The following is a 57,671-nucleotide window of genomic DNA, read 5'->3' on the forward strand; positions in this document are numbered from 1 at the left end:
AATTCCCTTGTTCATATCCGTCTCTCCTTGGTTCCAAAATTACCAAGCAAAGCGTCTACAAATCTAGGGGCACCTCAAGGTTTTGTGAGGAGTTTGTTACTCTTCGGGAACTTACGGAAGATGCAGGCACCAGCACAAAATCTATGTCTATGAAGTTGGCCAAAGCAGGCATTGAGCCGATCATGGAGCGGAGTATCATAACAGCAAAAGTCTTCCGACGAAAAGACCTTTAGGCTAAACCAATATCGGAAAACTCAAGCCGCCCTTCGGGGCGGTCTTTTTTTATGCTCATTTTGGCAAGACTTCCCCCGATTTCCGGCGCAAAACTATACCCGTTCGCTTGGCAAAAGTGGCTGTGCATTTGAGCCATGGTGATTCCGAAGCGTCTTTAAGTCATTGATTTAATATGTACATTTTTAAGTGCGTAAATCGGCGTGGCATAACTATGCCCGCGTCTACAGGACGGGCATAGTTTTTCCAAAACTACCGTTCCGGCCTGCACGCCCAATAAACCGTGCGTCGAATTAAGAAAGTTTTGGCCGAATGAGATACTGCGGCCAAAATTTTTATTTTTTTCCGAACCAGAGTATCAAAATAATCTAAACTTTAAGCAGCGCTTCTGACTGTTCGCGTTCGCCCCATACTTGGGCGATCTTTGGCATGCTGACTTCGATCCAATCGGCCAGAACGCCAACTTTTTCCGCCGCCTCTTGGCCTAAAGGGGTCAGGCTGTATTCTACGTGCGGCGGTACAACATCATAAGAGACCCGGTTTAGAAAACCGTCGTTTTCGAGGTTCTGTAGTGTCTGTGCCAGCATACGTTCGCTCACGCCGCCGACCTTGCGGCGTAGCGCGCTAAACCGCAGCGTTTCGATGCGAAGCGCCATCAACACAAGCACACCCCATTTACTGGTCACATGTTTCAGCACCTCACGCGAGGGGCAGGCCTGCGCCATTAGATCGCCGCGGCGCAGGTAATCAGACAGGGGAATTCCGGGCGCTTTGGTCGGGGTATATGACATTTTCTCAAGCTTACCTTTTTGTGCGTACTAACTATTCGTTAGTATGTCGCATAAGTCTGATGCCGTAACAACAGAATTAAAGGAAACGCATCATGACCATCGCAATCACCGGCGCAACGGGCCAGCTTGGCCGTCTCGTTATTCAGGACCTTATTCCAGCAGTCGGCGCAGGCAAGATCGTCGCGCTGGCGCGGTCGCCGGAAAAAGCTGCCGATTTGGGCGTCGCTGTCCGGGCCGCCGATTATGATCAGCCTAAAACCCTCGGCGCGGCTCTGACCGACATCGACACGGTTCTGCTGATTTCGGGCAGCGAGATTGGCAAGCGGACGCCGCAACACGCCGCTGTCATTAAGGCTGCGCAGGACAATGGTGTTAAACATATCGTCTATACCAGCATTCTGAATGCCGACACATCGACGCTTGGCTTGGCGCATGAACATCGCGAGACCGAGGCGCTGATAAAAGAGTCCGGGATTGCCTATACGATCCTGCGCAATGGTTGGTATACTGAGAACTACACCGGATCGTTGCCCGGTGCGTTGCAAGCCGGGGCCGTGATGGGCTCTGCCGGTGAAGGGCGGATTTCAGCAGCGACCCGGGCCGATTATGCGGCCGCGGCAGCGGCGGTTCTGTCCGGGGCCGGTTTTGAGAACAAGACCTTGGAACTGGCCGGTGACACGGCGTTCACCCTAAGCGATCTGGCCGCTGAAGTTAGCCGCCAGACGGGGAAAACCATCCCTTATTCCAACATGCCACCAGCCGAATTTGCCAAGGTTCTGGCCTCGTTTGGTTTGCCTGAGGGATTTGCGACAATGCTTGCCGAGGGTGAAGTCGAGATCAGTAAGGGTGTCCTTTTCCACGAGGGATCGGAGCTGTCCAATCTGATCGGGCGGCCAACGACACCATTGGCAGACAGCGTTGCAGCCGCGCTGAAGTAAGCGACAGGGCGCAGGTTTTCGGGGCATAGGGCCCGAAAATGAATTCGCATCAACATGTGCAGCGCCTTAATCAAGGCGCTGCACATTCGTTTTCTAGGTCAAGCTGTGGCGCAGTTTTGGCAGGCGCGACAGGATCAAAACGTCAAAGGCCAGCACAGTGATCAGCGCCAGACCCGCCATTGGAAAGGCCATCGAGACGAACAAACCCACCAGCACGGCACCCTGCCACAAAGGCAGCTCTTTTGGCATTGGCGGTGCAGACAGACGGCCCGCATTCGCAGGGCGACGTTTCCACCACAGCACGGCGGAACTGGCGCATAGGAACAAGACCGCAAGGCAAACGACGGTGTTTGCAAGCACGCTCCACAAGCCCATGGTGCCCATGTGCAGGGCGATGCCCACGGCCATTGCCTTGCCGGCAAGCGAATAATCCGCATAGCGGACATCGGCCAGAATTTTACCGGTGTATTGGTCTATGTGAACGGTCCGGTCCGACATCGGGTCGGTGCTGTCGGTGTTCATGGAATCGCGGCTTAGCGTCCAGACACCTGTCGGCGATTGCGGCACGTTCAACTGATAGCGCGTGTCGAACCCGATCTCGCGGGCCAATAGATCGACTGTATCGATTGTGACAGGCCCATCTTGCACACCGTCAATACCGGCATCACTACCAGACGCGGGCATTGGCGTTTGCTCAAGCGCCCAAGGGACCTCGCGACGGTCATGGTTCATGCTGGCGTGAATGTCATCTGACAGCGGGACCGCGTCCCATTTTTCCGCTGGAAATTGGCTCCAGGCCTGAACCATCTTGCCGCCCCATATCCCGGCCCAAGACAAGCCGGAGATCAGGAAGAACACGAGAAAGATAGACAGCCAGATGCCCACAACGCCGTGCAGGGATTTCCACATAGAACGTCCGCGACCAAAGCTGGGGATGAATGCCTTGCGCCATCCAGCCTCGCGGGGCCACCACATATAAAGCCCGGTCGCGATCAGGACCAAGGCGAGCGAGGCGGCGGTTTCAAGCAGTCTATCACCGGTGACGCCAAGCATCAGATCGCTGTGGATGTTGTCGACGAAATCATACCAACCGCTGCGGCGCGGGAACGTTTCGATCACTTGGGCTGAATAGGGATCAACGGCAACCATGGTCGCGTCGCCATCGTGATCCACGCGAAACAGCGCTGCAACATTGGCTGCGCGGGGTGCCACGTATTGTTTCAATACGCCGCCCGGAATAGCCGCGAGCGCGGCGTTGGCCTGATCGGAAACGGGCAATATGATCTCTTGCGGGATGACGGGGGTGCGTTCGCCATCGCGCCCATCAATCCACGCGATCCAAAGCATCGATGCGCCCGTGATAGCGAGAATTGCGAGAAAGGGCAGAACAAAAAGGCCAGCATAAAAATGCCACCGCCATGCTGCGAAATAGAGTTTGTTGGTGCGCCCCTCTGGCTGCACAGGGATATCGGTTGATGTCATGTATTGGCTCCAAGCCTGGAAAACCCGCATCTTTGGCGGGTGGAAATTGAACTCTGAGTGAAAGAGGTCAGGCTTGGGGTGGGGCGCGGGTCAGGCGTGTCGGATCAAGGGGGTGCCGGTGATGCAAACGCTTGGCGACAAAAGTGAGCACCCGCGTTTTTTCAGTGACGACCAAAGCCGCACCAACACAGGGGCGCGGTTCTAACGCGGCCCCCAGCAGGCGGCACACCTCGCATTTTTTCGCTTGGGTGCCGTTCTTACCGCTCGCCGGGCTGCACAGATCCTCAAGCGATCCGCCCGCCGCGACATAGGCAGCTAGATCGGGGGACATCGCACGGGCCATTCCAGTATGCGCCAAGCCGGAAAACACCATCGCGAAAACAAGCGCGAAGGTGGTCAACAGGTTGCGAAATGGCGGCGTCATTTTGAACATCGCCCCCGCTATAATCAGCGCAGATAAAATAGGCGAGGGTTTAGATCGCCGCAGGGGGCTGACGTCGGAGTTCTTCGAGATGTCATCGTGATATCTGGCTTGGTCAGTATTCGCGCAGATAGGCCCAAGATACATAGCCCACCATCCCGCGCGCCTCGTTCAGCGCGACCTTGCACCAACGGGTGCTGCCGGTTTGCTGGCAGCTTTTGACTCGCAAAACTGTGCCGTTGGGAAGACCAAGAACGGTGCGGTATCCTGTGCCGGGGCCCTTGCGCATTTTCAGCATATCACCGTCTTCGACGCCGAAGACCTCGTAGCGTCCAAGGTTTTGTGCGGTAGCGGGGGCACCCATGAACGCGGCCCCGATGGCAATTGCCGCGAGCGCCTTTAAGCTGGATTTTTGCATCGCGTTCTCCTGATCGTGTTTTGGTTATTCTTCACAGTCCTACAGCCCCGGAAAAGAAGCGGCCATAGCAGGGTTGGAAATATCTGCATCAGATGGATCAGCTGGGAGACCGCGACGGTATAATTATAATTGGAAAAAAATTTGAATTGGGCGGCAGTTGGTCGCCGGCGCAATATTTCTGCCGCATTCCACCTATAGCCCCAAACGTGATATAGATCGTACAAGACGCCGCCATCGGTCGGCGTCATGTTAAAGGATGCGAAATGAAAATACTTGCTGTTGACGACGATGAGGTCATCCGCGGACTTCTATCCGAGATTTTGAAGGTTATCGGGTTTCAGGATGTCACATTCGCCGCGTCAGGAAAGGAAGCCCTGAATATTTTGCAGGCCGCAAAAGACCCTTTCGAGTGTTTTCTGCTAGATATCGAGATGCCTGGTATGACCGGGATCACCTTGGTTTCGCACATCCGGAAAATGCCTGAATACGCGCGCACACCGATACTGATGGTCACGTCACTGGCCGAACGCGTATATGTCGATAATGCGTTCGCCGCAGGTGCCACCGATTATGTGAACAAACCAATTGACGCGGCCGAGATGCATGCACGCTTGCAGCTGGTTTCCGAACTGGTTGCCGAACGGAAGAAAGCCAAGGGCGCTAGCGCGGATGGCACTGAAGTTGCGCATGCGCCGGCGGATACAAGCGAGCGTCTGCATATCGATAATGTTGACGGGGTCATCGATTACCTGTCGCTTGAGAATTATTTGCTTCAACTGTCGCGGCTTTCACTTTTCGGAAATTGTGCGTTCGGCGTTGCGATTAAGGATTCAAAACACCTGTTTCACGGGCTGAACAGTTATGAATTCCACTCGGCCATCACCGATGTGGCCGAAGCCTTGTCCGAATGTTTGAAGCCCCACCGTTTTTTCCTAGCGCATATCGGGGGGGGTGATTTTGCCGGCATCACGGACGCGGGCCGCCGGTTCGATGCGAGTGAATTTGAAATCACGGTTGTGCAAAAGCTGCGAGAGATGGACCTTTATTATTCCAACGGCCGCCCCATGGTCGTCCATATTGCTGTAAGCGACCCGATCCAGTTGGATTGGCGGTCGTCGCGCAGTTCGGTCAACGCCCTGCTTGAGGCAGTGGGCGATGCAGAGCAAAAAACGCTTTCACCATCAGATGCTCTGATCGAGATTAATCCGCCCGTTAAGCCCGGGCACTAGCAACAATTATAGGTGCCCAATGAATGGCGATTTTCTTGCTGGCATGGAAAAAGTGCGCGGAAGGTTTTTGACCGAATTATCAGGGCGGAAACAATCTCTGGACGACGCGTTTTCCAGACTGATTGCCGAAGACGCAGATGATAGCGCGATTGATGACATCTCGTGGATTGCACACAAGGTGTCAGGCTCCGCCGCGACCCTTGGCTTTAAGGAGTTGGGCGGGCAGGCGGCGCGCACCGAGCGGATGATCCTTCAGTCGACAAAAGATCACGCCATTCACGATAGCACTTTAAAGGCAGAGGTGGCCGAGCTTATCAGATTGATGGACGACCCTAGCTGACAGCACGCCGCCGGTTGGCATCTTTTCTTGAAAGCAAAGAAAACTTAGCCGGCTGATTTCAACGTCACCTTGAAGGTCGTGCCCATACCCAACTCGCTATCGTATTCGATGCTGCCACCGTGGCCTTCGACGATGCGTTTTGAAATCGACAGCCCCAACCCAGTCCCTTGAAATTTGCGTTGGTCGCTTGAATCAATTTGCCCGAACTCTTCAAAGATTTGCGTTTCACTGCCTTCGGGGATGCCGATGCCTTGATCTGCCACCGACAGAACAAGGTTTTCATCTTCGCTGGTCAGCGCCACGCGCACGATCCCGCCTGTTTCGGAAAACTTTGCCGCATTGGAAAGCAGGTTGGTAACAACCTGCCCCAGACGTTTTTTGTCACCCAGAACAAAGAATTTTTCCGCCGGAATATCAACGTCTACCTCGACGTTAAGTGTTTTAGCATAGGGTTGAAAGTTATGGATGTTGGCCGTCACAAGGCTGCCCAGGTCCACCATTTCCAAGTTTAGCGTGAACTTGCCCGCGTCCGAGGATTGCAACAAAAGCAAGTCACCAACGAGGTCAATAAGGCGGCTGCTGTTGCTGCGGGCAATGCCCAACAGACGGGTCATCTTGGGCGGAACCTCCCCCGCAGACCCCACGTCAATAAGGTCAAGCGCCCCTTTGATCGAGGTTAACGGCGTGCGCAGTTCATGGCTTACCGTTGCTAGAAACCGTGTTTTTGCTTCGCTTGCAGCCAAGGCGTTCTTGTGTTCGATCTGAAGGGCCAGACGGCTTTTGAGCAGAACCGAGTAGCCCAAGATAAAGGTGCGGGCGAGCTCAAGAACAAACCCCAGCACAAACAACACGGTAAAGAGGTTAAGCCAGATCTCGGATTTGAGCGGTGGCCGGACGATCCAAACGTCGCGAATGGCGATATACAGGATCGCAATCACATAAATCGCAAGCCGCGAGGCCAGAACGGGAATGAACTGGTGGTTGTTCATCGTCGCAAAGATTGATGCAGAGATGAGCAGGAATAAAGGGAGAAAATGCCCGCTGTCGGTGCCTTGCTGAACTGCGATGGATACGCAGAACAGCGAAATGGTTACAGCGCTTAGGATTGTACCCGCGTAAATATGGTAGAACATCCTTCGCGGCTTCATCGTCCGCGCCTCGCCGGTGGCTAGGACACGGCGCATCAAAAGGGTGTCGTAGGTTTCGCACACAGCAATCGCGATCAGGAAAAACAACGCCACCTTCGGGTCGTAATAAAAGCCCGCAAGCGCAAGCGCCGACAGATAGATGATGGCTCTTTGCCAAAACAGCTTTTGCCCAACAATCGCGTAATCACGCAGTCTTTTTATTATCGATCGGTGTTCTGTCTTATTCATGCCCGGCACGGAAATAAGATCTTTAGAGTTTACCATACTTTGGGCGTCCTGTGGCCCTGGCGGGCATTGGTGAAAAAAAAATCGCACGACCATACTACTTTGGGTGGAAATTTTGTTGCGAATATGGCAAAACCATGGCTGTATACGATTTATTAACTTTTTTCGGTCTCGTAACCAAGGCGTTAGGCAGTAAAATATGGGGTTCCATAAGGTAAAGACGATTGATGAGGCTGAATCTGTAAAGATTAAGGTCTCATCCGGGCAAAGGTCAAATGCACATCAAGCGATGCCAACGCCGTCGTCTATAGGCATCAGGATTGAAGAAACCGTTGTATCGGCCAATAATCAGCATCGCTATGGACAGCTGTATGCCGATAACCTTCGCGCGCGCAAAGCGGTGTTCATCGATCAGAAATCTTGGGATTTGCCACAAACCGAGGGGATGGAGTTCGACCAGTACGACACCCCGCAAAGCCGTTCCGTGGTGATTCACGAATACGGCCGTGTCTTGGCGGGTGTTCGGCTGCTGCCGACGACAGCGCGCTGCGGATGCTATTCATATATGCTTCGCGATGCGCAGCTTGGGCTACTTCCCAACATCCCCGAACATGTTCTTTACGAGCGCGCACCGGTAATGCCCCACGTCTGGGAGGCAACGCGGCTTTTCCTGACCAAAGACGAACCCGCCGAGCGTCGGCTGTTCATTCAGACCAAACTGATCAAGGCAATGGCCCGCGCGGCAACAGAGCAAGGTGCAACCCATGTGATCGGTATCGTGCCTGCCGTTTTCCAACGGTGGATGAACCGCTTGGGCCTTAACGCGCTACCCATGGGCCCAAAGCTGAGCATCAGCGGTGACCACACGCAGGCCGCTGTAATGCATGTGGCCAACCAAGCGCACTAGTTTTGGTGGGCTAGATAGCGGGGTGCGCCTTATCGGTGTCCGGTGGATGAATAGTGCAAAATGTTCAGGACATTGAAGCCTAATAAAAATGCTTCAAAGCCATAGTTGCTGCATCGAAAAGCAACCTAGCCAAAACCCCACACCGGTCACCATGCGCAGAGTTGCTGTAAAATAAGCGCTACGATGAAATCGCCCGGTATTCTGTGGGCGTAAAACCTTTAGCTTTTACAATCCGCGATGCCGTCATTTAACTTCGGCTAGAGAACCCCGCCGCATTTAGAAAAAAAAATGGCCTAAATGTGTGCCATTAGAGGCATAAAATTGGGGCTGTTTCGGTAGACCTCACCAGAAAATCTTACCTCACGCATCGCGCGCCGATCCCCCAATCGACGTAGTGAACTATTAATATTCAATTTTCTTGCTAATGTGATCTGACCTGTGCATATTTCAACTTTAAGCGTAAATTTTTAGTCCACTCCATTGTTCTCGTTGAATTATGGCATTTTTCGGACATCACTTTATTGGGCTGGGGTCATATGTTAAGATATCTAATGTGTTTCACATTGTTTGCCGGCACCGCGTCAGCGAATGGGCTGTCCGAGTCGGGGTCATGGCAATTCAGGACACCGTCTGAGCGCCAAATTCTGCTGAGCGGCGAGCAAACGCGTCTGAATTTCAAAATATTTGAACGTTCTCAGACCGCAACGGGGGCTTCCGCAGGAGGTCAAACCGGGAACTTGCTGTCGATTACGATCAACGGGAATGGCGATAACACCATCGACACCGGACAAGACAACAACGGCAACCAAACCATTCAAGAAGCGAGTGGGTCTGCCAGCGCTACAATCACGGATGACACTTCGGCCGCAGTGGATGACGCGGCCAGCCGCCTCACCAGCATTGGGAGCGCGGACAATTGAGCCCCATTAAATACACGGTCGGAATCTTGGTCTCAGCTTTGGTTTCCGGATGCGAAGGCCTGCCGCCACAACTTGTTCAACCCCAAGCCCCTTATAATGGCGCAATACCAGTTACGATTGACACACCCGCTGATCAAGCGCTTGAATGTCTTGCACGGTCTTCTGCGGTAAAGCGGAGCCGTACAGTTTTTGCCGTTCATACAATCAGCGATTTGACCCAGAAATTTTCGGTAGACGAGGACGGCCCCTACGTCCCACGCGACTCGGCTGGTATGCTGGTGACGGCGCTAACCAAAGCCGGAGTGAAACAGGTTAACCGGGTCAATACAGTCGTTACCGAGTTTGAAATAGCCCGGGCACGTGAACAGATACTTGGCGACAGCCAAGACGCGGTTATTGAGGGAGAACGGATTCCTTATCGTCCGCTCGAGCGAGGCGCGTTGCTTGGATCCGATTTGGTGATAGACGGTGCGGTAACACAGCTTGATTTCAACACATATTCCGGGGGCACCGAAGCCGCTTTGTTCGGCATCGGCGGCGGCAGCCGTAAGTTCGCCCTGACAGTTGGTGCGGACATTCGGGTCACTGACACCAGATCAACTGAGTTGGTCATGGCCGAGGCATATTCCAAGCAAGCTGTGGGTGTCGAAGTTTATGGTTCGATTTTCCGGTTCTTCGATAGTGAGCTTTTTGATGTAAAAATTGGATCGAAGAGCCAAGAGGGGCTTCATTCGGGCATTCGATGGATGCTTGCCGAGGCAGCATATAATATTGTGTCAACCACCCTGAAGCATGATGGAAGCTGTGATCGCTTGCTGCCCAAAAACTTTGTAGAGGTTGCGGGATGAGGCTCACGCAGTGTTTCGCGCTTTCAAGCGGGTTGCTGGCGGGCTTTTCCGGCATCGCCACAGCACAAGAGACTGGGGTCGCAGTTGCCGAAAACGACGTCTACGACCCCAAAATTTTCCTCGAATCGATGGTGAGTTACCGGTCTTTGGCACTGACATGCGAGGATGTCATTCCTGGCTCTCCGATGTCGGATTCCGGTGAGGTTTTGACCTTCTTTAGCGCCTTGGGGATGGCAGAGCCGCTGGCAATTGACCAAAGAATGCGGCGCATCACCACTAGATTGGTGAGAGCGCAGGGCGCGTCTATCTGTACTGAAAAACTGCAAGACCGTGCGGTAAGGTATGGAGAGCTCGCGGTGGAGTATTCGACAAGAAGGCCAAAGGCCTGGCCCGAAGCACCCCGGATATTGTCGGGGCCTTGGTGTCGGTCGGAATCCTGTTCTGAATTGGCATATTAATTCTACATCAATCGATCTCAGGTTATCTGATGATTGATGTAGAGTTACCAATTTGCGAATGCGTTCCGTTGTTGCTTTGAACGCGTTGCGGTTGGTTGGCTGTCTGAGTGGCGCTTATCTTTGTATTTTTAATCATAACATGATCCGAAGAAGTCGGTTCATTTACTTCCAGCAGGTTTACGATGCTTGTGCTTGAGTAGCTGTGGTTGGTGACGCGGTCGGTTATTTCCGCCAAAGAATGACCATCGCCCGAATTTTCAACGATTTGGGTCCCGTCCGAAACCTGCGAAAGCCCGTCAACTCTGGTCGCGCTGACAAAGTTGGCAATGTTCAAACCAGTTTGCGTTAGGCGAATTGGTACGTTTCCTTGGGGATAGGTCACGATATTTCTGACGGTCTGGGTGCCACTAAACACCCTCGTCACATTCTTGACCTCATCAGCGACGAGAACGTTGCCGATGTTGGCCCCTGATTGAACGATATCAAAAGCGTTCCCCAAAGGATCGGTAACCGCCACTCTGTTTTCAATCAGCTGCGACGTATCGCGAGGAAAGTACTGCCCGCCAGACCCGATCGAGATCTCGGCTGTTGCAACGTTTGCTGTGTTCCTACCGATTTGGTTCACACTGCCAAGTGCGGCCCCTGCGCTGCGCAGATTATTGAACACCTCTTGGGCTGCTCCTGGGCCAAAAGATTGCGTGACGTTGTCAATGCGATTGGCAGTCACGATGTTCGACAGGTTTTCGCCGGTCTGAACCGCAACGAGGGGGGTATCAAAATTATGGTTCTCTGCGGTATTGGTTGCGATCTGGTTACCCTGCATGGATTGACGAATGCTATCCACGTTGGTCCCAGTCGCCATAAGAATGTTTGCTGCGTTCAAAATAGATTGGCTGAGTTCTTGGGTTGTCAACGAGACTGGAGCCAGCTCGGAAACATCATCTCGCCCGAAAGCCTGATTTGGAATAGCGTCTGCCGGGCTCCCGTTCAGTATAGATGACCGCCGGTTGTTGAGGTAATTCAACGAGGTTTGGTCACCGACCATGCTTTGGTTCGTAATAAGTTTTGGGTCGAACTCTGTCTGTGCATTAGCGGATGTGGAAATACTGAAAAAGGCCAAGACGGATAAGCATTTGCGTATGGAGCGTACCATATTCTTGTCACCTGACTGGCCGAATTAATTTAGTTCGGAGCGGCAAGAATCTTGCCGCCCCGTGTGCAAAATTGCTTCGTTTACAGCCCGCTGACCGAGTTGATGACGTTCGTTGCAGCTTGAGTTACTGAACTTAGATCATCAGCACCGATCAAACCGTTCTGCGCCATTTGGAAGCCAGTGAAGTTCTGAGACACTTCCGTCATGCCCGACAGATCAGGCAAAGAACCTGCCGAAAGAATGTTACCGACGTTGGTAGCGCTTTGATCAAAGTTGGTGATGTCTGCGTTGATACCCGAGCCAATACCCTGTGCGTTGTTCATCGCTAGCTGATCAACATGTCTCGCAGATTGGGAAATGGTCCAGCCGACGTCGGAGACTGTCGCCAAGTTGATTGCGTTCAAAGCTGACTGATCAATGTAGTCGTTATTGAGAACATTGGCCGGTCCGGTTACGCCTCCGGTGCTGAACTCCACAAAGTTGCTCGCAAGTTGACCACTTCCATAGCCCTTGTAAACTTGATAAATGGCAGCCTCTGGACCTGAACCACCATTTGAGCTGCTTCCGCCGACATCCAAACTGTTCGCGATGTTAACCGCACTTTGCATCAAATTTGCAATCGAAGCCCCGACTTCGGTATCAAATGCACTGTTGGTGGCAGACTGGGTGCTGTCCTCAACCATTTGGAAAGAAACGCCTTTCAGATCATCCTCAACCTCGGCGAGGTTCATGACGTTGACAGCGTCCTGCGCAATATCTTCTACGCCCAAATCGACGTCAAACTTGTTGCTCGCTTTTTGAGAGCTGTCATCGATCATCTGCAGAAGGTCTGCGCCCCCAGCATTTTCAAGCATGTCGTCCATCGCTGCCATGTTCATCACGTTGGTCGCGTCTTGATCGATGCCAATGCTCGTGCCATTGCGAATATCGATGTCGTTGACTGCTTTTTGACTTGCATCATCGATTTTCTGGGACAGTTGGTTAAGGTCGTAGCTTGTACCCAACTCAGCGGTCAGGTCGATGCTGTTCAGGACGTTGGTTCCCGACTGGCTGACGTCGGTCAGCAGAGCGTTGTTGCCAAAAGTACCCTCAGTTTCAAAGTCATTTTTGGAAATCTGTTTCATTCGATCTTCAGCAAGTTGCTCCACGTCGTCGAGCGATCCAAAGTCGATTGAGATAATGTTTGCCGCGTTGATGCCAGATTGCGAAACATCGGTAGCATCGTCGCTGATATCAATTGTGCTTAGTGCTATTTGTAGAGCTTTCACCGTTTGCGAAATATCGGTCTGCTCTGCCACAGCAGGCATTGCGAGAATCGTGGCAATCGCTGTCGTTGTAAGGAACTTAGTCATAATGGCCTCCAGTTGCATTGGACCCCGTTGCGGGACAATTTATTCGGACAAATTCCAGGCGTGCCTGAAAAGTATCATTCCGCTAGGAAAGCTTCTGAACCACTAAGTTGAAAATAAATATATATGCCTTGGTACCGGTGGAATCGGTAATAATGGCGTAAAGGGATTTGTGATTAGATTCGGATTTAAAAGCTTCATTTGGAATACAAGTGAGCATGGAGCAGCGACAAAAATTCATAAAGTCAGGAAAAACCCTACAGGATTGATGACGCATCATTTTAAAAAAATATATTATTATCAGATCTTTATGTGGCGTTGAGCTTGTTGGGTAAGTCGTAAAGCCGTTAGGGCTTGTAGATTTCGTTAACCTTGCTCATAATGAGGCACATTGTTGACACATTTCATAAGGTGCGGCAAACGCCCCATGTTAATCGGTTACTTCTTATATTTTGGAAGAGTAGTACACACATTTGATAGGAACGCCCTACAGGCATTGAACATCTCGATAATTTAAGAGGTAGCGAAATATGTCTAATTTTTATAACGAATTTCCAAAAATCACATTCCAGAAATTTCGACTGGGTGTATTTTTATTTACTGAAAACCAATTTATTAGAACACGCGTAAGACAAGCTGTTTCCATTTTGGATACCAGAGTAAACACAACGCCCTGCAATAAGCGACTTTCCCCACAACCCAGGGGGGAAAAGAAACTATATGTTGTGGATCCCAGTATTATTAGGGAAAAAGAACATGATATTGAAAAGCTTTTGAATAGCGATAAGTTCTCTGTACTTTTCTATGGAGGACCCGCGGGAGATTTGATTGACGCGCAATCTGTCCGATACGTTGCCCCCAACGAGGTCAACGCCAAAGAACTTGCAACCATCATCGCTGATGTAGCGGGCATAAAAAACCTTAATCGCGCGCCAAAACTGAGCCAGCGAGAAAGAGAAATCTTACAATATTACGGTCGGGGGTACACCCTTAAGGCAATTGGATACGAGCTTGGCATTAGTCCGAAATCTGCTGAAACCTACAAAGCTCGCGCCTGTCGTAAACTTGGTTTGACCGGGCGGGCGGCCGTACTCAATTTCATTGACCCGAGCCTGCAGAAGACAAGTGTGATTCACTAGAATATCGTATTTGTCTTTGTTTCACAGATCGGTTGCATGGCGAGCTTTCGCCAGACGGACTTAGCTTCCCGCCTCTGTGACAGGTATGCTAAGATGGCCCTGGCGGTTCAGGACAGCGATGCGGATTTGAACGTCCGCGACCTGCCGCTCATAGTGGCCTCGCCATGCAGTCCTAGGCTATCAGATTCACGCAAGCATTCGCCGCCTCGACCCGGCTCTGGCGGCGGTCTGCGCAGCTCCGTCAGCAACCAGCCTGAAAGTTACTCCGCAAACGGATCCAACTTACTTGGCCGCGTCGGCGTCTTGAAGCTGGGCTCAACGATATCAGCCCGCAGATGCTTCCTGATGGTGTTGCGAGACAGTCCTGTCCGCCGTGAAATCTCGCGAATGGGCATCTTGTCCCTCAGTGCCCATCGACGAATTACGCTCAAAAATCCCATGTCTATCACTCCAATAACCCCCGACAAATCCCGTCAGGGGCAAGGTTGCACATGGGGCAGTTCTCAGTGACAATTCTGACCGCTACCGGGTCAGTTTTAAGTGACATTCAACACCCTCACCCTCTTATGTAACCTAAACACATGCCTTTGCGTTGGCCGTTCTGGCGAATTGAACAGGCGGGCCCAAAGCTGTTCTCCGGCATCGGCGTGCATTGCAGGTGAAATTTTGGTTTTGCGGTCCCATAATGGATCACAACGCCAAATAGCCGATGCCGATGAAAACGATGAAGCAACCGCCCCACTGTTTAAGGTTGATCCGTTCTTTCAAGAAAAACGAGGCCAGCCAGATTGTTGGCAGCCCGTAGATCGCCGTTGCCACGGCGGCATATTCTGGGTGTGGGTAATTTGCTGCCGACATGATCGACAAGATCGCGATACCGTCAAGAAGCCCCATAATAGCCAAGATGCCCCAAGTACCAGACTTTGGCCAAAGCGTCAGACGCAGTGCCAGAATGCCCGCTAGGATAACGCCTATCGCGACGATCCGCATCGCGATGGCCGAGACCAATCCATTTGTCATGTCTGTTGCGATTTGACCAAACGCAAAGGTACTGGAAAATGCCACTGCCGCGACTAAGGCGCTGACCACAGTCCAGAGTTTTGGTGCGTCTTGGGTCTTGGTTTTGTCGGATAGCGTCGCGATCAACGTGATGCCTGTCAGGATTGTCAGGATTGCAGCCCATTGTTCAACGGAAACCGTAGCGCCGCCAAACATAGCAATCCAGACTGAGACGATGGAAAAACACGCTACCAAAGGCGCCGCAAGCCAGACGGGGCCGCGTTGAAATGCAACATAAAGCCCGCAATTGGCAATCGCAAAGGACACGCCTGCGGAAAACATTGGCAAGATGCCTGCGCTCGGGATGCTGGCATAGCTGCCCGTAGCTAGCAAAATCCCCGTTTGAAATAACAGGCCAAACACCATCACGGCAAAAAGGCAGGCGCTGACGGGCGCGTTCTGGCTGATAAAGCGGATGCAGAAATCGTGGACGCCCCAGCATGCTGCCGCCACAAGTCCGAAAGCGAGAGAAATCACAAAGTCACCTATTCTGGGAAAAAGAAGCCGCGTGGTCGTTCAAAACAAGCTGCGTGATTTTCCTGTGCTGAGACGCCAAATTCGTTTGCATGAGTTGCAGTCATGTATATTCTTCATGTTAAATAATTTTTCCACTCGTGCAACAAGTGAGGCGTAGATGCGGGACGAATATTTAACGGTACGCTCGGGCCCGCCAAAGCCAAGCGCCATATATGAACCGCGAGTTTTTTCCCTGCCAGCGGGGACGGAACGCTATGTGGTCGAAGGCGGCGGCGCAGTATTACTGGCGCTTTCAGTTGGGGACCGGTTCACCGTCATCAACAATGAGGGCGGGCAGCGGTGTGAAATCCTCGCCTGCGAGGCCAGCGGCAGGGTCGATGCGGGGGTGATCGGGGCGAAGGGGCAGGGGCCTGCGGTTGGCCTGCAGGCGCTCTTGATCAGCTCTGACACATCCTTGCGCGGTCTGCGCATGGGGTTGGACGCCCGCAATATCGACGTTGCTGCGTCAGGCGCCGTGCATTTCTTTGAGACAACGACTCCCGCCAAAACCGAACAGAATTTCACCGTCCAGCGGGACGGTTGCGCCATAATTGCCGCCCCCGGTGGTGCCATGGACATTGAGGCACAGGACACAGTCACGCCGCTGACCGTGATAATCAAACGGGCTGTCATCAAACAAAACGTTCGCTTCGAACTGCCCACGCCGTTGGCCGATCCGCTGCAAGACATCCGCGTCCATTCCCAAACCGCCGAAGCCTATTTCGTGAAAGCGGGGGATTACATCCAAATTCTGGATGTGGACGGGCGGCAATGCACGGATTTCGAATGTTTCAGCGCGCGAAAACTGGACAAGGGTATTGAGCACGCACTGGATGTGACGACCACGCGAACCCTTATGGGCCATGCCTATCCGATGCCCGGATTGCATGCGAAATACTACGATCAGGAAATGGTGCCGCTGGTCGAGGTCGTGCAGGACACCTGCGGTCGCCACGACGCCTTTGCCCTGGCGTGTTCGGCGAAGTATTACGATGACATCGGCTATCCAGGGCACATCAATTGCTCGGATAATTTCAACGGGGCGTTGGCTGAATTTGGCGTTTCGGGTCGCCCCGGCTGGATGGCGATCAATTTCTTTTTCAACACGGGGATCGACGATCACGGGGTGATGTATTCTGACGAGCCATGGTCGCGGCCGGGTGATTACGTTCTGCTGCGTGCGCTCACTGATATTGTCTGCGTTTCCAGCGCATGTCCTGATGACACGTCACCCGCCAATGGCTGGAACCCCACTGACATCCACGTGCGGACCTATTCCGGCAAAGAGACCTTCCAACGCGCCATTGCCGTGCGCGCGACCCCAGATGCGGAGCCTAAGATGACCAAGCAAACCGGATTCCACGACAGCTTTGCCAAGCACACCCGCAATTTTGTGGAGTATAACGGCTACTGGCTGCCCAACTGCTTTGCTGACGCGGGGCCAATCGCAGAATATCACGCCTGTCGCCAAGACGCGGTGATTGTGGACCTCTCCCCTTTGCGCAAGTTCGAGATCAACGGCCCTGACGCTGAAGCGCTTTGCCAATATGTCTTTACCCGCAATATGAAGACGCTGCCCGTGGGCGGGGTCGTCTATACGGCAATGTGTTATGAGCACGGGGGCATGATTGATGACGGCACGGTGTTTCGCCTTGGGCGCGACAATTTCCGCTGGATCGGCGGCAGCGATTATGGCGGTGAATGGATCCGCGAACAGGCGGAAAAGCTGGGGCTAAAGGTGCTGGTGCGCTCGTCAACGGATCAGTTGCATAACGTCGCCGTTCAAGGACCGAAGTCACGCGATTTGTTGCGCGATTTGATTTGGACTGCGCCCCACAACCCCGAATTCGATCAGCTTGCATGGTTCCGATTCACCCCTGCGCGCCTTCGCGATGAGGCAGGCACGCCGTTTGTCATTTCGCGGACAGGCTACACGGGTGAGTTGGGCTATGAAGTCATGTGCCACCCCAAACATTGCGCCGAAGTCTTCGATGCCATCTGGGAGGCAGGGCAAGGTTATGGCCTGCGCCCAATGGGTCTTGAGGCCTTGGACATGGTGCGTACTGAGGCTGGCTTGATCTTCGCGGATTATGATTTCTCGGATCAGACCGATCCGTTCGAAGCGGGCATCGGATTTACTGTGCCGTTAAAGTCAAAGCCCGATGATTTCATCGGCCGTGACGCGTTGATCCGGCGCAAAGATCACCCGATGCGCAAACTGGTCGGTCTCGATATCGGCAGTGAAGTTGACGTTGCCCATGGTGATTGCGTCCACATTGGTCGTGCGCAGATTGGTGAGGTGACGTCCTCGATCCGATCACCGTTGCTGGGCAAAAACATCGCAATGGCTAGGGTTGATGTGGCCCATGCGGATGCGGGGACCAAGGTTGAGATTGGAAAACTCGACGGGCACCAAAAACGTCTGCCCGCTGTGATCCGCCCTGACTTGGCAGCCTTTGACCCCAAAAAAGAACGCCCGCGAAGCTGATCGCGGGCGCTGGTTGGGTTATCCCATCCGCTCGGAAGCGAAGGACCCGGGTGAGGCGGGGAACACCACAGTCTTGTTCCCGTTCAAAAACACGCGGCGGTGGATATGCGCGTGGATCGCACGGGATAGTGCCTGACTTTCCACATCACGCCCCAAGGACACGTAGTCTTCTGGCGACTGCGCATGAGTGACGCGTACGATGTCTTGTTCTATGATTGGCCCCTCATCCAGATCAGCCGTTACATAATGGGACGTCGCCCCGATCAGCTTCACGCCACGTTGGAACGCCTGCTTGTATGGGTTGGCCCCCTTAAAGCTAGGCAGGAACGAGTGGTGAATGTTGATGATCTTGCCCGACATTTTTTGGCACATCTGATCGGACAGGATTTGCATGTAGCGTGCCAGAACAATCAATTCCGCGCCGGAGTCTTCGACTACCGACATGATCTTGGCCTCGGCGTCTGGCTTGTTCTCTTTTGTCACTTTGATGCAATGGAAGGGGATGTCGTTGTTCACGACGACCTTTTGGTAATCCATGTGGTTTGAGATCACGGCCACGATATCAATCGGCAACGCGCCAATACGCCAGCGATACAATAGATCGTTCAGGCAATGACCAAACCGCGACACCATGATCACGACCTTCATTTTGACGGTTTCGTCGTGGAATTCGTAGGCCATGCCAAAGTCTTTTGCTGATTTGGTAAAGCCGTCAGTCAACGCGGCGAGGTCCGTGCTATCGTCGCAATCAAAACTGACGCGCATGAAGAAGTTGCCGGTTTCCTTATCATCGAACTGCGCGCTGTCGGTGATATTGCAGTTGTTGTCAGCAAGGTAGTTCGCGATGGCCGCAACGATGCCGCGCTTGGATTGGCATGTTACGGTGAGGGCGTATTTGCTCATGGAAATGGTCCTGTTCGAGTGGTGATGAAATGGTAAGTGATGTGTTCAAGGCCATAGACCGCCCCGGATTGGGGGGCGGTTTGGCTGACAGAATGTTGGAAACTTGGCTTAGTTTTGCAGGTAGACCTCGAGGCTGTCATCAAGCGCGTCTTTCCACGGCGTATGGTGCTTGGGCGCCATCGTACCGGTGATGACGGATTTGTAGCCGTTATCGCGGAACGTCATGATATTCTTCTTCTTATGGCCCTTCCACTCCTTGAAGGCCTTGCACGCGCCTTCCACGTCAAAGGAGGGGTAGTCTGTTTCTGAAATCAGTTCCTTGATGTAATCGCCCTGATACCAGATGGCGTCATAGTCATCCTCGCCCGCATCTTCGCGCGCGATCCGGTCGATGACATCAGCCTTCATTGTCGCATCGTCGGGCAAGGCGATCCGCCCCATGATCACGTCACGTACGAACCACGCTTGCGCGTCGAACATATTGAAGGTGAACCACTGGTCCTGCATCCCGACATAGAACAGATCGGGTTCGTCCACATAAGCCACGCCTTTATAGAGGTCCGCAGTCGCCAGGCGGTTCGCCGTTTTGAGTTTCAGATCGTCAGGTAGGAACGGGAAGTGGTGTCTGTAGCCTGTGCACAGGATCACCGCGTCGACGTCTTTGGATGTGCCGTCTTTGAAATAGGCGGTGTTGCCGTCCACATGGGTTAGCAAAGGGACCTCGGCCCAGTTCGCGGGCCAGTCATATCCCATCGCGGCGGTGCGGTGGCTGACAGTGATGGATTTCGCGCCGTACTTCCAGCACTGCGAACCGATGTCTTCGGCGGAATAGGACGTGCCGACGATCAGAATGTCCTTATCTTTGAATTCCATCGCATCGCGGAAATCATGGGCGTGCAGCACGCGGCCTTTGAATTTATCAAAGCCATCGAAATGCGGAACGTTCGGGGTGCTGAAGTGGCCCGTGCAAACGATCACATGATCGAACTCTTCGGAATAGGTGTGATCATCGGGGAGGTGGCAGACGGTAACTTGAAACTTGTCCCCATCCTTTTTCACCCAACGCACGGCCGTCTCAAAACGGATCAGGTCGCGCACACTGGCCTTTTGAACGCGGCCTTGGATGTAGTCGAACAGAACAGCGCGGGGCGGGTAGGACGCGATTTGTTTGCCGAAATGTTCTTCAAACGAATAATCGGCAAATTCTAATCCTTCTTTCGGACCGTTAGACCAAAGATAGCGATACATGGAGCCATGCACAGGTTCACCGTATTCATCCACCCCCGTCCGCCAAGTATAATTCCACAATCCACCCCAGTCCGACTGCTTTTCAAAGCAGACGATTTCCGGAATCTCTGCGCCCTTAGCTTGAGCGGATTGGAAGGCACGAAGTTGTGCAAGGCCAGATGGTCCGGCACCGAGGATGGCAATACGTTTGGTCATCATAGATTCCTTTTTCGACGGTTACCAAATTGGACCGAGGATACTACTGTAAGTCAATAAATATTCTTGCCAGTGAATATTATTTCAGCACTATCAGGACATCTAAGCGCTTTGATCCCCTTTTGGGCTGCGGTAGTGATGACGCATTGAGCAAAGGACAAATGATGGAAAAGCCGAGTTTTAGCTATTGGTCGATCGCCGCACTGGGGCTGGTGTGGAGTCTGATGGGCTGCGTTAGCTACATCACACAGAACAACGCCGACTTTGTCACTCAATTGGCTGAGCCTCAACGCTCGTTCATCACGCAGCGGCCATTCTGGGCATCAGCGGCTTTTGCTGTTGCGGTCTACGGCGGGGCGGTTGGTTGCATCTTGTTGTTGTTGCGTCGGGTCGCGGCCGTTCAGGCGTTGGGGCTTTCTCTGATGGGGGCTTTGTTGACGCTGTTTTATATGGTTTTGACGCTAGGTCTGTCCGTCGGAGTCCTGCAGAGCGCGGGAGTTTCGGTTCTGGTCGGTTGCGTCCTGCTTTGGATTTCAATGGCGGCGCGGGTCCGCGGCTGGCTGCGTTAACCTAGCGTTAAAGCGTTTGTCGCTCGGCTTTTGTTCAGTGCCACTCCGCTGAACCCAAGGGCGCGCATGATCTTACTGACAGCGGCGACCATTTCGGGTGTCACGCACCATGCGATTGCGCGCAGTCGGGTACACGTGGTTGCAGGATCAAGCAGCGAGTTGCGAAAAGCCCCCACAGTCAAGGAGGATACGGGCGCAAAGGCGGCCGGATCGTGTTGCGTCATAATCAGCGCGGTCACATCGTCGCCATCGACCTGCATGACATCATCCAGAAACGCCTTGAGTGGCACATCCGCAAGGCAATGCTGCGCCGCTAAACGTTCAACAGGGCCGTTGGCGGACAGGCCTGCCAATTGATCCCCTGTGCGCACAGGCTTTGCGTGAGCCAAAAGCTGTTTCAGCGTGGCCCATGTGAAGCGTTGCCCGCGAATATCAATTCGATAGGTCATAAGCAAAGACGAGTACAGACAGGTTCGTCCCTCAATAAAAAGGGGCCGCGAAGTGCACACGCGGCCCTTATCTGGTCAGCTTTTAGGCACATCAGATGTCTAATGTGTTATCCTTTTCCCATTGGCTAAAGTAGCCAACGAAGCTGTCCCATTCCTGCATTTTCATTTTGATGTATGAGGCGGAGAAGTCGTCACCCATGGCGGCCTTCAGGCCGGTGTCTTTATCAAAGGCGCGCAAGCCGTCCAGCATGTTAAGCGGCAGCAGTGGCGCGTCTTTGATTAGGTGTCCTTCGGCGTACATATCGATGTCATGGCGCTTCCCCGGGTCGGCCTTGCTGCGCACACCTGACAGACCCGCTGCAATGATGACGGCCTGCAACAGATAAGGGTTCACTGCGCCGTCCGGCAGACGCAATTCAAACCGGCCCGGACCGGGAACGCGCACCATGTGCGTGCGGTTGTTGCCCGTCCATGTGACCGTGTTTGGTGCCCATGTCGCGCCCGATGTCGTGCGCGGGGCATTGATGCGTTTGTAGCTGTTCACCGTCGGGTTGGTGATCGCGGGCAGCGCACTCGCGTGTTTCATGATCCCGCCAAGGAAGTGGCGGCCCTGTTCGGACAAGCCGAGCTCTGCCGTCTGGCTGCTGTCGTTTGCGTCCATCGCGAAGACGTTTGTTTTGCCGTCCAGATCCCAGACCGATATATGCGCGTGACAGCCGTTGCCAGTCAGACCCTCGACCGGTTTGGGCATGAACGTGGCGCGGTACCCGTATTTTTCCGCAACGGTTTTGACCATGAACTTAAAAAAGCTGTGCTTGTCAGCGGTGGCCAACGCATCGTCGTAATCCCAGTTCATTTCCCATTGGCCGTTCGCGTCCTCATGGTCGTTCTGGTAGGGGTTCCAGCCGAGTTCCAGCATGTGGTCGCTTATTTCCTGGATCACCTCCAGGCGGCGCATGAACGCCTGCTGGTCATAGCATGGCTTGGCGGCGGTATCGTATGGGTCACTGATCTGCTCACCGTCCGGTGTCAGCAAAAAGAACTCGGCTTCGATCCCTGTTTTGACGCGCATGCCTTCTTCGGAGGCTTCATCAATCAGGCGGCGCAGAACGTTGCGCGGGGCCTGTGCGACGGGTTCACCTTCCATGACGCAATCCGCAGGCACCCATGCCATTTCGCGGTTCCATGGCAGAATGATAACGGCGTCTGGGTCGGGGACCGCCAACATATCTGGGTGGGCAGGGGTCAGGTCTAGCCATGTGGCGAAACCTGCAAAACCAGCCCCGTCTTCTTGCATGTCGGCAATGGCGCGCGCTGGTACGAGTTTGGCCCGCTGCCCGCCGAACAAGTCAGTAAAGCTGATCATGAAGTATTTAACGCCGTTGTCGGCCGCGAATTTGGCAAGATCTTTGGTCATTGCAATTTCCCTTGTGGTGCAAAGAAAGGGCGCGACCCACGTGGTCGCGCCCATATTATCGGTCAGTAGGATGTGCCCGGTTTTCCGGGGTACCAATCGGTACCCGCCAGCGGGATTTTGGCCATGGCGGCGGCTTCCATCGTCAGGGCACACAGGTCTTCGGGTTCGAGGTTGTGCAGATGGTTTTTGCCGCACGCCCGCGCGATCGTTTGCGCCTCAAGCGTCATCACCTTGAGGTAATTGCTCAATCGTCGCCCACCCTCAATGGGATCAAAACGTTTCATCAATTCAGGGTCCTGCGTGGTGATGCCTGCGGGGTCTTTGCCCTCGTGCCAATCGTCATAGGCACCCGCCGTTGTGCCAAGCGCATTATACTCGGCCTCCCATTTAGGGTCATTATCCCCAAGTGCGATGAGGGCAGCGGTGCCGATGGCGACCGCATCCGCACCCATCGCCATAGCCTTGGCCACGTCAGCGCCAGTGCGGATACCGCCCGACACAATCAGTTGCACTTCGCGGTGCATCCCAAGATCCTGCAATGCGCGCACGGCTTCACGGATGCACGCCAAGATCGGTTGGCCGACGTTTTCGATAAAAACATCCTGCGTGGCGGCTGTGCCGCCCTGCATTCCATCCAGCACAACAACATCGGCGCCGGCTTTCACGGCGAGCGTGGTGTCAAAGTAAGGACGTGCGCCGCCGACTTTGATGTAGATCGGCACTTTCCAACCTGTAATTTCACGAAGCTCGAGAATTTTGATCTCAAGATCATCAGGGCCCGTCCAGTCAGGGTGACGGCACGCCGAACGTTGGTCTATGCCTTTAGGAAGGTTGCGCATTTCGGCGACGCGGTCGCTGATCTTTTGACCCAACAACATGCCACCGCCGCCCGGCTTAGCGCCCTGACCAACAACAATTTCAATTGCGTCGGCGCGGCGCAGATCATCGGGGTTCATCCCGTACCGCGACGGCAGATATTGATAGACAAGTTTGTTGGAATGACCGCGTTCTTCGTTGGTCATGCCGCCGTCACCCGTCGTGGTCGATGTGCCAGCAATGGTGGCTCCGCGCCCCAATGCTTCTTTGGCAGGGCCGGAGAGAGCACCAAAGGACATGCCAGCAATAGTAATGGGGATGTCGAGCTCGATCGGGTTCTTTGCGAAGCGCGTGCCAAGCGAAACCGAGGTCTCGCATTTTTCGCGGTACCCTTCGAGAGGGTAGCGCGACATGGACGCTCCAAGAAACAGCAGGTCGTCGAAGTGAGGCAATTTACGTTTCGCGCCACCGCCGCGAATGTCGTAGATGCCCGTTGCCGCAGCACGGCGGATTTCGGCGTTTACGGGGTTTGAGAAAGTCGCGGATTGAATGGGCGTCGTACGACGTGCGCCGTTGGATGTATCTGTCATGGCTGTTCCTTAGTACGCATTATCGATTTTGAAGGTGTAGAGCTCGCGCGCTGAACCGTAGCGTTTGAATTCCTCTGGTTTGGCGTCAGCGCCTGCCCGTTCCAGCAGGTCCGCAAGGATCGACAAATGTTCGGGGCGCATTTCCTTTTCGATGCAGTCCGCACCAAGGGATTTGACCGAACCGCGTACAAAAAGGCGGGCTTCATAAAGGCTGTCACCCAAGGCTTCTCCAGCGTCGCCGCAGACAACAAGGTTGCCCGTTTGCGCCATGAACGCAGACATGTGCCCGATATTGCCGTGCACAACGATGTCGACCCCCTTCATGGAAATCCCGCAGCGTGACGATGCGTTGCCTTTGATAACCAACAACCCGCCGTGGCCCGTGGCACCCGCGTATTGGCTGGCGTCACCGTCGATGACGATCGTGCCGCTCATCATGTTTTCAGCGACACCCGGCCCGGCAGAGCCTTTGATATTAATCGTCGCCTGTTTGTTCATGCCGCCACAGTAATACCCCGTGGACCCTTTGACGGTGACCTCGATGGGGGCGTCTAATCCGCAGGCAATCGCGTGGGCACCTTTAGGATTTACGATTTCCCAAGATGTTTGGTTGGTGTTTTCGGCCTGCGCATGCAGGATTTCGTTCATCTCGCGCAGCTCGATGTCCGCCATATCTAGTGTTTGCATTTAAGCGGCTTTCTCTTTGGTAGGCTGGTCAGAATGGCTCCAGAAATAGACGGTTGCGGGTTCCGGTTCCCAAACGCGGGCGTCCTCAATTCCGGGCAGGTCGACTAAGGCGCGGTATTCGGACCCGAAGGCGACGTATTGATCGGTTTCGGCCATGACGGCGGGCTTGCAGGCGATCGGGTCGCGCACGACGCCAAAGCCGTCCTTGGTGCCAACCACAAAGGTGAAGAACCCGTCCAGATCATCAAGGCTGCTTTCAAGCGCTTCGCCCAAAGTTGCGCCATTTTGCATTTTCCATGTCAGATAGGCCGCGCCGACTTCTGTATCGTTCTCAGTTTCTATGTGAATGCCCTCGCGGCGCAGCTTGCGGCGCAGGCTGGCGTGGTTGGACAGGGATCCGTTGTGTACGAGGCACTGGTCGTTGCCAGTATTAAAGGGGTGCGCACCCATGGTGGTGACCGCTGATTCTGTCGCCATACGCGTGTGACCTATGCCGTGGCTGCCCGACATTTGCTCAATCTCAAAGCGTGCCGCCACATTTTTAGGCAGGCCAACTTCTTTGTAGATTTCCAAAGTATCGCCGCGACTCATGATCCGAAGCGCCGGATTGACCTGAGAAATCGCCGCGCGGGCGTTTTCGATCGCGCATTGAGGGACGCTCAAGACCGCGTGCGTGCTTGAGGTTTTCATCGTTACCGGTGCGCCGATCACCTTTCCCAAGGCGTCGTCTAGACCGTCAAAATCTGTTTCCGGTGTATCCGACTGAACCACGATTTTCGACTTATCCATTGAATCGTTTGAATAAATCGCGATGCCCGCACTGTCGGGGCCGCGGTCCGTCATCGTGATGAGCATTTTTGTCAGCAGTGAACCCAATTGCGGTTCAAGCGCTTTGTCTTTCAGGAATAACCCGACAATACCACACATATCGCTACCCTCATTTGTTCTCCTGCACATCGCAGGTTGATCGAATCTGACGCTAGCACCGCAATTCGGAACGATCAACAGTAGGAAACTTATTTTCACGACAGTCAATAAAGTTCTGGCCAGATGAAAATCTCCGTGGTTCATTTTTAGGAACGACCCGCACTGCAAGAGGTCGGCCGACTGCAACATTAACCGACAAGGGAACGAAACCGTGGAAGAACAACTCGCTGAACTAGTAGCGCAGGTCGCTGCCATAGAAACGAAAGGCAATCTGACGAACACGATGTTCGCAGAGCTTTACTATTACCTCACCATTCCGTTGATGATCATCATTCACGCGGGCTTCTTGGCCTATGAGATGGGCGCATCCCGCGCCAAGAACGCGTTGTCATCGGGTGTGAAAAACATTCTCGCGTTTGCATTCGTTATTCCGGCCTTCTACTTCTTTGGCTGGTGGGTCTACTGGGGCTTCCCAACAGGTCTGACGCTTTCGGAAGGCGCAAATGGCATTTCCGGCGCGGCCTATGCCAACGCCATCGCGTGGCCTTGGGGTGAAAGCGCCGCTTACATGGGGCCAAACACAGAAGACCAGATTGATGGCGTTTTCTGGGGCGCGTTTGCCCTGTTCGCGGCGACGACAGCCTCCATCATGTCCGGTGCTGTGATCGAACGCATCCAGACAGTCGGCTTCGTTATCTGCGCAATCGTTCTTGGTGGTTTCAGCTGGACGCTGGCCGCTGCTTGGGCCTGGCACTCTGATGGCTGGTTGGTCACGCAGTGGGGTGTACATGACTTTGGCGCGGCAGGTTTGGTGCACGCCGTTGCGGCCTTCTTTGCGCTGGGTGTCTTGATCAACCTTGGTCCACGTCTTGGCAAATTCAACGAAGATGGCACTGCAAACGACCTTCCGGGTCATAACATGCCACTGACGGCCACTGGGCTGATGATCATCATCGTCGGGTTCTGGGGCTTTTTGATGGGCTGTGTTGTTGTTGGTGGCGAAGCTTGGTCATGGGGTGGCAACTACGCGACCATCTATGGCACGCCGACAAACCTTGGCGCATTGGCGTTCAACGTTCTGATGGCCATCGGTGGCGGTATCATCGGCGCGTGGGTCTTCACTAAAGATCCGTTCTGGATGATGTCTGGCGCACTTGCTGGGATTATTTCCACCGCTTCCGGTCTGGATTTCTACTGGCCTGGTCTGGCGTTCATCATCGCAGTAGGTGCGGGTCTGCTTCTTAAGCCTGCAGCAACCTTCCTTGAAAAGTTCGGCATTGATGACGCTGTTGGTGCCGTAACGGTGCACGGCACATGCGGCATCTACGGTATGCTGGTCCTTGGTATTACGGCGGCTGGCTATCCAGCACTGGGTGGTGAAGGTGCACCAACCATCAGCCTTATGGGTCAACTTGTTGGCTCCGTTGTGTTCATCGCACTCGGTCTTGGCACCGGCTACGGGACATCCTTCGTGTTGAAGATGTTCGGCATGCTACGTGTTCCTGCCGCCGTTGAACTTGCAGGCCTCGATACCGTCAAGGTCCCTGCACAAGCCTACCCAGAGGGCATCTCCATCTCTGCCCCAAGTGCAACCAAAGCTTAAATAGAAGGAGTAACGACTATGGGATTTCCATTTGAACCAGCGACTTGGGAAGGTGTGTCCGGCCCAATCTTCATGGGGTACGGTAGCGCATGGCCGGGTATCTTCAGTGTGATCGGGATCGCTCTGTGTATCGCAGCCTTGGTGATTGGCCAAAAGGCCGAGGCCAAGAGCTACAGTAAGTACAAGAGATACGGCAAGTCTAAGTAAGACGCTGAATAATGATGCAGAGGGGCCTGTTATGCGGGCCCCTTTTGCCTGTTAGGAAACTTTATTTAGTGTCAGTCTTGATTTTGTTTAGCGCCTGAGTCTCAATCATCGCAAGCAGAACAATACGATCAACACCGATAGGGGAATCAAAATGGCCATTCTTTGGAGAGCATCCGCGCTAGCACATCGGCATGCTGAAATTGGCGGTGAGTTGGAAGATTGGAATGGTATGGGAACCGCTTGGTTCTATGACGACACACCAGAACGCGCCAAAGCAGACTACGAAGCGGTCCGCACAAAAGCCGGCCTTATGGATGTGTCAGGCCTCAAGAAGGTCCATGTCGTTGGTGCCGATGCGGCCTATGTAATCGACCGGGTAACCACCCGCAATGTCGAGAAAATCGCGCCGGGCCGGTCGACCTATGCCTCGATCCTGAACGCTGAGGGCAAGTTTATCGATGACTGCATCATTTACCATATCGCTGTGAATTCATGGCTGGTGGTGCATGGCACGGGCACGGGAATGGAACAGCTGGCCTCTGTCGCTGCCGGTAAGAATTGTGAAATCCTATTTGACGACGATTTGCACGATATGTCTCTTCAAGGACCTGTGTCGGTTGATCTTTTGGCGCAAGAAATCCCAGCGATCCGCGACCTCGCATATTTCGGCCTGATGCAGACACGCCTTTATGGGCGTGATGTTATGATCTCTCGCACGGGCTACACTGGCGAACGGGGGTACGAGATTTTCTGCCGCGCCAAGGATGCCACCCACCTTTGGGACAGTATTCTGGAGGCGGGCAAAGACATGGGAGTGCGCCCCGTGCAATTCTCCACGCTCGATATGTTGCGGATCGAAAGCTACCTGCTGTTCTATCCCGGCGATAACTCTGAAACCTTCCCGTTTGACGATGAGCCTTGCGGCGACACGCTGTGGGAACTGGGCCTCGACTTTACGGTCTCACCCGACAAGCAGGGCTTTATCGGGGCCGAAAACCACTACGCCGCAAAGGGCAAAGAACGCTTCAAGATTTACGGCGTGAAATTGTCTGACAGGATGGATCAGATGGAGATGTTTGCCCGCGTAATGGCGGACGGCAAAGACGTCGGCGTGATCACCTACGGGTTGTCCTCCGAGTTGAACGATTACTCCGTTGCGATTGCACGCCTTGACCCGAGCGTGGCCAAAGCAGGCACCAAATTGACTGTTGTCCAACCGGACGGAACCGAGCTTGCCGCGACGGCCGAAGAGATGCCGTTTTACGACCAAGACAAATCCATCCGCACAGCGAAAGGGTAGGGAGGACGCAGCATGTCGAAGTTTGTATTCCCACCCAGCATCGGAAGCCGCCCCATCTGGGGGGCGTTGGAGCCACGAGCTGGCGCGTCACATTTGTTTATAGCTGACGCGCAAGGTGCTGAGGCGATCATCGACGTCGCCACACCGGAGTTGATGAAGGCAGGGCATATCATTTTCATCAGCCGTGGAACGGATTACGCCGATAAGTTGCGCGCGCTCGCGCCTGCGCAGTTTTACGAAGGGCCAAGCTATGAGGCATCGTTGCCCCGCATCAAACGCGTCCTGAGCGATGCAAAAATGGGACTCCAAGTATACCTATCCGGCACTGAAAGCCTGATGGGTCAGGCCACAATCGAGGCGACCTCGGCGGGCGTGCCACCGGCGGCGATCCAAACCGAACACCGCGGATCGACGGCACGGCGGATGCAATGTGTGCACTGCAAAGGGTTTACCGAGGATGTGGAGACTGATCCGTTCGTGTGCAGCCATTGCGGATTAAACCTGTTTGTTCGCGACCATTACTCGCGTCGATTAGCAGCCTATCAAGGGGTCTGCGTCGACGCCGAAGATCCTGGAAATGTGCCAACGCCAAAGAGGATCTACGAATGAGCGCGCCGCAGAAAACTAAATCCGGCCCCGCGCAAATCGACGTCACGGTCAGCGCGGTTGTCCCCATTACCGAATTTGTGACGCGGTTCGAATTCACTCGCACGGATGGCGCGGATTTTCCGCCGTTTTCGGGCGGCGCGCATACCGTTGTTACCATGCAAGACGGAACGCGCACGAGGCTTAATCCATACTCCCTCATGTCCGATCCTGCCGACCTTTCGACCTACGCTATCTCGGTGCGCCGCGAAGACGAAGGACGGGGCGGGTCGGTGTTTATGCACAGCCAGGTGACGCAGGGCGACGCGATGACGCTCACCAATCCGGTGAACTTGTTCAGCCTCGACCTTCGTGCCAAGAAACACATCTTCTTTGCGGGCGGTATTGGCATCACACCGTTTCTGGCGATGATCGGGCAGCTCGAACTGACCAACGGAAACTGGGAATTGCACTACGCGTCCCGGACGCCTGAAAACGCGGCTTATGCGGATGTGCTTTTGGCTAAGTTCCCGACCAAGGTGCATGTTTATTACAGCAGCGCGAATGAGCGCATTCCGCTTGCCGACGTATTGAATGGTCAGCCACTTGGCTCGCACGCTTATGTCTGCGGGCCCGAGCGTTTGATCAACGGGGTTCACGACACAGCGACCGGTCTTGGATGGCCAGACACCAACGTTCATTCCGAAGAATTCCTTGCACCCGCCGCCGGTACCCCGTTTGAGGTTCGCCTGTGCAAGTCGGACAAGACGATCACCGTGGGCGAGCACGAAAGCCTGCTTGAAGCGTTGGAACGCGAAGGTGTGGATGCGCCGTTCCTGTGCCGTGGCGGGGCGTGTGGGCAGTGCGAAACCGATGTTGTCGGCGGCGCGGGTGAGCTCATTCACCGCGACCACTGGCTTGATGATGAAGAGCAGGCCAGCGGCAAGAAAATCATGCCTTGTGTTAGCCGTTATGCCGGCGAATTGTTGGAGATTGACCGATGAGTATTCAATTCAACGACGAAACCTTTCGTGACGACTATTCATTCCATAACTCCGAATGGGCGATCAAGCGGTTCCCATTTCCGTTCCATGAAGACAATTACATGTATTCAATGAATGCTGAACAACATCAGGGTGGGCCGGATGGGTCTGTCTATGAAAACCGGTTCGATGTGGATGAACACTACGTCTCAGAGATGCACGACCGTACCAAGGTTTTGGCGGATGATCCGCTTCGGTGCCAATCCTTGCCGCATATGACTTTGGCGGGGTGGGACCTGCTCGAACTGATCATGGTTTCCAAATCCGAAGACTATCCCGACTTGTTCGAACTTCACCGCGACGGCAATCAATGGCGTTGGGTGAACAAGCCGCTTGGCATTAATGATACGTTTACCTTTTTGGATGACTCCACGCTGCCCTACGGACCGATGGAATACATCACCCGTCAGACACAGGGCGATTTTGCCTTGCTGGATCAGCGCGAGGACAACCTCTGGATGGACGCGGGCATGATTACTACGCAGGCTGACTGGTCACTGGATTTTGACATCGGAATGAACTTTTTCGAGTGGCATGCGCCTGTGCCAAAGGCCAACGAGATGGGGATTTTCAAACGCGCGTTGAAGTACCTCATCAACATTCCGCAGGGGTCACCGGGGCGGCGGTTGAACTGGACGATGACGGTGAACCCGCTGCTCGATACCTCGCCGGAAAACTACCATAAATGGGGCATCCAGAAGACTACGTTGACGCCGGAAAACATCGGCGCGAAACAACACCTTCGTGTCGAATTGCAAACTTTCTTTCGCTTGCCGCGATCCAATGCTTTGGCATTTCCGATCCGCTGTTATCTGTGCAGCTTTCAGGATCTGACGACGATGCCGAAATGGGGCCGCCGTTTGCATCGTGTTATTCGCGATTTACCCGATGAACTGGCGACCTATAAGGGCTTCATCGACAACCGCCCCATGATGTTGGACTATCTGTCGAAGTTTGATGACGGGTTGCCGACGAGCCCCGGAATCTTTCCCGAACCAGAGACCGAGCCACCTCTCAAAGTGTAAGAGGATCAGGTTTTCTGCGGGTAGCTGATGATCGAGAGATAGCGCGACGGTAGCTTCACGAGTTCTTCGGGGCCGTGGGGCGCGTCGGCGTCAAAGAACAGGGTATCCCCCGGCTTGAGTGGGTAGATCTGATCCCCGTGGCGGTAATTGACCTCGCCTTCGAGCATGTAAATCGTTTCGATCCCACCGTGTTGGAAAGCGGGAAAGACGTCGGATTTTTCGCTGAGGGTAATCATGTATGGTTCGACGATCACGCCGCTGGCGTTTGATCCGATGTGACCCAAAAGGTTGTACTGGTGGTTGGCGCGGGTGCCTTCACGTTCTAGCTCAACGCCTTCACCAGCTTTGGTATGAACCGCCGAGCGCCCTTCTTCAAAGCCACGGAAAAACGATGTGATCGGCACGGACAGTGCGTTCGCCAAGGTTTGCAATGTGGTCAAAGACGGAGACGTGTTTCCGTTTTCGATCTTGGACAGCATCCCGATTGACAGGCCCGTGGTTTCGGAAAGATCGGCCACCGTGATGTTTTGCTTGCGACGATGGGCGCGGACCTCCCGACCGATCGCAACCTCGAGAACTTTTTCGCGAGTCTCGCGGACGCGGTGAGGATCTTGGGACAATGGGGTCGCGGCCATAGAACTGGTTTTCACTTTATAAAGGGTTCTTCGGTTCTAAGGCTTTCGTTAGGGTGGTCAAGACCTCAGAGGTTAACGCGGGGTTACGCCACAGAGGTCGCAGCGGTCATTAACGCATGGTGTAGGCTTTGTGCAGACGCACGTGGTCCAAGGATACGGATGTGATCCTCGTCGGCGCGGCGGATAATGAAACAGCCCAGCTGGTGGATCATCGTGCGTCGAACATCACCGGCGACCATTTTTCGGATTGGGATGTTGCACAGGATTTCGCACATGTCCGGCATTTTCGCGCCCGTCACATCGAACACAACCCAAGCGCCCGATTGTTCGGTCACAGAGGCCGCATCGCCGAGCTTGGCCTTGAGCTGGTCAGCTATGTTTTCGTGAGTTTCCATAGGTGCGCCAATCATCCACTGATCCAGCCCCATCCAGAACCCTGCTTCGGGGTCGTGTAAAACGGTTCTTCCCACATCCGGCACTTCGCCAAGAACGGCTTTGAGAACTTTGGCGCAAGTATCCTTGCCGCCGTTTCGCGCGGCCACAGAGGCCAGCGCGACGCCAGTGTTCTCTGCGATGGTCACGGTGCCGATGGTGTGCGGTGTTACGCCAAGCGCGGGCGTCGGTGTTAAGTCATGCACGAAGCCGCTCCCCCTCTGGGTCAATGAAATGGGCGCTGCAAATTTCGACCGCGACATCAAAGCCCGTCAGTGGGCTCACCAGTCGCATGGTCTCGCCGATCCGATTGCTGCCGTCCTTCAGATACGCGAGCGCGATGTGATGGCCCAGATTGGGGGAATAGCAGGCAGACGTCACATAGCCTTGGTCGTGGGCTGCATCTACGGGACCATCGGCTGTCATCAGATGTGCTCCCGCTGGAACCTTGTCAGCCGGATCAAGAGGTTTAACCCCGACCGCACGTAGGTCTTCCGGTTGTTTCAACCCTTCGCGGCGCGATAGCACCGCACCGATGCTGTCCTTCTTGGTACTAACCATACGCCCCATGCCTAGGTTCGCCGCTGTGGTGGTGCCATTCAATTCATTACCCGCCGCATGGCCTTTTTCAATCCGCATGACGCCGAGGGCTTCGGTGCCGTATGGGGTGATGTCGAACTCTGCACCAGCCTCCATTATGCGGCGGATCAACGCGTCGCCGTAGGCTGTCGGAACTGCAAGTTCATAGGCGAGCTCACCACTGAACGAGATGCGGAATAGCCGTGCCCGCAGACCGCCGCACACAGTAATGTCGCCGCATGCCATGAAGGGAAAGGCGTCGTTGCTGATGTCTTGATCGACGATCTTTTCAAGCACGCAGCGCGCGTTCGGGCCAGCCACAGCGTATTGAGCCCATGCTTCGGTCGTGGATATAAGTTGCACGTCCATATCTGGCACGAGGCATTGGCGCACGAATTCCATATGGCGATACACGGGTAGGGCGTTTGCGGTGGTGGTGGTGACAACGAAATGATCTTCGGCCATTCGTGCGGCCGTGCCATCGTCCATGGCGATGCCGTCTTCGCGCAACATCAACCCGTAGCGCACTTTGCCGACGGGCAATTTCGCGAAACCGTTGCAATAGATCATATTTAGGAAGTCGGCTGCATCGGCGCCTTGCACGTCTACCTTTCCAAGGGTCGTCACGTCACACACGCCTACCGATCCGCGCGTTGCCAAAACTTCGCGGTCGACACTTTCGCGCCACGTCGTTTCGCCCGCACGCGGAAACCACTGGGCGCGCATCCAATTGCCGACCTCAACAAAGACCGCGCCTTGTTCTTCAGCCCATCCATGGGTTGGTGTGAGGCGTTTGGGGTGGAAGTCCTGGCCACGGTGCCGTCCACCCAAGGCACCGATCGCGACGGGGGTATAGGGGGGTCGGAACATCGTCGTACCAACCTCGGGGATGGTTTTGCCCGCAAGTTCAGCCATGATCGCAAGCCCGCCCATGTTGGCTGTCTTGCCTTGGTCAGTTGCCATGCCGAGCGTTGTGTAGCGTTTGAGGTGCTCGACAGATTTGAACCCCTCTTGGTGGCTGAGTTTCACGTCCTTCACGGTCACGTCGTTTTGCTGGTCAAGCCATGCGCGGCTTGCACCTTCAACATACCAGAACGGCGTGATGTTGACGGGCGCATCCTCGGCCTGCGGCATTTTGGGCATGCGTCCCTTAAGGCCCAATGCGGTACGTGCCGCTGTAGCGCCACCCGCCAATGCGCCGGCAGTGGACATGTCGCCCTTGGCAGCGCCCGTGACGATCATGCCCACAGGCAAGGCATCAGGGGTGAATGCCGCGAGGGCATCGTTCCACGCTGGACGCCCTTGTTGGTGGCACGTCATATGCACGTTGGGGTTCCAGCCACCCGATACGCCCAAGGCGTTGCATTCGATGGTCCGATCAGTCCCATCCGAAAGGCGCACCTGCACAAAGGTCAGCCCAAGCCGCCCCATGGTGTCAGTTACTTGCGCACCAGCCAGAACTTCGTAATCCATTGAACGCGGCGCATCTGTGCGCGGGTCAATAACAGTGACTTTCACGCCCTTGGCGTGCAAGTCGGCGGCTGTGCGGTGACCGTCATCGTTGTTGGTGAAGATCGCAGTTCGGTGCCCCACAGCCACACCAAAACGGTTGGCGTAGCTGCGCAAGGCGCTGGCAGTCATGATGCCGGGGCGATCATTGTTGTTGAACGCAATCGGGCGTTCGATGGCACCCGCCGCCAACACGGTTTTCTGCGTATAGATCCGCCAGAGGATTTGGCGTGGCTTACCGTCCATCGGGGTGGCGATATGGTCGCTCACCCGTTCAACGGCACCATAGGTGCCGTGATCAAACGCGCCGATTACAGTGGTGCGTGCCATAAGCCGCACGTTGGGCATCGCCGCCAGTTCCGCGATAGTTTGCGCGGCCCAGCCTGCACCAGCGTGGTCGCCAATCGCAAAGGTTTCGCTGTTCAGCCGTCCGCCCATGCGAAAATCTTCATCCGCGAGGATCACGTCCGCTCGGCTGCGTGCGGCCGTTAGCGCGGCCATCAGTCCCGCTGGCCCCGCACCGATGATTAACAGATCGCAATGTAGGAAACCCTTGTCATACACATCGGGGTCATCTTGAAGCGAAAGCGACCCAAGTCCCGCCGCGCGGCGGATGATTGGCTCGTACACTTTTTCCCAAAACGCCTTGGGCCACATGAAAGTCTTGTAATAAAACCCTGCCGTTAGGAAATTTGATAAGCGGTCATTGATCGCCAATAGATCGAAGGACAACGACCCAAGTCGGTTTTGGCTCGTCGCGGTCAACCCTTCGAACAGTTCCGCAGTCGTGGCGCGGGTGTTGGGTTCTTGGCGTGCTCCGCTGCGCAATTGCACCAAGGCATTCGGTTCTTCTGACCCAGCGGTCAACGGCCCACGTGGACGGTGATATTTGAAGCTGCGCCCCATGAGCCGCACACCGTTTGCCAACAAGGCAGAGGCCAGCGTGTCGCCCTCGTGCCCGTGATAGACTTGTCCATCGAAGGTGAATTTCAGCTTTGTGTCGCGGTCAATCTGGCCGCCGTCGATCCGGTTTTTCTGGGTCATTTTGAACGCCCCTGTGCACGGGCCACATCACGGGCGAGTTCAACGTTTGAAATCTCATGGGTCAGCGTGTTGCGTGTTACAATCAACCAAGAACGGTCACCCGCCTCATGGAACCACAGCTCTCGGTGCCAGCCCGCAGGGTTGTCGCGCAAATAGGCGTAGTCAAAGAACGCCGCCGCCGCATTCGCGTCGTCTGGGTCCGGGCGGTCGATCAGGCGGGCGTCGCCCATGTAGGTGAATTCGGCGCTGTCGCGGGGGCCAAGCAGGGGGTGGTCAATAATCATCAGTGCAAATTGGGCTGATTGCCCATCCCTTTTTCGTCAATCATCAGGCCCTTTTCAAACCGATCAAACCGGTAGGCTGTGGCGTTGGGGTGTGGTTCGCCTTTGGCCAGTAAATGCGCAAAGGACATGCCGCTGGCAGGGGTCGCCTTAAAGCCACCGTAACACCAGCCGCCATTGAAATAGAGCCCGTCGATATGGGTCTTGTCGATGATCGGGGAGCCATCCATCGACATGTCCATAATCCCGCCCCACATGCGCAAAAGCCGCGCACGGCCCAACATCGGGAAGATCGCCATTGCGCCCTCGCAGACGTCTTCGACCACGGGAAGGTTGCCGCGCTGGGCGTAGGAATTATAGCCGTCAATGTCGCCACCAAAGACAAGGCCGCCCTTGTCGGATTGACTGCAGTAAAAGTGCCCCGCGCCAAATGTGATGACGCCGGGCAGGACGGGTTTGAGCCCTTCGGAGACGAAGGCCTGCAAGACGTGGCTTTCGATGGGCAGGCGCATGTTGGCCTTGCTCATCAATCGTGACGAGTTACCTGCGACCGCGCAGCCGACTTTGCCTGCGCCAATAAACCCGCGTGATGTTTCAACGCCTTTGCAGACACCGTTTTCGATACGAAAGCCCGTGACCTCGCAATTCTGAATGATATCAACGCCGCGACTGTCCGCACTGCGCGCATAGCCCCATGCGACCGCATCATGGCGCACCGTGCCGCCGCGATGCTGCGCCAAGCCCCCTTTGATCGGGAAACGCGCATCGTCTGTGTTCAAGAACGGATAGCGCTTTTTGATATCGGCCGTGCTAAGCATGTCAGCATCTGCACCGTTCAGGATCATTGCATTGCCACGCCGTGTGAACGCATCCCGCTGTCCGTCCGAATGGATCAGGTTCAGGATGCCGCGCTGGCTGACCATTGCATTGTAATTGAGGTCTTGTTCGAGGCTTTCCCACAGCTTGAGCGACATCTCGTAGAACGGCTCATTGCCGTCCAACAGGTAGTTGGAGCGCACAATCGTGGTGTTGCGGCCAACGTTGCCACCACCAATCCAGCCCTTTTCAATCACGGCAACACGGGATTGCCCGAATTCCTTGGCAAGGTAGTGTGCTGTCGCCAAACCGTGCCCGCCGCCGCCAATAATGACAATGTCATAGTGCGACGCCGGTTCGGGGTCACGCCACGCAGGCGTCCACCCCTTGTGCCCTGTTAGGGCTTCCTTGATCACACGAAAACCAGAGTAACGCATTGTAACCTCATCCGAGCTCTCTAGAGCGGTTCCGTGCTAGCACGAATCTCACGCCTTCTGAGCTACATGAACGGGTTTCTGCCGAGATGGCAATATTACTAATGAGAAATAATATTGAATATTGGGAATAATTCTGTCGCGTGAGGAGCTGCTTATAACAACCGCGATACGCGAACACATAGCGCGGCCGGACAGAGCGTAAACTTCAAATATTGGATATCTGTCTGGTTGCGCGGGCTTCTTGTTCTCCGTGATCGCGGCATGTGTAGTACGGCGCGCGGGTTCAAAATCGAATCGAGCATGACAACACGGTTGCCCCCAAATGAGGTCGCCGACTTGGTGAGTCCGTGAGTGATTGGACACATATATGTGCAAGTACGACATCGACGTTCAAATAACGGGCAGACGAGCTGTAACCGTAAGAAAAAAACTTGACCCACAGGAAAATCATGAGACGCTGAACTGGAAGTAATGCCGGCGCAGATGAAGAAACGCGCGGTCAACCTACGGCTTCGATGACCTGAAGCCAGAAAGACGCCGCACAACAAGGCGTTGCCACACAAGGAGACTAGACATGAAAAATATGACAACAGCTTTGACCGCAGGCGTGCTTGCGCTTGGGTCTACTGCCGCAATGGCGCAAGACAGCAGCGACCCGATCGTGATCCCTATTCACAACTGGTCCAGCCAGATCGTGATGTCCAACGTCGTTGGCCAGATCCTCGAACAGCAGGGTGCAGCGGTTGAATACGTTACCACGGACAGCCAAGCCGTTTATGAATCAATTCGTTTGGGTGACGTCACATTCGAAGTCGAAGTCTGGGAAGGCGCGTTTGGCGCATCCTTCCGTGCGGCCATGGAAAAGGGTGGCATCGTTGACGTCGCGGACCACGATGCCGTGACCCGCGAGGACTGGTGGTATCCTATGTGGACCAAAGACGCATGCCCCGGACTGCCTGATTGGGAAGCGTTGAACGATTGCGCCGCTTTGTTCGCAACAGCTGAAACCGGCGAGCAAGGTCGTTACCTTGATGGTCCTGTTGACTGGCTCAAGCACGGTCAGGAACGCGTTGAGGCGCTGGATATGAACTTTGTTGTTGTGAACGCAGGTTCCGCAGCCGCGCTCTGGGCCGAAATCGGTGCTGCCGAAGCAGACCAACGCCCCGTTGTGGTGTTTAACTGGACACCCAACTTTGCCGAAGCCGTCTGGCCGGGGGAATTCGTTGAATTCCCGCCCTATGAAGAAGGCTGCGACACAGACCCTTCTGTTGGGGTGAACCCTGATGCGCTGTATGATTGCGGGAATCCTGCGACGGGTTACCTCAAAATAGCGGCTTGGGAAGGAATGGAGGAAAAGTGGCCTGACGCATACGCTGTGCTCGAGCAGGTCAGCTTCACCAACCCGCAGATCGCCGAGATGGCCAAGATGGTCGACATCGACGAGATGGAGCCTGATGAAGCTGCGGCTGTCTGGCTCGAAGAGAACGAGGATGTTTGGGGTGCGTGGGTTAACTAAGCCCCAGCAACATTGAACGTAAAAGCTATCCCGGGCCGGCAATATGCCGGGCTGGGGCATTTATCACGAGGATTCACATGTCAGTTGATAGTCCCGTTATTTCCTGCAGGAACGTATGGAAAATATTTGGCCCCGATCCTGCGGCGTTCTACAAGAAAATGAATGATGGAATGAGTTTCGATGACATCCGTAAAGCGGGCTATATTGCTGGTGTGCGGGATGTATCCATCGACGTTCACAAGGGCGAGATGTTGGTGATCATGGGGCTTTCAGGGTCTGGTAAATCGACATTGGTGCGTTGTTTTTCGCGGCTGCATGACATTACCGGCGGATCAATAGCCGTCGAAGGGCAGGACATCATGTCGCTCGTCGAGAAAGACCTGATTGAACTACGCCGATCTAAAATGGGCATGGTGTTTCAATCTTTCGGATTGCTGCCGCACCGCACTGTTCTGGAGAACGTGGCCTTTCCGCTTGAAATGCGTGGCCAAGACAAACACACGCGGCGCGAACGCGCGCTTGAGGTGGTGAAGCTCGTTGGACTTGAGGGACGCGAAGGCTATTTCCCGCGCGAGTTATCTGGTGGCCAGCAGCAGCGCGTCGGGATCGCCCGAAGTCTTGCGATAGAACCCGATATTTGGTTTCTGGACGAACCGTTCAGCGCGCTTGATCCGTTGATCCGCCGCGAGATGCAGGACGAATTCTTGCGCCTGCAACAGCTGTTGAACAAGACGATTGTGTTCATCACGCACGATTTTGACGAGGCCCTGCGCCTTGCAGATCGCATTGCGATCATGAAGGACGGCGCGATTGAACAATGCGATACGCCCGATCAGATCGTGTTGCATCCAGCCACGGAATACGTTCGCAAATTTACCGAAGATATAGACAAAGCCCGTGTTGTTCATGCAGGTGTATTGGCGAAACCTGATGTCAAAGGTACGGGCGACCCTGTTGATGCCAAGGCCACGATCAAAGCACTCGCGAACCAATTAGTTTATGACGCCCGAGATGTCATCCCGGTGCAAAAGGACGGTAAAATCGTTGGCGGCTTGAACCGACAGGACGGACTTACTGTTCTTTTAGGGGCCGATTGATGGCCAGAATTGCAACGACCCGGCCAAACACACACACACCGTTGTCGGGCCGCCATTTGGCATGGGGATTTTTTGCCGCTGCGGTTGTTCTTACTGTATCGCATTACATAGGGTTATTGCCGTCGTGGCTGCACCGCCTGCCAGAAGCAATGATCCCAAATTTTGCAGCCTGGCTGGATTTTCTTTTCAATTTCATTAAGGATGATTTGGGGCTGTTGAAGCTCACAAGATTTGTGACAGGTGGTCTCGAATGGCTGCTCGATACCTCGGGTAACATCTTTTACGGAAAGCGTCGTTGGCCGAATTTAGGCCCAATCCCATGGACTGCTTTGACCATGGCAGTGGCAGTGATTGGTTGCTACCTAGGTGGGTGGAAACTCGCACTTTTTGGCGGCATTACCCTGTCGTGGACAGCCTTGATGGGCCAATGGGAGATAGCGATGGAGACAGTGTCAGTGCTGCTTGTCTCTGTCCCCATGGCTTTCGTGATTGGCTTGTCGCTGGGCATTGCTGCTTGGAAGTACAAAAAGGTCGATGCGGCGATTAAACCGATCCTGTCGGTTCTACAAACGCTGCCATTCTTTACATACCTTTTACCCGCCGTAATTTTCTTTAAGGTAGGGCCGACAGCGGGGGCCGTGGCGACGACAGTCTACGCGATTCCTCCTATGATCCTTATGACGACGCTTGGGCTCCAAAAAGTATCACCAGAAGTAGTCGAAGCTGGAGAAATGTCGGGGTGTTCGCGGTATCAAATGTTGCGTCACGTCTACATCCCCGCCGCGCGCGCCGAAATTTTGATTGGTGTAAATCAGGTCATCATGTTGTCGCTTGCAATGGTCGTTCTTACGGCCTTTATCGGCATGCCGGGCCTTGGAGCGAAGCTGCTGCAAATGCTTGGCAGTTTCAAATTGGGCCGCTCTTTCGAGGTCGGTGTTACGATTGTCCTGCTCGCCGTCACGCTTGATCGCATGTCAAAGGCATGGGTGTCTAAACAGCCTGAACATTTCGAACGTGGAACCGCCTTCTGGGCACGCCATAAGACACTGCTAATCGGTGTCGTTCTAGTCGGTATCTGCGTGGTATTGGCGCGATCTATTCCGTTTTTGGGAGAAGTCGGACGTGGTCAAGATTTCAGCGTTGGCAGGCAATTGGACACCATAATCCGCGGGTTCCTTGATATCGAATGGGTGAAAGCCACGACAGGGTTTCTGCGGGCGTTCCTCAATGTCCAAGTCTTGATCCCTTTTCGAAACTTTATGTTGTCGATCCCCACACCCGCGATGATTTGCCTTGTCGCGGCATTTGCCTTCACATTGGCAGGTCGCAAGCAGGCGATGTATGCGATTATTTTCTTCTCGCTGGTGGCTCTTTCGGGGTGGTGGGATCGCGCCATAATTACGCTGTATTCTGTGGTGTCGGCCGTTATAATTGCGGCATTCATAGGACTGCCTGTAGCGATCATCGCAGCGCGGTCAGACAAGTGGTCGCGCCGGATGCTTCTGATGTGTGACACCTTCCAGACGTTCCCAAGCTTTGTCTATTTACTGCCCGCAATCATGTTGTTTGGCATCACGGACATCGCGGTCATCTTTTCGATTGTTATTTTTGCGACAGTGCCACTGATCCGCTACACTATCGAAGGGTTAAGCACGGTTCCCCGTGAAATGACCGAGGCGGCGGATATGTCAGGCGCTACGCGCATGCAAAAGTTGTGGAACGTGCAACTGCCGCTGGCCCTGCCAACAATGGCCATCGGGTTCAACCAAGCGATCATGTTCGCCTTCTTCATGGTCATCATAGCAGCTTTCATCGGAACGCAGGACTTGGGGCAGGAATTGCAACGGACACTGGCGGGAACTGATCTGGGCAAGAACTTTGTGCTGGGTATCTGTGTATCGCTCATGGCACTCACGTTTGATTTGACAATTATGAAATGGGCCGCTGACAAAAAACGAGCGTTGGGGCTGCCTTAATCTTATTCTTGATCGCTTTGCGAGATCGGTCGCGGATGTATGGAATGTAAGTAGTTAATTTTCTTACTAGCTCTTTATCTGCTCATCGGGCGACGCAGCCGATTTGGCTGCGAGCAATAATACGTTACTGGAGCCAGAGTAAGGTTAGAGGCTATTCATTGAATGTGTGATCCTCGAAAGCGGCCCTTCATTCATGCCGCAACATTGGCCAATGAGGGCTCCTTGCTGCCGTTCGCTGCCAAATGCCCCAAGGTCTGTACTGGAGTAGTGCACTGCTACCTAGAAACTGGACCATTTTGAATTAGAGTTTCCGACTGCTGCTTTCCTGGCTGGGACGGAGAAGCAGTTTCGACTGGCTGAGTGGGTCGAGATGAGCCGCAGCAGGCTACCGGGCGATCGATAGCCGTGCACCGCTCTCACAAAGGGCTAAACAATCGGGCTGAGAACATCCATCTTCCGTTTCGAAAACGAGAAAGAGCGCAGCAAGTTTTTGACACAGGTAAGAGAGCAGCACAGAACCCAATGCGGAGCAGGATGTGATACAGTCCAGAGTGTAAACATCGTCATGATTCGAGAGTAATTACACAATATCAGGTGTTTAAGTAAAATTTTCTACTTTAAAATGGTGCCCAGGGGCGGAGTGCAAATATCTATTTAAAACAACAATTTGTAAGAAGGTGGGATACTAGATTTGATCACCGTTTATTGAGAGATTTCGAATTTTTGTCCCACCGGTTTTGTCGGGCTGGCTCGCTTGGGCGGCACAAAAGCTGGCTTGAGCTTCAACTGAGCCTCATTGAGCGTCTTGGTGAAAAATCATTTAGCGCAAAATATGTTTCGGGTGCTGCCTCTTCAGAATACGCGTCATTATCTGGGCCTCAACGCAAGCCACATGATTGTGTCGCCGCCGAGGGCAGAGATAACCTTGGGACCTACATTGGCCGATAAAACAGCCACAAAAGCATTCAGCCCAAAGTCCTGAAGAAAACTACGCGCACCTTCATGTACGGGACCACCAAAGTTCGGATTCCTGCTCCGGAAATAACTGACGCCCACACCCGCCATAATCACACCAGCGGACGTTCCGAGCGCGAAGGGGATGCCGGAAACCGTGACTGTGACGATCCCGACCAAGTACCCAACCAACATGGCAAGCGCGAGATAGAGCACTTCGGACTTCATTGTTGGCAAAATCGCATGCCCGCCAAGTTGTTTTACTGCCGCTTTAATGGCAGCATCCGGACCTATCAGGCGCAGCACATCGCCAAAACGGACGTCGCTGTCGGGGCTCTTTATGTTTTAACTGGATTAGCTCAAGTAGCGTTCAGCGAGCCGCGCCCAGAGTGCTGCCCCAGTTGTAAGGCTACGGTCGTTAAAATCATAATTTGGGGTATGCAAGGCCGCGGAGTCTTCGCCATTCCCGAGACGGATGAAGCAGCCGGGTTTGTGGTCAAGGTAGTGGGAGAAGTCCTCGCTTCCAGGAATTAACGCGCACTCCGGAACGCTTCCTTCGCCGGTGAGTTCAGTTGCAACCTCTGTGGCAAACGCTGTCTCTTCAGGCGCGTTGAACACGATAGGGTGGCCGCTGTCATACTCTATATCAACAGTCGCACCCCAGCTTTCTGCTTGTGTTTCTACGATCATATATATGCGGTCTTTGATAAGCGCACGGACCTCGGGAGAGAAGGTGCGCACGCTAAGTGACAAGCTTGCCGACTGAGCGATTACGTTCGTCGCGGTGCCCCCATTGAACGTGCCGACTGTAACCACGGCTGTTTCCGTGGAATCGACACTGCGTGACACGACCGTTTGCAGAGCCATGACTATAGAGGAACCAACTACGATGGGATCGATACACAAGTGTGGGCGGGCAGCGTGACCACCTTTTCCGTGCAGCGTGATATTCACAGTGTCTGCAGCAGCCATCAACGGGCCGGACCTCATCAAGATGGTGCCCGCCGGAGCGCCTGGATGATTGTGTAGCCCAAAAATTGCATCACAAGGGAAGCGTTCAAACAATCCATCCGCAATCATTGCTTTCGCGCCGCCATTGGGTCCAACTTCTTCCGCTGGTTGAAAAATGAGATTTAGCGTGCCCGAAAAATTGCGAGTGCGTGCAAGGTATTCAGCGGCCCCCAGCAACATTGTAGTGTGTCCATCATGGCCACAAGCATGCATGATCCCAGGGGCTGTGCTGGCATATTCGGATTCGGTGACCTCAGTGATCGGTAACGCATCCATGTCCGCACGGATCGCAATAGAACGGTTGCCGTCGCCTTCTCTCAATCGTCCTACAACCCCATGACCACCAACGTTGCGAGTAACTTCATAGCCCCATTGTTCAAGCTTTCCAGATACAAACGCGGCTGTGTTTTCCTCCTGAAACGACAGTTCTGGGTGGGCATGCAGGTGGTGCCGGATGCGCAGCATTTCTGCTTCCGCCGAGGCGAAGTCTTCAAGTTCTGCAAATTTTTTCATGTCTTTCCGAACGGCGAGATGCCATCCGCCTTCCGTGGAGTTAAAGGACGCGGCGCAGAAATTCTTTTGTGCGCTCTTCTTTGGGATTTACCAAAACATCTTCGGGCTTGCCTTGCTCAACGATATGTCCGCCATCCATAAAAATCACGCGATCGGCGGCTTCTCGGGCGAATGCAATCTCATGGGTGACAACGATCATCGTCTGACCTTCGGCGGCGAGGCCACGCATCGTGCTTAGCACTTCTCCAACCAGTTCCGGGTCTAACGCTGATGTTGGCTCGTCAAACAACAGGATTTTGGGTTTCACGGCCAATGCTCGTGCAATCGCGACCCGTTGTTGCTGCCCACCTGAAAGTTGACGAGGATAGGCGTTAAGTTTGTCGGCCAACCCAACTCGATTGATCAGATCCGTTGCAATCGTGATGGCGTCACGACGCTTGATGCCATGCACACCTACAGGCGCTTCGATGACGTTTTGTAGCACCGTCATATGCGGGTAGAGATTGAAGCTTTGGAACACCATCCCCATTTTGCTGCGCTGCTTAGCAATAGCGGTGCTGCTGAGTGCGACCAGTTTGTTGTTGCGCAACTCAAAGCCGATTTGCTCACCATCGACCTCGATAAACCCTTGGTTGATGTGTTCCAACCGGTTGATGCACCGCAACAAAGTGGATTTTCCTGATCCAGACGGCCCGAGGATCGCAACAACCTCGGAAGGAGCGACGTCCATATCGATCCCTTTGAGTACATTATTACTTCCGTAGGACTTGTGAACATTGCGCGCACGCATGATCGGGAGAGCCGGCGGATTTTTATCTACGAAGGTCATAGCTTTGCCTCATCCTGATTGATAAGAATTTCGGAGTTTTCCATAACGACCCGATGTTGATCACCGCGAGCGTAGTAGCGTTCGATGCGGGACTGTAGGACGCTAAGGACGGTAACGATCAAAAGATACCAGAGTACGGCAACCATCAGCATCGGGATCACCTCGAAATTTCGGTTGTAGATGGATTGAACGGAATAAAGCAGGTCCGCCATAGCGATGACCGAGACCAAAGATGTGGCTTTGATCATACTGATGAATTGGTTGCCGGATGGCGGAACAATGCTGCGCATAGCCTGGGGGATCACCACTCGCCACAGCGCTCGCATGGGCTTCATTCCAAAGGATTCTGCAGTTTCCATTTGCCCGCGCTCAACGGACAGTAAGCCACCGCGAATGATCTCAGCCATGTAGGCCGCTTCATTCAGGGCGAGACCGATGATGGCGGCCGTAATTGGGGTGATCAAATCATTGGAATTCCATGCAGCCAGGGTGGGGCCGAAGGGGATTGAGAGGGAGATTTGAGGGAAAAGGAAAGACAAGTTGTACCATAAAATCAGCTGGACTAGTAAAGGGGTGCCGCGAAAGAACCATACGAAGCCCCCAGAAATCAGGCGTGCGAGGGGATCATCCGACATCCGTCCAATTGCCAATGGTAGACCCAGGATGACGCCCAACACCATGCTGACGACGGCGAGCCATATAGTCACAAAAAGTCCGTCCAGAACCGTTTTGTTAAAGAAGTATTCGACAACAATCGGCCAGCCAAAATTCTTATTCTCAGCAACTAAAAGAGCGAAGTCCGCTGCAAACAGGAGGACAAGGACCCACAACAGGACCTTGGCTTTTGGTATGGGGCGATGCGCCCTTGCGACATCGCGCAGCATATACTCCTGGTCCGCCAATGGCGTTCTGGATTGCGTCTGGTTCAAGTTCACATCGCTCATAATCAGAGTGCCTCACCGAGGTTGATGCCGGGAGCATCAATCATGTTATTCTCAAGCCCCCATTTTTCCATGATTTCGGCGTAGGTTCCGTTGTCCATCAGGATCTGAAACGCCTCTTTCATCACACCGCCCAGCGGAGAGTCTTTGGGAACGACACCGCCTTGCATCAAACGTGGAAAGCCGTTTGACTGGGCGACCCCGGCCAATTCAAGCTCACCTTTGGCTTGTTGTACAAAATACGTCAGTGGTGCTTGCGAAGAGAAAAATGCGTCGGCACGGTTGGAGCGCACTGCAAGTATAGAGCTTGGTTGATCTGTATAGGATTGTGCGTCGATTGCAGGCTGACCGTCCGCCTCGCACTTTTCAGATTGCGCCAAGATTACGCGTTCTGCAGACCCGCCTGACATGACCGCAATGCGTTTACCGCAAGTCGTGTCGAGGCTTGTGATCGCCTCAGGATTACCGGCCTTGACGGCAAAAACGACAAATTCCTGCACCCAGTCAAAGAAATCGTTAGCTTCTCGGCGCTTCGGGAAATCGCCGACTGGACCCATTGCGAATTGGTAGCGATTGGCACCAATACCAGTCAACAAGGCGGGTAGCCCGGCAACAACGGCATGTTCAATTTCGACACCTATAATCTGGCTGACCTCTTTGGCCAGATCAGCGGTCGCTCCAGTATGCTGGGTACCTTCGACTATTTCGTAAGGTGGAAACGAACCGTTGGAAACTGAGATCATAGAGCCCGCATCGCGGATTTCCTGGGGTAGACGGGCATTAAGGTCAGCGTTGAACTCTTGGTCCGCCTGCGCTGCGATTGGCGTAGTTAAGGCTGCCAAAGCCAAGCTGAGATATAGTTTGTGTTTCATGGGTTTTCCCTCTTTGGTTTTCTTAGGCCGTTTCCATTACGTCCCGTTCGTAGCCGAAGACATCTTCGACGGTGAGTGGCTTTGGCAGAATGTTCTGGTCGTACATTTGGACCATAAAGTCTGCAGCCATCTTGTGATTGTTTTGTAGTCCGCTGTCGTCCCACGTCGCAGGGAGGGATGACGCTGTAAAAAGTAATTCGTCCATGATGAACGGGGTTGTGTCTGCGTAGCGTCGCCGCTTTGTGGTCCACATCTTCCGGGATCTGTCGATCAAATCACTCAGTTCTTGAGCTGCCCAAGGATACGCGTGTGCGACTTCCCTATCTAACGTCAACATGTGGATCCCGGGGACGTAACCGACTTCGTCAAAGTAAGATTTTTGGGCTGAGCGGCAATCGGGCAGAAGTTGTCGAAATTCGGATGAGCGGCCAAAGAAACCTTCTGGCATAAAGGGGGTGAATACCGCGTCGAGCCATCCGTCGGAAAGGCTTTTCATCATGGGTTCTTCGCCTGGCATCGGTTCTATTCGGCCGGGTTGACCAAACTCGCCAAGGCGGTCTTGAATGGGGTGGTCTTTTGTCAAACGCCCAGCATACCAATAGGCATCTTCCGTCATTACACCCGATTGACGCAAAATTGCGCGGGTCCATGTGTTTCCGGAATCTCGCCAGCCTGTCACACCGATCCTTTTTCCGGCGAGGCTCTCTATCGTGGTTAAGGGGCTATTCTTACGGGTGATGATGCACGCGTGCCGAAATCCACGCATCAAAAAGTTTGGGATCGCAATCGCGCGGTGATCGCCATTTTCTACTGCGGTAAGATGGCGGCTAAATGAGGTTTCTACGGCATTGTATTCACTGCCCCGACCAATTTCGGCAGGCATGGAGGAAATACGGTTGATCTCCACTGTCATCCTTGGGGATGATACGTCGCCGAGAAGAAGGGGAGTTAAATAATCCCAATCCCGCGCACCAAGGCAGATTTTCAAAGTCATATTGACCCTTCCAAAACAAATGATTGGACTAAGGGTTAAGTGTTCACTTTTTTTTGCGCAAATGTTATTAGGTTACCGAACATTTATAGGAATGTACGGGTGCAAATAATTTCGGCGGAAGAACTCGCTACTCAGTTGAACGATAGGTCTACGAGGGGCATCGCCAGGGATACGGCGCGTCTGGTCCGGACAGGCGCATTGCCTGTGGGCGCGCGGCTGCCAGCAACGAGGGATTTAGCATATGTGATGGGCATCAGCCCGAGTACTCTCTCTGAGGCCTGGAAAGAACTGCGCCGATTACGCGTTTTAACCGGGAGGGGACGAAACGGCACCTTTGTAAGCGGATCAAGTTTCTCGCCGCGTCCATCGCGGGTGTCTGCGCAGGGGCACTTTTCGCCGAGTACGCGGAACATGACGATGGCAACACCCGCTCTGGATTTACTGCCGTCATTGGATAAAGCCCTTCTTCATGGTGCCAGAGCTGAGAATCTCAATAGTTATGAAAGGGTTCGTATTCTGCCAGAGCTGAAGGATGCTCTCCGAGACAAATGGCCATTTCAATCCAGCGAAATGTTAGCAACCAACGGGGGGTACAATGCTGTTTATCTTGCTTTGCATGCGTTGGTACATCCAGGGGCTATAGTCGCGATCGAAATGCCGACACCTATGCGGATTCTGGACATCATTGAGGATTTGGGCGCACAGATCATACCGGTTGAAAGCGACACATACGGTCCGTCGCCCAAGTCGCTTGCACTCGCGCTTGAGCAAAAACCGACAGCATTTCTGTTCCAGCCCGTAATAAGCGCGGTCACTGGCACTTACCTGTCGCCGTTACGATTGAGCGAATTGGCAGATATACTGGAAGATAGCGACACGCTCATAATCGAAGACGATGGTTTGGGCGATATCGCGCTCGCTCCTTCGCAGTCTTTAGGGGATCGGTTACCTGATCGGGTGATCCATATTCGATCCTTTTCTAAATCCTTCGGTCCGGACCTCCGGATGGCTGTGTTATCAGCCTCTGAAGAATTGGTTGATCGCATTCAATCTTACCGCGCATTTAGCGCAGGCTGGACCAGCCGTATTTTGCAGTCGGCTGTTGCATGGCTGCAAATCGATCCAGAAACCAGAAAGAACGTAAGCGACGCAGGGGAAATCTATCGTAGCCGTCGCAACAGTCTCGCAAATGCGCTACGAAATCGGGGCATAGAGGTTCCGGATGGTGGCGGGCTTAGCCTCTTCATGCCAGTACATTCCGAAACTTTCGCTCTTATTACGCTTGCGGCGCACGGTATTTCGGCCTTGCCGGGCAAGAACTTCTCGCTCACCGCCACTGGCCATATCCGACTGGGTACTGGGCGTCTTAGCACAGCAGAATGTGAAGTTGTCGCAGACGTTGCTTGCTTGGCCGCGGCCGAGCCATTTTCAATTGGTATGGGTCCGTAAGTGAAAATTGAGAGCATCGCTGAGCCCCCCACCTGTGAAGTGGTCCGCCCCTATAGTTAGGAAAGGGGAGGACCAACGATGGCCTATTAAGAAACCTAAGCCCGAAGAGATTGTCATGAAGTTTTGGCAGGCTGAAGTTCTGATGGGCCAAGGCATGCCCCATCATGAACGTGCGCCCAAACTGCTTCACTGCCAACTTTTTGCCCCATGAAGCTTGTGATATGGTTTATCCAAGGAGTGCTCCATGACCCTATTTGAGACAATCATTTCTGCTGGAAGCGTCATGATCGCAATTTGCGGTCTTTGGTACATTCGGTATATTGTCCGCACGAGTGGGAGGGATCGCCCCATGATCCCGCAAGAGTTAAGCGCCTGGTTGAGATGGTTAGGCAAGACTGATTATTCGTTTTGTCTTCAGGCCTACGCATGTCCGTCCAGACCGACATTTTGGGCGCAAAATATCACAGTTCCGTTTTATCGAAGCTGCTTTAGTTATGATGGGCGGACTGCGGACATTCGCTGCACCTCGATATTGGAAGAATGCGAATGCAGGAAGCGGCCGTTCTCCAATGAACGGACCCTCAGCCTGCAAATATGCAGATGATGCTACCAATCCTGGTTGGGATGGTGGGCGCACCAGTCAAGCATTTAACTGTTCAATAGTTGGATTTTCCGCTGGTACAAAGCCCACGTTTAGATAATTTACTAGCCAAACGCTGCATAAGCGATCTGTTTGCGCAGCAACTTACTACAAATTGTTCAGCAACCAATAGCAGGAAATGCAATATGACTGATTTCGTTTTTGACGTTTTTGTTCCCAATGGCACACCGACCCATACATACGTCGAACGCGTAACGGAGAAGAATGAAGCTAAACTCAGTACTGCTCTTGATATGCCCAAAATGGTGATTTCCGTCTCGGGGCCGTCAAAGACTGGGAAGACAGCCCTAATCGACACCTGTATCACTTCAGACCGAATTATTCCGATATCCGGCCAATCGCTACGCGATTCAAATCAGCTTTGGCAATCAGTTATGCGGTGGATCGGTGGGCCAGATGAAATCGAAAAGATAAAGGGGCGAGTTCTGAAAGCTGGTGCAGCAGGAAAAGGGAGCGCAGAAGCTGGAGCTATCTTTGCCAAGGCAAAAGCCGAAGGAGAGATAAACGGCGGAGTTGAATTCACGACTGCAACATCAGAGAAGTATGGAATCGAGTTTTTTGAAGCTGTTGTAAAGGAACTCAGCGGGAGCGAATTCGTAGTGTTCCTAGACGATTTCCATTACATCCCAAAGGAATCACAGATCGACATTGCTAAGTCCATCAAAGCGATCTCGGAACGGGGCGTTCGTCTTTGCATTGCTTCAGTTCCGCACAAGTCAGACGATATGGTTCGCGCCAACGATGAATTGACTGGCCGTATTGTTTCGATCCTGTTTGATTATTGGCGCGTGTCAGAATTGGAATTGATCGCAAATGCCGGTTTCGCTGAACTAGGTGTTGATATTGCTCCAGATCGGATCATGCAGCTAGCGACGGAAGCGCTTGGCTCCCCTCAACTAATGCAGTCCTTGTGTTTAAACCTGTGCCTTGAGAAGGGCATTCGGGAAAAGCAAACACTTGAGGAGAGAACCGAAGTTACGGATGCAGATATCAGCGCAACGCTAGAACGAACGACACTTCAAACAGACTTTTCCAGAACCGTCGAGAAGCTTCACACGGGCGCTAAAGAACGAGGAACACAGCGGAAAGAGTTTAAGTTTAAAGATGATTCAGTAGGTGACGTGTACCGTTCGGTGTTGCTTGCGCTGATAGAGAATCCGCCAAGATTAAGTTTTGACTACGATGAGATTATGGCCCGGATTAAAGCTGTATGCGCCGACGAAGTTCCAGTTGGTTCCAGCGTCCAACTTGCTTTGAAACAGATGGATGGGATTGCAGCCGATCTCAATCGAGATAGCCCTATTCTTGAGTGGGATGACGATAAGTTGGAAATTACCAATCCATATTTTATGTTTTATCTTCGATCCTCGAATAAAGTTGCACAAATCTATTCAAGTAAATCGGGCATGATTTGAGGACGTGTGTAGAGAATGGCCGCTTTGGGCCGTTCGAGTGGAATACCAATAAGGGGCGGGGAGCAGTCATTTGCTGCACCCGCACAATGAAGTGTATAACGTCGGGATTCGGGACGCCCGCCAAAGGTCTTAAAAAGCGCTGCGGAATCTACTAAGAGTAGCAATGCTCTTTCGGAAACGCCATCTCAATCTCGGAAAAGCACGCGGAAGGAAGAATTACTTCTCCGATTGCTTGGAGACCGTCGATTTTCTCGCGAAAGGACGCTTAGTCGAATCTTCGATAGTAACGTTGATCAGGCGCGCGCAGTTCGCAGCCAGTCGGCACTATCCTTCAACTGCTTCTCGATGATCGCACGGAAACCTTCCCCTTTGTCGGTAGAAAACGGATTGGGTCCCGGCGCGCTTGTTTCCAGAATGACTGGGCCCTCATAGCCGATATCGCTCAGAGCGGCGATCTGGGCCAAGAAATCCGTATGGCCGCCCCCAATACCTTCGCGATTGCTGTCGGCTGCATGATAGAGGCCCAGCTTGTCGCCCGCACGGCGGAGGGCCGCTGCGGGGTCACGTTCTTCAATGTTCATGTGATAGGCGTCGGGGAGCAATTTGAGATTGTTGGCGCCAACCTCAGCGAGAAAGGCGAGCCCTGCGGCCACCGTGCGGATCTGGTGAGTCTCGTAGCGGTTCAGAATCTCGAACACGACATTCTGGCCCTGTGCTGCGGCCAATTCACAGATCGCGCGGGTCGATGTGATGAGATGGGCATCCTCTTCGGCCTGAGTGGATATCGGAGCGATGCGGGTCACCTGCCCATGACATGAGATCAGCGGCCCTCCCAACGCAGCGGCGAAATCGACAAGCCTGCGATAGTAGTCGTGAGCCTGATCCCGAACGGCAGCGTCGGGATGCGAGATATCCGCATCCCCCGGGGTGAGCGAGAAGACTTCGAGCCCATAATCTCCCAGCACTGCCAGCACCTCTTGCGGGTCGAGCGATATATCGCCGAAAAGTTCGACCCCGTCGAGGCCCGCACGTTTGATCCGCGCCGCCGTACCCGCAAGAGGTTCACCGCCAAAGATCCATGTGCAGCAGCCGATTTTCATGCTGCAGTTCCCGTCATGTCAGCTGTGAGCGCCACAGTGCGACCCGTTTTGAGTGAGAGATTGGCTGCTTCGGCAAGGGCCAGAGCGTTTACGCCGTCCTGGACTGTGGCGGGCATGGCCGTGCCGTTGGTCAGTGCGTCAAGGAAAGCGGCCCATTCGGTTTCATAGGCGCGCATGTAGCGTTCAAGAAAAAACAGCTGCGGTTTGGCAGAACTTACTCCGGCAGTGGTCGATTTGCTCACCGTCGTCTCAAGCTGGTTGCCGACCGAAAGCATACCGTCAGAACCAAGCAGTTCAAGCCGCTGATCGTAGCCAAAGACGGCGCGGCGCGAATTGCGGATCGTGGCGATGCGTCCGTCTGCATAGTGCAGGATGACGACGGCGGTATCGACGTCGCCCGCCTCTCCGATTGCGGGGTCGACGAGGCAGGAGCCGGTGGCAGTGACCTTTTCCGGCAGGCCGAACAGCCAGCAACACATGTCGAAGTCGTGGATCATCATGTCGCGGAACAGACCGCCCGACACCTTGATGTAGCTGACAGGCGGCGGTGCCGGATCGTAAGATGTCACGGCCAGCAGCTCGCCCTTGCCGATTTCACCGGCAACGAACGCCGCCTTGAGCGTGGCAAAGTTGGGATCGAACCGGCGGTTGAAGCCCATCATCACCGGCTTGCCCGAGGCTGCGACACCGGCGCGGACCTTGAGCGCACGTTGCAGATCCAGGTCGATAGGCTTTTCGCAGAATACAGCCTTGCCTGCCGCGACACCACGTTCGATGAGGTCCGCATGGGTGTTGGTGGAAGAGGCGATAAGGATGGCGTCGATACTTGCGTCGGCCAGAATTTCGTCCGCGGTCAGCACCTTGATGCCGTGTTCTGCGGCAAGCGCATGCGCGGCATCCTCCATCACATCGGTGACGGCTACAAGCTGCGCCCGCGGGTCGGATTTGATCGAGGCGGCGTGGACCTTGCCGATGCGGCCAGCGCCAAAGAGAGCGACGTTAAGGGTCATGTTAGTCCTTTCGGGAATGAGAGTTCACAGCGTGACGCGCTGGCCGCTGATGGCAGCGGCGTTGATGGCGTGAATGACGGCCTCAAATGGTAGGGCGTCGGTAAAGGTGGGAGCGCTCTGCGGGCCGCCATTGATCCAGCGCAAAAACGCAGCGACCTCAATTGTTTTTACGTCGCCAAAGCCAAGCTGATGCCCCGCCGCCGGACAGAATGCGCCATAGGGTGTATGATCGGGACCGGTCAGGATTGTCCGGAACCCCTGTGTGGAAGGGGGACCTACGGCCTGATAGAGTTGCAATTCATTCAGTCGCTCTTGCTGATAGGTAATCATGCCTTTTGTGCCGTGGACCTCCCAATCGAGGCGGTTCTTCCGTCCCCAAGCCGAGCGTGATGTGCAAAGTGTGCCTTGGGCACCGCTGCAAAAGCGCACGATAGCAGAAGCCGTGTCCTCGTTTTCGACCGCGGCGTGGCCGCTCCCGTCGGGCAGAGGGCGTGTTTTGTGGATGATCTGCGTATCAGCAACAAGGCTTTCCACCGGGCCCATAAGGCTATAGGCGAGCGAGACAAGATGACAGCCAAGGTCACCCAGAGCGCCAAGACCGGCCTGTGCATGCGTACAACGCCAACTCCAAGGCAGATCCGGATCGGCCTGATAATCCTCGTCTACCCAGCCACGGAAATGCACCGGGGTGCCGATTGCACCTTCTTCAATGAGACGCTGTGCGTGGCGGAAGGCGGGGTTCTGGGTGTAGTTATAGCCGACCATCGTCTTGGTATCATGCGCGCGGGCTGCCGCTTCCATCTGTCGGGCCTGATCAAGGGTGATCGACATCGGCTTTTCGCAATGCACATGCTTTCCAGCCTCAATCGCGGCAAGGGCCATGTCAAAATGCAGGGCATTTGGGCTGGTGATTGCGACAATATCAACCTCGGGTGCGGTAACCAATGCGTGCCAATCTGTGGTCCCCGTGCGAAAGCCAAACTGCGCGGCCATGCTGCCCGCAACGTCCGCGTTTTGATCACACAGAACGGCGAGATCCACTTTCGGCAGGTCCCCAAAAACAGCAGGAGCGGCGCGATAGGCCAGCGCATGCGCCTTGCCCATATAGCCGGTGCCTATTAGGCCTAACCCCAACGTATTCATTGCTGCCCCCTGATCTGGAATAGAAAACAGAAAATATATTCCATTATGTTCATCACTCGTCTAACATGCTCTGTCAAGAGGGAGTTCAATCTTGGAAGATCATATGCAAGCTGCGGAAGGGCCGCCGGATAATATCTCGGAATTGCTGGCCCGGCTCGACCGCATGTCGGCAGCCATGCCGAAGCGACTGCGCCAATGCGCGGAATACCTGCGCGCCAACATTAACTTGGTTGCTGTTACGACGGTGGCGGATATGTCGTCAGCGGCAGGTGTCGCGCCATCGGCATTCATGAGATTTTGTCAGGCGCTTGGCTTTTCAGGGTATTCGGAGATGCAGGCCCTTTTCCGGTCGGAATACGCGCTGTCACGTCCTGACTATGCGGAACGGCTAAGCCACCTGCGTGCGCGTGGCGGGAATGGGAGTGCGCGCCTGCTTGCTGACTTTGTTGAGGCGGGTCATAAATCGTTGGTTTCATTGTTGAATATGACAGATACGGAAGTTTTGGCGCAGGTGGTTGATCGTCTGGCTCAGGCGCGTACCGTACATCTTGTGGGGATGCGCAGGGCCTATGCTGTGGTCAGTTACATGGGGTATATGCTGCAAAAAATGGATATTCCCTGTGTCGTTCATAGTGGTGCGGCCGGCATCGAATTTACCGCATCCATGCAGCCAGGTGACCTTGTCTTTGCTGTTACCTTTGCTCCTTTCGCGCAAGAGACGCGCGGTATTGCCGAGGCTGCGCACCGGGCCGGCGTCCCTTTGCTTCTTCTGACCGACTCCGCTGATTGCCCGCTTGGCAAGATTGCCGAGGCGCAATTGATCACCCGTGAGGTCGATGTTGGTGCGTTCCGGGTCCCTACCGCTTCCATGACACTTGTCACTACAATCGCGATCGCCCTTGGTGGGGCGCGAGGTGACGCAGGGTAAAAAAATGTTGCTTTCCGGACAAAATGGAATATAAATTCCATTATCGGTACCAGGCGAATCGCTTTGTGCTGTGGAGGAGGCGCGGATCGGCTTGCCGTGATGCGGCAGCACCGGATTTTCCGGTGTCGGGCGAAGAGGATCGCCCATACGGTCAAGGGAGGACATATGACCAATTTCGTAAAAATAGCTGCTACGGCAGTCGCACTCGCGGTGGGAACACCGGCATTAGCTCAGGACATCATCGTAGTATCACACGGTCAGGCCAACGATCCGTTTTGGTCAGTCGTGAAAAACGGCGTTGACAAGGCGGCCGAGGACTCCGGCGCGACCGTTGATTATCGCGCGCCTGAAACGTTCGACATGGTCGCGATGAGCCAACTGATCGATGCCGCCGTGAACCAGGAGCCCGACGGTCTCGTGGTCTCCATCCCCGATGCTGACGCGCTTGGGCCATCAATTGAACGTGCCGTCGCTGCTGGCATTGCTGTGATCTCGATGAATTCCGGGTCCGATGTATCCAAAAGCCTTGGTGCGTTGTTGCACGTCGGTCAGGATGAATTCGATGCAGGCAAGGCTGCCGGGGAAAAGCTGGCCTCCATGGGCGGTACTGTTGGCATCTGTGTGAACCAGGAAGTCGGCAACGTTTCTCTTGATCAACGCTGTGAGGGCTTTTCTGAAGGGTTCGGCGGCTCGGTTAATGTGATCCCAACCCAGAACGACCCAGCCGAAGTTGAAGCCAAGGTTAAAGCGGCGCTGGAATCCAATCCGGACATCGATACGATCATGGGTCTTGGTGCCTCACTTGTAGGTGAACCTTCCATTGCTGCAGTAGAGGCAGTGGGCCGGACCGGCGACGTCAATGTTGCCACCTTCGATCTGTCCGCTGGTTTTCTTGAGGCCGTTGACGAGGGGCGCGCCGCGTTCGGCATTGACCAGCAGCAATTTCTGCAGGGCTATTTGCCTGTTATCTTCTTGGCGCTGAACGCCAACTACGGGCTGGTGCCGGGCGGCAACGTGCCATCGGGCCCCAACCTGATCACGCAGGAAAAGGCCGCTCAGGTTGTTGAGCTGTCTGCTCAGGGCATTCGCTAAGCGCGTCTGCCACCGGCAGTAAAACAGGCCGCGGTGCACTCCGCGTCGCGGCCCAAAAACATCAAAAATCCAGATAGCGGGAGGGGACCGGCCATGGCCAAAACAGCCCAGATCGACACTGACGAACGGCTTAAAAAAGAGTCTTTTGGCGCACGGCTCATGAAGCGCCCGGAGTTGGGCGCGATTGCCGGCGTGGTTCTTGTTACGATTTTCTTTTTGATTACCGCCGACAGCGCCATGTTCACGCTCTCAGGCATTATGAATTTCATGACACCTGCCTCCCAGCTTGGCATTCTGGCCATTGGCGCGGCGATGCTGATGATTGGCGGGGAGTTTGACCTCTCCATTGGATCGATGGTCGCCTTTGCCGGGCTTATTTTTGGCGCCTGTGTTGTTACTTTCGGGCTGCCTCTGCTCTTCGCGATCCCGATCACGTTTCTCTTTGCGGCCCTCGTCGGCGCGGTGAACGGCTCCATCGTGCTCAAGACCGGACTACCGTCGTTTATTGTGACGCTGGCGTTCCTGTTCATTCTGCGGGGCGTATCGCTTGTAGGACTGAAAATTGCCACCGGTGGTTCGACCCAACTGCGCGGCGTGCGCGACGCGGTTGAGAACGATTTACTGATGCCGTTGTTCTCGGGGGATGCCTTTACGGTGCTGTTTGCCTGGTTGGCCAAAATCGGCCTTGTCGAGACTTTTAAGAACGGAGCGCCCAAGGTGCCAGGCATACCGGTCGAGATTCTCTGGTTCATCGCTCTGGCTCTGGTAGCGACCTACATCCTGCTGCGCACGCCCTACGGCAACTGGATCTTC

Annotated in this window: 51 protein-coding genes and 2 pseudogenes (1 of these 53 running past the window's edge); 23 read left to right on the top strand and 30 right to left on the bottom strand. The window is 54.2% G+C overall.

Features of this window, described 5'->3' with window-relative positions; translation table 11 throughout:
* Positions 1-599: 599 nt before the first annotated feature.
* Positions 600-1,022, bottom strand: a complete 423-nt coding sequence (locus WNY39_RS12490) for a helix-turn-helix domain-containing protein (protein ID WP_342845866.1) — start codon at positions 1,020-1,022, stop codon at positions 600-602.
* A 92-nt stretch (positions 1,023-1,114) separates the two neighbouring features.
* On the opposite strand from WNY39_RS12490, the gene WNY39_RS12495 reads away from it, so the two are divergent.
* The gene (locus tag WNY39_RS12495; RefSeq protein ID WP_342845868.1) at positions 1,115-1,960 is read left to right on the top strand and encodes an SDR family oxidoreductase; all 846 of its coding nucleotides are present in this window, start codon (positions 1,115-1,117) and stop codon (positions 1,958-1,960) included.
* Positions 1,961-2,053: 93 nt separating this feature from the next.
* Here WNY39_RS12495 and WNY39_RS12500 read toward each other — a convergent pair whose 3' ends face one another.
* From WNY39_RS12500 to WNY39_RS12510, 3 genes are all read right to left on the bottom strand, one after another.
* Positions 2,054-3,442 carry a PepSY domain-containing protein gene (locus WNY39_RS12500; RefSeq protein ID WP_342845870.1) on the bottom strand — a complete coding sequence of 463 codons (1,389 nt, stop codon included), beginning with the start codon at positions 3,440-3,442 and terminating at the stop codon, positions 2,054-2,056.
* Positions 3,443-3,509: 67 nt separating this feature from the next.
* Positions 3,510-3,866 (bottom strand): hypothetical protein, encoded by a 357-nt coding sequence (locus tag WNY39_RS12505; RefSeq protein ID WP_342845872.1) that lies wholly within the window; start codon positions 3,864-3,866, stop codon positions 3,510-3,512.
* Between the two features lie 112 nt (positions 3,867-3,978).
* Entirely contained in the window at positions 3,979-4,281 is a 303-nt protein-coding gene (locus WNY39_RS12510) for an SH3 domain-containing protein (RefSeq protein WP_342845874.1), read from the bottom strand.
* Positions 4,282-4,544: 263 nt separating this feature from the next.
* Between WNY39_RS12510 and WNY39_RS12515 the strand changes: the two genes are divergently transcribed.
* Both WNY39_RS12515 and WNY39_RS12520 read left to right on the top strand, forming a co-directional pair.
* A complete protein-coding gene (locus tag WNY39_RS12515) occupies positions 4,545-5,510 on the top strand; it encodes a response regulator (protein WP_342845876.1) in 966 nt (321 codons plus the stop codon).
* 19 nt (positions 5,511-5,529) lie between these two features.
* Positions 5,530-5,850 (top strand): Hpt domain-containing protein, encoded by a 321-nt coding sequence (locus tag WNY39_RS12520; RefSeq protein WP_342845879.1) that lies wholly within the window; start codon positions 5,530-5,532, stop codon positions 5,848-5,850.
* Between the two features lie 44 nt (positions 5,851-5,894).
* Here WNY39_RS12520 and WNY39_RS12525 read toward each other — a convergent pair whose 3' ends face one another.
* Positions 5,895-7,226 carry a HAMP domain-containing sensor histidine kinase gene (locus WNY39_RS12525; RefSeq protein WP_342845881.1) on the bottom strand — a complete coding sequence of 444 codons (1,332 nt, stop codon included), beginning with the start codon at positions 7,224-7,226 and terminating at the stop codon, positions 5,895-5,897.
* A gap of 286 nt (positions 7,227-7,512) precedes the next feature.
* Between WNY39_RS12525 and WNY39_RS12530 the strand changes: the two genes are divergently transcribed.
* The 3 genes from WNY39_RS12530 to WNY39_RS12540 all read left to right on the top strand — a co-directional run bounded on the left by WNY39_RS12530 (position 7,513) and on the right by WNY39_RS12540 (position 9,898).
* On the top strand, positions 7,513-8,130 hold the full coding sequence (locus WNY39_RS12530; protein WP_342845883.1) for an acyl-homoserine-lactone synthase: 618 nt from the start codon (positions 7,513-7,515) through the stop codon (positions 8,128-8,130).
* A gap of 551 nt (positions 8,131-8,681) precedes the next feature.
* The gene (locus WNY39_RS12535) at positions 8,682-9,050 is read left to right on the top strand and encodes a hypothetical protein (RefSeq protein ID WP_342845885.1); all 369 of its coding nucleotides are present in this window, start codon (positions 8,682-8,684) and stop codon (positions 9,048-9,050) included.
* Positions 9,047-9,898, top strand: a complete 852-nt coding sequence (locus WNY39_RS12540; RefSeq protein ID WP_342845887.1) for a CsgG/HfaB family protein — start codon at positions 9,047-9,049, stop codon at positions 9,896-9,898. Before WNY39_RS12535 ends, WNY39_RS12540 begins: the two co-directional genes overlap by 4 nt.
* A gap of 480 nt (positions 9,899-10,378) precedes the next feature.
* On the opposite strand, the gene WNY39_RS12545 is transcribed toward WNY39_RS12540, so the two are convergent.
* Complete coding sequence (locus WNY39_RS12545) at positions 10,379-11,401, bottom strand: hypothetical protein (RefSeq protein ID WP_342845889.1); 1,023 nt, start codon at positions 11,399-11,401, stop codon at positions 10,379-10,381.
* A gap of 188 nt (positions 11,402-11,589) precedes the next feature.
* Positions 11,590-12,861 (bottom strand): hypothetical protein, encoded by a 1,272-nt coding sequence (locus tag WNY39_RS12550; protein ID WP_342845891.1) that lies wholly within the window; start codon positions 12,859-12,861, stop codon positions 11,590-11,592.
* A gap of 527 nt (positions 12,862-13,388) precedes the next feature.
* On the opposite strand from WNY39_RS12550, the gene WNY39_RS12555 reads away from it, so the two are divergent.
* Positions 13,389-13,997, top strand: a complete 609-nt coding sequence (locus WNY39_RS12555) for a LuxR C-terminal-related transcriptional regulator (protein ID WP_342845893.1) — start codon at positions 13,389-13,391, stop codon at positions 13,995-13,997.
* Between the two features lie 263 nt (positions 13,998-14,260).
* Here WNY39_RS12555 and WNY39_RS12560 read toward each other — a convergent pair.
* Together WNY39_RS12560 and WNY39_RS12565 are read right to left on the bottom strand one after the other, a co-directional pair.
* Positions 14,261-14,437 (bottom strand): annotated as a pseudogene (locus WNY39_RS12560) (IS21 family transposase); the annotation flags it as partial.
* 250 nt (positions 14,438-14,687) lie between these two features.
* Complete coding sequence (locus tag WNY39_RS12565) at positions 14,688-15,533, bottom strand: DMT family transporter (RefSeq protein WP_342845895.1); 846 nt, start codon at positions 15,531-15,533, stop codon at positions 14,688-14,690.
* Between the two features lie 157 nt (positions 15,534-15,690).
* Between WNY39_RS12565 and WNY39_RS12570 the strand changes: the two genes are divergently transcribed.
* A complete protein-coding gene (locus tag WNY39_RS12570) occupies positions 15,691-18,060 on the top strand; it encodes a DUF1989 domain-containing protein (protein WP_342845897.1) in 2,370 nt (789 codons plus the stop codon).
* An 18-nt stretch (positions 18,061-18,078) separates the two neighbouring features.
* On the opposite strand, the gene purU is transcribed toward WNY39_RS12570, so the two are convergent.
* The gene (purU, locus tag WNY39_RS12575; RefSeq protein ID WP_342845898.1) at positions 18,079-18,963 is read right to left on the bottom strand and encodes a formyltetrahydrofolate deformylase; all 885 of its coding nucleotides are present in this window, start codon (positions 18,961-18,963) and stop codon (positions 18,079-18,081) included.
* A gap of 108 nt (positions 18,964-19,071) precedes the next feature.
* Entirely contained in the window at positions 19,072-20,406 is a 1,335-nt protein-coding gene (locus tag WNY39_RS12580) for an NAD(P)/FAD-dependent oxidoreductase (RefSeq protein WP_342845900.1), read from the bottom strand.
* Between the two features lie 164 nt (positions 20,407-20,570).
* Here WNY39_RS12580 and WNY39_RS12585 point away from each other — a divergent pair, with 164 nt between their 5' ends.
* The gene (locus WNY39_RS12585) at positions 20,571-20,975 is read left to right on the top strand and encodes a hypothetical protein (RefSeq protein WP_342845902.1); all 405 of its coding nucleotides are present in this window, start codon (positions 20,571-20,573) and stop codon (positions 20,973-20,975) included.
* Here WNY39_RS12585 and eutB read toward each other — a convergent pair.
* From eutB to WNY39_RS12610, 5 genes are all read right to left on the bottom strand, one after another.
* Positions 20,972-21,424 carry an ethanolamine ammonia-lyase subunit EutB gene (gene eutB, locus WNY39_RS12590; RefSeq protein WP_342845904.1) on the bottom strand — a complete coding sequence of 151 codons (453 nt, stop codon included), beginning with the start codon at positions 21,422-21,424 and terminating at the stop codon, positions 20,972-20,974. The genes WNY39_RS12585 and eutB overlap by 4 nt on opposite strands.
* Positions 21,425-21,515: 91 nt before the next feature.
* The gene (glnT, locus tag WNY39_RS12595) at positions 21,516-22,841 is read right to left on the bottom strand and encodes a type III glutamate--ammonia ligase (protein ID WP_342845906.1); all 1,326 of its coding nucleotides are present in this window, start codon (positions 22,839-22,841) and stop codon (positions 21,516-21,518) included.
* Positions 22,842-22,903: 62 nt separating this feature from the next.
* Positions 22,904-24,247, bottom strand: a complete 1,344-nt coding sequence (locus WNY39_RS12600; protein ID WP_342845908.1) for an FMN-binding glutamate synthase family protein — start codon at positions 24,245-24,247, stop codon at positions 22,904-22,906.
* Between the two features lie 9 nt (positions 24,248-24,256).
* On the bottom strand, positions 24,257-24,934 hold the full coding sequence (locus WNY39_RS12605) for a GXGXG domain-containing protein (RefSeq protein WP_342845910.1): 678 nt from the start codon (positions 24,932-24,934) through the stop codon (positions 24,257-24,259).
* On the bottom strand, positions 24,935-25,861 hold the full coding sequence (locus tag WNY39_RS12610; RefSeq protein ID WP_342845912.1) for a glutamine amidotransferase family protein: 927 nt from the start codon (positions 25,859-25,861) through the stop codon (positions 24,935-24,937).
* Between the two features lie 211 nt (positions 25,862-26,072).
* On the opposite strand from WNY39_RS12610, the gene WNY39_RS12615 reads away from it, so the two are divergent.
* The 5 genes from WNY39_RS12615 (at position 26,073) to WNY39_RS12635 (ending at position 31,624) form a co-directional block, all read left to right on the top strand.
* Positions 26,073-27,464, top strand: a complete 1,392-nt coding sequence (locus WNY39_RS12615) for an ammonium transporter (RefSeq protein ID WP_342845914.1) — start codon at positions 26,073-26,075, stop codon at positions 27,462-27,464.
* A 358-nt stretch (positions 27,465-27,822) separates the two neighbouring features.
* Positions 27,823-28,971 (top strand): aminomethyltransferase family protein, encoded by a 1,149-nt coding sequence (locus tag WNY39_RS12620; RefSeq protein WP_342845916.1) that lies wholly within the window; start codon positions 27,823-27,825, stop codon positions 28,969-28,971.
* Positions 28,972-28,983: 12 nt separating this feature from the next.
* On the top strand, positions 28,984-29,580 hold the full coding sequence (locus WNY39_RS12625; protein ID WP_342845918.1) for a dimethylamine monooxygenase subunit DmmA family protein: 597 nt from the start codon (positions 28,984-28,986) through the stop codon (positions 29,578-29,580).
* The gene (locus WNY39_RS12630) at positions 29,577-30,560 is read left to right on the top strand and encodes a PDR/VanB family oxidoreductase (protein ID WP_342845920.1); all 984 of its coding nucleotides are present in this window, start codon (positions 29,577-29,579) and stop codon (positions 30,558-30,560) included. Before WNY39_RS12625 ends, WNY39_RS12630 begins: the two co-directional genes overlap by 4 nt.
* A complete protein-coding gene (locus WNY39_RS12635; RefSeq protein WP_342845923.1) occupies positions 30,557-31,624 on the top strand; it encodes a DUF3445 domain-containing protein in 1,068 nt (355 codons plus the stop codon). Before WNY39_RS12630 ends, WNY39_RS12635 begins: the two co-directional genes overlap by 4 nt.
* 5 nt (positions 31,625-31,629) lie before the next feature.
* Here WNY39_RS12635 and WNY39_RS12640 read toward each other — a convergent pair whose 3' ends face one another.
* The 5 genes from WNY39_RS12640 to WNY39_RS12660 all read right to left on the bottom strand — a co-directional run bounded on the left by WNY39_RS12640 (position 31,630) and on the right by WNY39_RS12660 (position 37,357).
* Positions 31,630-32,259 (bottom strand): helix-turn-helix domain-containing protein, encoded by a 630-nt coding sequence (locus tag WNY39_RS12640; protein ID WP_342846217.1) that lies wholly within the window; start codon positions 32,257-32,259, stop codon positions 31,630-31,632.
* A gap of 83 nt (positions 32,260-32,342) precedes the next feature.
* A complete protein-coding gene (locus tag WNY39_RS12645; RefSeq protein ID WP_342845925.1) occupies positions 32,343-32,897 on the bottom strand; it encodes a sarcosine oxidase subunit gamma in 555 nt (184 codons plus the stop codon).
* Complete coding sequence (locus WNY39_RS12650) at positions 32,890-35,823, bottom strand: sarcosine oxidase subunit alpha family protein (RefSeq protein WP_342845927.1); 2,934 nt, start codon at positions 35,821-35,823, stop codon at positions 32,890-32,892. Before WNY39_RS12650 ends, WNY39_RS12645 begins: the two co-directional genes overlap by 8 nt.
* A complete protein-coding gene (locus WNY39_RS12655) occupies positions 35,820-36,107 on the bottom strand; it encodes a sarcosine oxidase subunit delta (protein ID WP_342845929.1) in 288 nt (95 codons plus the stop codon). Before WNY39_RS12655 ends, WNY39_RS12650 begins: the two co-directional genes overlap by 4 nt.
* The gene (locus WNY39_RS12660; protein ID WP_342845931.1) at positions 36,107-37,357 is read right to left on the bottom strand and encodes a sarcosine oxidase subunit beta family protein; all 1,251 of its coding nucleotides are present in this window, start codon (positions 37,355-37,357) and stop codon (positions 36,107-36,109) included. Before WNY39_RS12660 ends, WNY39_RS12655 begins: the two co-directional genes overlap by 1 nt.
* A 574-nt stretch (positions 37,358-37,931) precedes the next feature.
* Here WNY39_RS12660 and WNY39_RS12665 point away from each other — a divergent pair.
* The 3 genes from WNY39_RS12665 to WNY39_RS12675 all read left to right on the top strand — a co-directional run bounded on the left by WNY39_RS12665 (position 37,932) and on the right by WNY39_RS12675 (position 41,946).
* Entirely contained in the window at positions 37,932-38,873 is a 942-nt protein-coding gene (locus WNY39_RS12665; protein ID WP_342845933.1) for an ABC transporter substrate-binding protein, read from the top strand.
* Between the two features lie 77 nt (positions 38,874-38,950).
* Positions 38,951-39,970: a glycine betaine/L-proline ABC transporter ATP-binding protein gene (locus WNY39_RS12670; RefSeq protein ID WP_342845935.1), complete on the top strand. Its 1,020-nt coding sequence runs from the start codon at positions 38,951-38,953 to the stop codon at positions 39,968-39,970.
* Positions 39,970-41,946, top strand: a complete 1,977-nt coding sequence (locus WNY39_RS12675) for an ABC transporter permease subunit (protein WP_342845937.1) — start codon at positions 39,970-39,972, stop codon at positions 41,944-41,946. The genes WNY39_RS12670 and WNY39_RS12675 overlap by 1 nt, the downstream gene beginning before the upstream one ends.
* Positions 41,947-42,813: 867 nt before the next feature.
* Here the strand turns inward: WNY39_RS12675 and WNY39_RS12680 are convergent.
* The 6 genes from WNY39_RS12680 to WNY39_RS12705 are packed head-to-tail and all read right to left on the bottom strand — an operon-like array spanning position 42,814 to position 48,060.
* Positions 42,814-43,206, bottom strand: coding sequence for a hypothetical protein (locus WNY39_RS12680; RefSeq protein WP_342845939.1), 393 nt, complete (start codon positions 43,204-43,206; stop codon positions 42,814-42,816).
* A 48-nt stretch (positions 43,207-43,254) separates the two neighbouring features.
* A complete protein-coding gene (locus WNY39_RS12685) occupies positions 43,255-44,424 on the bottom strand; it encodes a M20 aminoacylase family protein (protein WP_342845941.1) in 1,170 nt (389 codons plus the stop codon).
* 40 nt (positions 44,425-44,464) lie between these two features.
* On the bottom strand, positions 44,465-45,253 hold the full coding sequence (locus WNY39_RS12690) for an amino acid ABC transporter ATP-binding protein (RefSeq protein WP_342845943.1): 789 nt from the start codon (positions 45,251-45,253) through the stop codon (positions 44,465-44,467).
* Entirely contained in the window at positions 45,250-46,197 is a 948-nt protein-coding gene (locus WNY39_RS12695) for an amino acid ABC transporter permease (RefSeq protein ID WP_342845945.1), read from the bottom strand. Before WNY39_RS12695 ends, WNY39_RS12690 begins: the two co-directional genes overlap by 4 nt.
* 2 nt (positions 46,198-46,199) lie before the next feature.
* Positions 46,200-47,066, bottom strand: coding sequence for an ABC transporter substrate-binding protein (locus tag WNY39_RS12700; protein ID WP_342845946.1), 867 nt, complete (start codon positions 47,064-47,066; stop codon positions 46,200-46,202).
* 22 nt (positions 47,067-47,088) lie between these two features.
* Positions 47,089-48,060: a nitrate ABC transporter substrate-binding protein gene (locus tag WNY39_RS12705; RefSeq protein ID WP_342845947.1), complete on the bottom strand. Its 972-nt coding sequence runs from the start codon at positions 48,058-48,060 to the stop codon at positions 47,089-47,091.
* 99 nt (positions 48,061-48,159) lie between these two features.
* On the opposite strand from WNY39_RS12705, the pseudogene WNY39_RS12710 reads away from it, so the two are divergent.
* From WNY39_RS12710 to WNY39_RS12720, 3 genes and pseudogenes are all read left to right on the top strand, one after another.
* Positions 48,160-48,387, top strand: a pseudogene (locus WNY39_RS12710) (GntR family transcriptional regulator); the annotation flags it as partial.
* Between the two features lie 90 nt (positions 48,388-48,477).
* Positions 48,478-49,509, top strand: coding sequence for an aminotransferase class I/II-fold pyridoxal phosphate-dependent enzyme (locus WNY39_RS12715; RefSeq protein ID WP_342846219.1), 1,032 nt, complete (start codon positions 48,478-48,480; stop codon positions 49,507-49,509).
* A gap of 786 nt (positions 49,510-50,295) precedes the next feature.
* Positions 50,296-51,585: a hypothetical protein gene (locus WNY39_RS12720; RefSeq protein WP_342845949.1), complete on the top strand. Its 1,290-nt coding sequence runs from the start codon at positions 50,296-50,298 to the stop codon at positions 51,583-51,585.
* 293 nt (positions 51,586-51,878) lie between these two features.
* On the opposite strand, the gene WNY39_RS12725 is transcribed toward WNY39_RS12720, so the two are convergent.
* The 3 genes from WNY39_RS12725 to WNY39_RS12735 are packed head-to-tail and all read right to left on the bottom strand — an operon-like array spanning position 51,879 to position 54,838.
* Complete coding sequence (locus WNY39_RS12725; RefSeq protein WP_342845951.1) at positions 51,879-52,685, bottom strand: sugar phosphate isomerase/epimerase family protein; 807 nt, start codon at positions 52,683-52,685, stop codon at positions 51,879-51,881.
* Positions 52,682-53,695, bottom strand: coding sequence for an inositol 2-dehydrogenase (gene iolG / locus WNY39_RS12730; RefSeq protein ID WP_342845953.1), 1,014 nt, complete (start codon positions 53,693-53,695; stop codon positions 52,682-52,684). Before iolG ends, WNY39_RS12725 begins: the two co-directional genes overlap by 4 nt.
* A 24-nt stretch (positions 53,696-53,719) precedes the next feature.
* Positions 53,720-54,838: a Gfo/Idh/MocA family oxidoreductase gene (locus tag WNY39_RS12735; RefSeq protein ID WP_342845955.1), complete on the bottom strand. Its 1,119-nt coding sequence runs from the start codon at positions 54,836-54,838 to the stop codon at positions 53,720-53,722.
* 91 nt (positions 54,839-54,929) lie between these two features.
* Here WNY39_RS12735 and WNY39_RS12740 point away from each other — a divergent pair, with 91 nt between their 5' ends.
* The 3 genes from WNY39_RS12740 to WNY39_RS12750 form a co-directional block, all read left to right on the top strand.
* On the top strand, positions 54,930-55,766 hold the full coding sequence (locus WNY39_RS12740) for a MurR/RpiR family transcriptional regulator (RefSeq protein ID WP_342845957.1): 837 nt from the start codon (positions 54,930-54,932) through the stop codon (positions 55,764-55,766).
* Between the two features lie 165 nt (positions 55,767-55,931).
* Entirely contained in the window at positions 55,932-56,858 is a 927-nt protein-coding gene (locus WNY39_RS12745; protein ID WP_341233500.1) for a sugar ABC transporter substrate-binding protein, read from the top strand.
* Between the two features lie 93 nt (positions 56,859-56,951).
* Positions 56,952-57,671: the 5' portion of an ABC transporter permease gene (locus tag WNY39_RS12750; RefSeq protein ID WP_342845960.1), read on the top strand. It continues 387 nt past the right edge of the window; the window shows 720 of its 1,107 coding nt (coding positions 1-720); the start codon lies at positions 56,952-56,954; the stop codon falls past the right edge of the window.

This window comes from Sulfitobacter sp. AS59 (assembly GCF_038899995.1).
Lineage (GTDB): Bacteria > Pseudomonadota > Alphaproteobacteria > Rhodobacterales > Rhodobacteraceae > Sulfitobacter.

Coding starts and splice junctions, on each gene's coding strand:
- WNY39_RS12490 (WP_342845866.1), bottom strand. CDS start 1,022: ATGTCATATACCCCGACCAAAGCGCCCGGAATTCCCCTGTCTGATTAC.
- WNY39_RS12495 (WP_342845868.1), top strand. CDS start 1,115: ATGACCATCGCAATCACCGGCGCAACGGGCCAGCTTGGCCGTCTCGTT.
- WNY39_RS12500 (WP_342845870.1), bottom strand. CDS start 3,442: ATGACATCAACCGATATCCCTGTGCAGCCAGAGGGGCGCACCAACAAA.
- WNY39_RS12505 (WP_342845872.1), bottom strand. CDS start 3,866: ATGACGCCGCCATTTCGCAACCTGTTGACCACCTTCGCGCTTGTTTTC.
- WNY39_RS12510 (WP_342845874.1), bottom strand. CDS start 4,281: ATGCAAAAATCCAGCTTAAAGGCGCTCGCGGCAATTGCCATCGGGGCC.
- WNY39_RS12515 (WP_342845876.1), top strand. CDS start 4,545: ATGAAAATACTTGCTGTTGACGACGATGAGGTCATCCGCGGACTTCTA.
- WNY39_RS12520 (WP_342845879.1), top strand. CDS start 5,530: ATGAATGGCGATTTTCTTGCTGGCATGGAAAAAGTGCGCGGAAGGTTT.
- WNY39_RS12525 (WP_342845881.1), bottom strand. CDS start 7,226: ATGAATAAGACAGAACACCGATCGATAATAAAAAGACTGCGTGATTAC.
- WNY39_RS12530 (WP_342845883.1), top strand. CDS start 7,513: ATGCCAACGCCGTCGTCTATAGGCATCAGGATTGAAGAAACCGTTGTA.
- WNY39_RS12535 (WP_342845885.1), top strand. CDS start 8,682: ATGTGTTTCACATTGTTTGCCGGCACCGCGTCAGCGAATGGGCTGTCC.
- WNY39_RS12545 (WP_342845889.1), bottom strand. CDS start 11,401: ATGGTCGGTGACCAAACCTCGTTGAATTACCTCAACAACCGGCGGTCA.
- WNY39_RS12550 (WP_342845891.1), bottom strand. CDS start 12,861: ATGACTAAGTTCCTTACAACGACAGCGATTGCCACGATTCTCGCAATG.
- WNY39_RS12555 (WP_342845893.1), top strand. CDS start 13,389: ATGTCTAATTTTTATAACGAATTTCCAAAAATCACATTCCAGAAATTT.
- WNY39_RS12570 (WP_342845897.1), top strand. CDS start 15,691: ATGCGGGACGAATATTTAACGGTACGCTCGGGCCCGCCAAAGCCAAGC.
- purU (WP_342845898.1), bottom strand. CDS start 18,963: ATGAGCAAATACGCCCTCACCGTAACATGCCAATCCAAGCGCGGCATC.
- WNY39_RS12580 (WP_342845900.1), bottom strand. CDS start 20,406: ATGACCAAACGTATTGCCATCCTCGGTGCCGGACCATCTGGCCTTGCA.
- WNY39_RS12585 (WP_342845902.1), top strand. CDS start 20,571: ATGGAAAAGCCGAGTTTTAGCTATTGGTCGATCGCCGCACTGGGGCTG.
- eutB (WP_342845904.1), bottom strand. CDS start 21,424: ATGACCTATCGAATTGATATTCGCGGGCAACGCTTCACATGGGCCACG.
- glnT (WP_342845906.1), bottom strand. CDS start 22,841: ATGACCAAAGATCTTGCCAAATTCGCGGCCGACAACGGCGTTAAATAC.
- WNY39_RS12600 (WP_342845908.1), bottom strand. CDS start 24,247: ATGACAGATACATCCAACGGCGCACGTCGTACGACGCCCATTCAATCC.
- WNY39_RS12605 (WP_342845910.1), bottom strand. CDS start 24,934: ATGCAAACACTAGATATGGCGGACATCGAGCTGCGCGAGATGAACGAA.
- WNY39_RS12610 (WP_342845912.1), bottom strand. CDS start 25,861: ATGTGTGGTATTGTCGGGTTATTCCTGAAAGACAAAGCGCTTGAACCG.
- WNY39_RS12620 (WP_342845916.1), top strand. CDS start 27,823: ATGGCCATTCTTTGGAGAGCATCCGCGCTAGCACATCGGCATGCTGAA.
- WNY39_RS12625 (WP_342845918.1), top strand. CDS start 28,984: ATGTCGAAGTTTGTATTCCCACCCAGCATCGGAAGCCGCCCCATCTGG.
- WNY39_RS12630 (WP_342845920.1), top strand. CDS start 29,577: ATGAGCGCGCCGCAGAAAACTAAATCCGGCCCCGCGCAAATCGACGTC.
- WNY39_RS12635 (WP_342845923.1), top strand. CDS start 30,557: ATGAGTATTCAATTCAACGACGAAACCTTTCGTGACGACTATTCATTC.
- WNY39_RS12640 (WP_342846217.1), bottom strand. CDS start 32,259: ATGGCCGCGACCCCATTGTCCCAAGATCCTCACCGCGTCCGCGAGACT.
- WNY39_RS12650 (WP_342845927.1), bottom strand. CDS start 35,823: ATGACCCAGAAAAACCGGATCGACGGCGGCCAGATTGACCGCGACACA.
- WNY39_RS12655 (WP_342845929.1), bottom strand. CDS start 36,107: ATGATTATTGACCACCCCCTGCTTGGCCCCCGCGACAGCGCCGAATTC.
- WNY39_RS12660 (WP_342845931.1), bottom strand. CDS start 37,357: ATGCGTTACTCTGGTTTTCGTGTGATCAAGGAAGCCCTAACAGGGCAC.
- WNY39_RS12665 (WP_342845933.1), top strand. CDS start 37,932: ATGAAAAATATGACAACAGCTTTGACCGCAGGCGTGCTTGCGCTTGGG.
- WNY39_RS12670 (WP_342845935.1), top strand. CDS start 38,951: ATGTCAGTTGATAGTCCCGTTATTTCCTGCAGGAACGTATGGAAAATA.
- WNY39_RS12675 (WP_342845937.1), top strand. CDS start 39,970: ATGGCCAGAATTGCAACGACCCGGCCAAACACACACACACCGTTGTCG.
- WNY39_RS12685 (WP_342845941.1), bottom strand. CDS start 44,424: ATGAAAAAATTTGCAGAACTTGAAGACTTCGCCTCGGCGGAAGCAGAA.
- WNY39_RS12690 (WP_342845943.1), bottom strand. CDS start 45,253: ATGACCTTCGTAGATAAAAATCCGCCGGCTCTCCCGATCATGCGTGCG.
- WNY39_RS12695 (WP_342845945.1), bottom strand. CDS start 46,197: ATGAGCGATGTGAACTTGAACCAGACGCAATCCAGAACGCCATTGGCG.
- WNY39_RS12700 (WP_342845946.1), bottom strand. CDS start 47,066: ATGAAACACAAACTATATCTCAGCTTGGCTTTGGCAGCCTTAACTACG.
- WNY39_RS12705 (WP_342845947.1), bottom strand. CDS start 48,060: ATGACTTTGAAAATCTGCCTTGGTGCGCGGGATTGGGATTATTTAACT.
- WNY39_RS12715 (WP_342846219.1), top strand. CDS start 48,478: ATGGCAACACCCGCTCTGGATTTACTGCCGTCATTGGATAAAGCCCTT.
- WNY39_RS12720 (WP_342845949.1), top strand. CDS start 50,296: ATGACTGATTTCGTTTTTGACGTTTTTGTTCCCAATGGCACACCGACC.
- WNY39_RS12725 (WP_342845951.1), bottom strand. CDS start 52,685: ATGAAAATCGGCTGCTGCACATGGATCTTTGGCGGTGAACCTCTTGCG.
- iolG (WP_342845953.1), bottom strand. CDS start 53,695: ATGACCCTTAACGTCGCTCTCTTTGGCGCTGGCCGCATCGGCAAGGTC.
- WNY39_RS12735 (WP_342845955.1), bottom strand. CDS start 54,838: ATGAATACGTTGGGGTTAGGCCTAATAGGCACCGGCTATATGGGCAAG.
- WNY39_RS12745 (WP_341233500.1), top strand. CDS start 55,932: ATGACCAATTTCGTAAAAATAGCTGCTACGGCAGTCGCACTCGCGGTG.